General features: G+C 50.6%; 51 protein-coding genes, 8 tRNA genes, 1 riboswitch and 1 other annotated feature (2 of these 61 running past the window's edge). Of the genes, 52 read left to right on the forward strand and 7 right to left on the reverse strand.

Annotated elements, in window-relative coordinates:
• From der to HMPREF9453_RS08340, 21 genes are all read left to right on the forward strand, one after another.
• Positions 1-339, forward strand: the 3' end of a protein-coding gene (gene der / locus HMPREF9453_RS08240) for a ribosome biogenesis GTPase Der (RefSeq protein WP_008860093.1). Its footprint begins 990 nt before the window's first position; 339 of the gene's 1329 nt are visible here — the last part of the coding sequence; the start codon falls outside the window, past its left edge; the stop codon is at positions 337-339.
• Positions 339-923 carry a glycerol-3-phosphate 1-O-acyltransferase PlsY gene (plsY, locus tag HMPREF9453_RS08245; protein WP_008860094.1) on the forward strand — a complete coding sequence of 195 codons (585 nt, stop codon included), beginning with the start codon at positions 339-341 and terminating at the stop codon, positions 921-923. The genes der and plsY overlap by 1 nt, the downstream gene beginning before the upstream one ends.
• A gap of 5 nt (positions 924-928) precedes the next feature.
• On the forward strand, positions 929-1933 hold the full coding sequence (locus HMPREF9453_RS08250; protein ID WP_008860095.1) for an NAD(P)H-dependent glycerol-3-phosphate dehydrogenase: 1005 nt from the start codon (positions 929-931) through the stop codon (positions 1931-1933).
• A gap of 154 nt (positions 1934-2087) precedes the next feature.
• Positions 2088-2636: a 16S rRNA (guanine(966)-N(2))-methyltransferase RsmD gene (gene rsmD / locus HMPREF9453_RS08255; RefSeq protein ID WP_008860096.1), complete on the forward strand. Its 549-nt coding sequence runs from the start codon at positions 2088-2090 to the stop codon at positions 2634-2636.
• Positions 2637-2652: 16 nt separating this feature from the next.
• Complete coding sequence (gene coaD / locus HMPREF9453_RS08260) at positions 2653-3141, forward strand: pantetheine-phosphate adenylyltransferase (RefSeq protein WP_008860097.1); 489 nt, start codon at positions 2653-2655, stop codon at positions 3139-3141.
• 11 nt (positions 3142-3152) lie between these two features.
• A complete protein-coding gene (locus HMPREF9453_RS08265; RefSeq protein WP_008860098.1) occupies positions 3153-3653 on the forward strand; it encodes a hypothetical protein in 501 nt (166 codons plus the stop codon).
• Between the two features lie 93 nt (positions 3654-3746).
• Positions 3747-4307, forward strand: coding sequence for a helix-hairpin-helix domain-containing protein (locus HMPREF9453_RS08270; RefSeq protein ID WP_008860099.1), 561 nt, complete (start codon positions 3747-3749; stop codon positions 4305-4307).
• Positions 4304-6565 carry a ComEC/Rec2 family competence protein gene (locus HMPREF9453_RS08275; protein ID WP_008860100.1) on the forward strand — a complete coding sequence of 754 codons (2262 nt, stop codon included), beginning with the start codon at positions 4304-4306 and terminating at the stop codon, positions 6563-6565. The genes HMPREF9453_RS08270 and HMPREF9453_RS08275 overlap by 4 nt, the downstream gene beginning before the upstream one ends.
• Complete coding sequence (gene holA, locus HMPREF9453_RS08280; protein ID WP_008860101.1) at positions 6562-7548, forward strand: DNA polymerase III subunit delta; 987 nt, start codon at positions 6562-6564, stop codon at positions 7546-7548. The genes HMPREF9453_RS08275 and holA overlap by 4 nt, the downstream gene beginning before the upstream one ends.
• A 13-nt stretch (positions 7549-7561) precedes the next feature.
• Positions 7562-8899 (forward strand): VanW family protein, encoded by a 1338-nt coding sequence (locus HMPREF9453_RS11090; RefSeq protein ID WP_148363743.1) that lies wholly within the window; start codon positions 7562-7564, stop codon positions 8897-8899.
• 119 nt (positions 8900-9018) lie between these two features.
• Complete coding sequence (locus HMPREF9453_RS08290; RefSeq protein ID WP_232217343.1) at positions 9019-12654, forward strand: PolC-type DNA polymerase III; 3636 nt, start codon at positions 9019-9021, stop codon at positions 12652-12654.
• 216 nt (positions 12655-12870) lie between these two features.
• A tRNA-Val gene (locus HMPREF9453_RS08295) sits at positions 12871-12947 on the forward strand.
• Between the two features lie 138 nt (positions 12948-13085).
• Positions 13086-13994 carry an EamA family transporter gene (locus tag HMPREF9453_RS08300; protein ID WP_008860104.1) on the forward strand — a complete coding sequence of 303 codons (909 nt, stop codon included), beginning with the start codon at positions 13086-13088 and terminating at the stop codon, positions 13992-13994.
• A 176-nt stretch (positions 13995-14170) separates the two neighbouring features.
• Entirely contained in the window at positions 14171-15967 is a 1797-nt protein-coding gene (gene lepA / locus HMPREF9453_RS08305) for a translation elongation factor 4 (RefSeq protein ID WP_008860105.1), read from the forward strand.
• Entirely contained in the window at positions 15960-17096 is a 1137-nt protein-coding gene (gene hemW, locus HMPREF9453_RS08310) for a radical SAM family heme chaperone HemW (protein WP_008860106.1), read from the forward strand. The genes lepA and hemW overlap by 8 nt, the downstream gene beginning before the upstream one ends.
• A gap of 211 nt (positions 17097-17307) precedes the next feature.
• Positions 17308-18408 (forward strand): alanine racemase, encoded by a 1101-nt coding sequence (gene alr / locus HMPREF9453_RS08315; RefSeq protein ID WP_008860107.1) that lies wholly within the window; start codon positions 17308-17310, stop codon positions 18406-18408.
• Positions 18409-18456: 48 nt separating this feature from the next.
• A tRNA-Arg gene (locus HMPREF9453_RS08320) sits at positions 18457-18532 on the forward strand.
• Positions 18533-18591: 59 nt separating this feature from the next.
• Positions 18592-18831, forward strand: coding sequence for a hypothetical protein (locus HMPREF9453_RS08325; protein ID WP_008860108.1), 240 nt, complete (start codon positions 18592-18594; stop codon positions 18829-18831).
• A gap of 151 nt (positions 18832-18982) precedes the next feature.
• A tRNA-Lys gene (locus HMPREF9453_RS08330) sits at positions 18983-19058 on the forward strand.
• Between the two features lie 270 nt (positions 19059-19328).
• Positions 19329-20828 (forward strand): threonine synthase, encoded by a 1500-nt coding sequence (thrC, locus tag HMPREF9453_RS08335; RefSeq protein ID WP_008860109.1) that lies wholly within the window; start codon positions 19329-19331, stop codon positions 20826-20828.
• Between the two features lie 299 nt (positions 20829-21127).
• On the forward strand, positions 21128-21826 hold the full coding sequence (locus tag HMPREF9453_RS08340) for a TVP38/TMEM64 family protein (protein ID WP_008860110.1): 699 nt from the start codon (positions 21128-21130) through the stop codon (positions 21824-21826).
• Positions 21827-21883: 57 nt separating this feature from the next.
• Here the strand turns inward: HMPREF9453_RS08340 and HMPREF9453_RS08345 are convergent, their stop codons facing one another.
• From HMPREF9453_RS08345 to HMPREF9453_RS08355, 3 genes are all read right to left on the reverse strand, one after another.
• Positions 21884-22750, reverse strand: a complete 867-nt coding sequence (locus tag HMPREF9453_RS08345) for a methylenetetrahydrofolate reductase (RefSeq protein WP_008860111.1) — start codon at positions 22748-22750, stop codon at positions 21884-21886.
• A 3-nt stretch (positions 22751-22753) separates the two neighbouring features.
• Positions 22754-25129 (reverse strand): homocysteine S-methyltransferase family protein, encoded by a 2376-nt coding sequence (locus HMPREF9453_RS08350; RefSeq protein WP_008860112.1) that lies wholly within the window; start codon positions 25127-25129, stop codon positions 22754-22756.
• A gap of 125 nt (positions 25130-25254) precedes the next feature.
• A complete protein-coding gene (locus tag HMPREF9453_RS08355; RefSeq protein WP_008860113.1) occupies positions 25255-25917 on the reverse strand; it encodes a vitamin B12 dependent-methionine synthase activation domain-containing protein in 663 nt (220 codons plus the stop codon).
• 34 nt (positions 25918-25951) lie between these two features.
• Positions 25952-26195 (reverse strand) — a binding site (T-box leader).
• A 265-nt stretch (positions 26196-26460) separates the two neighbouring features.
• Here HMPREF9453_RS08355 and HMPREF9453_RS08360 point away from each other — a divergent pair.
• The 27 genes from HMPREF9453_RS08360 to hisIE all read left to right on the forward strand — a co-directional run bounded on the left by HMPREF9453_RS08360 (position 26461) and on the right by hisIE (position 48933).
• Positions 26461-26688 (forward strand): hypothetical protein, encoded by a 228-nt coding sequence (locus tag HMPREF9453_RS08360; RefSeq protein WP_008860114.1) that lies wholly within the window; start codon positions 26461-26463, stop codon positions 26686-26688.
• A 142-nt stretch (positions 26689-26830) separates the two neighbouring features.
• The gene (locus tag HMPREF9453_RS08365) at positions 26831-27205 is read left to right on the forward strand and encodes a hypothetical protein (RefSeq protein ID WP_008860115.1); all 375 of its coding nucleotides are present in this window, start codon (positions 26831-26833) and stop codon (positions 27203-27205) included.
• A gap of 6 nt (positions 27206-27211) precedes the next feature.
• On the forward strand, positions 27212-27877 hold the full coding sequence (locus tag HMPREF9453_RS08370; RefSeq protein WP_008860116.1) for a DUF1638 domain-containing protein: 666 nt from the start codon (positions 27212-27214) through the stop codon (positions 27875-27877).
• Positions 27878-28111: 234 nt separating this feature from the next.
• Positions 28112-28188, forward strand: a tRNA-Asp gene (locus HMPREF9453_RS08375).
• A 2-nt stretch (positions 28189-28190) separates the two neighbouring features.
• Positions 28191-28265, forward strand: a tRNA-Gly gene (locus HMPREF9453_RS08380).
• Between the two features lie 3 nt (positions 28266-28268).
• Positions 28269-28342, forward strand: a tRNA-Cys gene (locus HMPREF9453_RS08385).
• Positions 28343-28374: 32 nt separating this feature from the next.
• Positions 28375-28463 (forward strand) — tRNA-Leu (locus HMPREF9453_RS08390).
• Between the two features lie 142 nt (positions 28464-28605).
• A riboswitch (TPP riboswitch) is annotated at positions 28606-28703 on the forward strand.
• 42 nt (positions 28704-28745) lie between these two features.
• Positions 28746-30053 (forward strand): phosphomethylpyrimidine synthase ThiC, encoded by a 1308-nt coding sequence (gene thiC / locus HMPREF9453_RS08395; RefSeq protein WP_008860117.1) that lies wholly within the window; start codon positions 28746-28748, stop codon positions 30051-30053.
• 248 nt (positions 30054-30301) lie between these two features.
• Positions 30302-31942, forward strand: a complete 1641-nt coding sequence (locus tag HMPREF9453_RS08400) for an ATP-dependent nuclease (RefSeq protein ID WP_008860118.1) — start codon at positions 30302-30304, stop codon at positions 31940-31942.
• 361 nt (positions 31943-32303) lie between these two features.
• Complete coding sequence (locus HMPREF9453_RS08405; RefSeq protein WP_008860119.1) at positions 32304-32774, forward strand: ribosome maturation factor RimP; 471 nt, start codon at positions 32304-32306, stop codon at positions 32772-32774.
• Between the two features lie 21 nt (positions 32775-32795).
• A complete protein-coding gene (gene nusA, locus HMPREF9453_RS08410; protein ID WP_040380386.1) occupies positions 32796-33935 on the forward strand; it encodes a transcription termination factor NusA in 1140 nt (379 codons plus the stop codon).
• Positions 33932-34198, forward strand: a complete 267-nt coding sequence (rnpM, locus tag HMPREF9453_RS08415) for an RNase P modulator RnpM (protein WP_008860121.1) — start codon at positions 33932-33934, stop codon at positions 34196-34198. The genes nusA and rnpM overlap by 4 nt, the downstream gene beginning before the upstream one ends.
• Positions 34199-34211: 13 nt before the next feature.
• A complete protein-coding gene (locus tag HMPREF9453_RS08420; protein ID WP_262359554.1) occupies positions 34212-34502 on the forward strand; it encodes a L7Ae/L30e/S12e/Gadd45 family ribosomal protein in 291 nt (96 codons plus the stop codon).
• 17 nt (positions 34503-34519) lie between these two features.
• Positions 34520-37078, forward strand: coding sequence for a translation initiation factor IF-2 (gene infB, locus HMPREF9453_RS08425; RefSeq protein WP_008860123.1), 2559 nt, complete (start codon positions 34520-34522; stop codon positions 37076-37078).
• Positions 37079-37562: 484 nt separating this feature from the next.
• On the forward strand, positions 37563-37916 hold the full coding sequence (gene rbfA, locus HMPREF9453_RS08430) for a 30S ribosome-binding factor RbfA (protein ID WP_008860125.1): 354 nt from the start codon (positions 37563-37565) through the stop codon (positions 37914-37916).
• On the forward strand, positions 37913-38878 hold the full coding sequence (locus tag HMPREF9453_RS08435) for a DHH family phosphoesterase (protein ID WP_008860126.1): 966 nt from the start codon (positions 37913-37915) through the stop codon (positions 38876-38878). Before rbfA ends, HMPREF9453_RS08435 begins: the two co-directional genes overlap by 4 nt.
• Entirely contained in the window at positions 38878-39729 is an 852-nt protein-coding gene (truB, locus tag HMPREF9453_RS08440; RefSeq protein WP_008860127.1) for a tRNA pseudouridine(55) synthase TruB, read from the forward strand. The genes HMPREF9453_RS08435 and truB overlap by 1 nt, the downstream gene beginning before the upstream one ends.
• Positions 39730-39736: 7 nt before the next feature.
• On the forward strand, positions 39737-40663 hold the full coding sequence (locus tag HMPREF9453_RS08445) for a bifunctional riboflavin kinase/FAD synthetase (RefSeq protein WP_008860128.1): 927 nt from the start codon (positions 39737-39739) through the stop codon (positions 40661-40663).
• A gap of 268 nt (positions 40664-40931) precedes the next feature.
• Entirely contained in the window at positions 40932-42146 is a 1215-nt protein-coding gene (locus tag HMPREF9453_RS08450; RefSeq protein WP_008860129.1) for an ATP phosphoribosyltransferase regulatory subunit, read from the forward strand.
• Position 42147: 1 nt separating this feature from the next.
• The gene (hisG, locus tag HMPREF9453_RS08455) at positions 42148-42768 is read left to right on the forward strand and encodes an ATP phosphoribosyltransferase (RefSeq protein ID WP_008860130.1); all 621 of its coding nucleotides are present in this window, start codon (positions 42148-42150) and stop codon (positions 42766-42768) included.
• A 21-nt stretch (positions 42769-42789) separates the two neighbouring features.
• Entirely contained in the window at positions 42790-44079 is a 1290-nt protein-coding gene (gene hisD / locus HMPREF9453_RS08460; RefSeq protein WP_008860131.1) for a histidinol dehydrogenase, read from the forward strand.
• Positions 44069-45139: a histidinol-phosphate transaminase gene (gene hisC, locus HMPREF9453_RS08465; RefSeq protein ID WP_008860132.1), complete on the forward strand. Its 1071-nt coding sequence runs from the start codon at positions 44069-44071 to the stop codon at positions 45137-45139. Before hisD ends, hisC begins: the two co-directional genes overlap by 11 nt.
• Positions 45136-45714 (forward strand): imidazoleglycerol-phosphate dehydratase HisB, encoded by a 579-nt coding sequence (hisB, locus tag HMPREF9453_RS08470; protein WP_008860133.1) that lies wholly within the window; start codon positions 45136-45138, stop codon positions 45712-45714. Before hisC ends, hisB begins: the two co-directional genes overlap by 4 nt.
• Positions 45714-46328 (forward strand): imidazole glycerol phosphate synthase subunit HisH, encoded by a 615-nt coding sequence (hisH, locus tag HMPREF9453_RS08475; protein WP_008860134.1) that lies wholly within the window; start codon positions 45714-45716, stop codon positions 46326-46328. Before hisB ends, hisH begins: the two co-directional genes overlap by 1 nt.
• Positions 46325-47041, forward strand: a complete 717-nt coding sequence (hisA, locus tag HMPREF9453_RS08480; protein WP_008860135.1) for a 1-(5-phosphoribosyl)-5-[(5-phosphoribosylamino)methylideneamino]imidazole-4-carboxamide isomerase — start codon at positions 46325-46327, stop codon at positions 47039-47041. Before hisH ends, hisA begins: the two co-directional genes overlap by 4 nt.
• A 449-nt stretch (positions 47042-47490) precedes the next feature.
• Positions 47491-48246 carry an imidazole glycerol phosphate synthase subunit HisF gene (gene hisF, locus HMPREF9453_RS08485; RefSeq protein ID WP_008860136.1) on the forward strand — a complete coding sequence of 252 codons (756 nt, stop codon included), beginning with the start codon at positions 47491-47493 and terminating at the stop codon, positions 48244-48246.
• 9 nt (positions 48247-48255) lie between these two features.
• A complete protein-coding gene (hisIE, locus tag HMPREF9453_RS08490; protein WP_008860137.1) occupies positions 48256-48933 on the forward strand; it encodes a bifunctional phosphoribosyl-AMP cyclohydrolase/phosphoribosyl-ATP diphosphatase HisIE in 678 nt (225 codons plus the stop codon).
• Positions 48934-49290: 357 nt separating this feature from the next.
• On the opposite strand, the gene HMPREF9453_RS08495 is transcribed toward hisIE, so the two are convergent.
• Both HMPREF9453_RS08495 and HMPREF9453_RS08500 read right to left on the reverse strand, forming a co-directional pair.
• Positions 49291-50742, reverse strand: a complete 1452-nt coding sequence (locus tag HMPREF9453_RS08495) for a carboxylesterase/lipase family protein (RefSeq protein WP_008860138.1) — start codon at positions 50740-50742, stop codon at positions 49291-49293.
• Positions 50743-51029: 287 nt separating this feature from the next.
• Positions 51030-52472 carry an alanine/glycine:cation symporter family protein gene (locus tag HMPREF9453_RS08500; RefSeq protein ID WP_008860139.1) on the reverse strand — a complete coding sequence of 481 codons (1443 nt, stop codon included), beginning with the start codon at positions 52470-52472 and terminating at the stop codon, positions 51030-51032.
• A gap of 389 nt (positions 52473-52861) precedes the next feature.
• Between HMPREF9453_RS08500 and HMPREF9453_RS08505 the strand changes: the two genes are divergently transcribed.
• Positions 52862-54151 carry a peptidoglycan-binding protein gene (locus HMPREF9453_RS08505; protein ID WP_008860140.1) on the forward strand — a complete coding sequence of 430 codons (1290 nt, stop codon included), beginning with the start codon at positions 52862-52864 and terminating at the stop codon, positions 54149-54151.
• Positions 54152-54444: 293 nt separating this feature from the next.
• Positions 54445-54535, forward strand: a tRNA-Ser gene (locus HMPREF9453_RS08510).
• 185 nt (positions 54536-54720) lie between these two features.
• Here the strand turns inward: HMPREF9453_RS08510 and HMPREF9453_RS08515 are convergent.
• Both HMPREF9453_RS08515 and HMPREF9453_RS08525 read right to left on the reverse strand, forming a co-directional pair.
• Positions 54721-55548: a PD-(D/E)XK nuclease family transposase gene (locus tag HMPREF9453_RS08515; protein WP_008860142.1), complete on the reverse strand. Its 828-nt coding sequence runs from the start codon at positions 55546-55548 to the stop codon at positions 54721-54723.
• 444 nt (positions 55549-55992) lie between these two features.
• Positions 55993-56352 (reverse strand): helix-turn-helix domain-containing protein, encoded by a 360-nt coding sequence (locus HMPREF9453_RS08525; protein WP_008860143.1) that lies wholly within the window; start codon positions 56350-56352, stop codon positions 55993-55995.
• Between the two features lie 334 nt (positions 56353-56686).
• Here HMPREF9453_RS08525 and HMPREF9453_RS11960 point away from each other — a divergent pair, with 334 nt between their 5' ends.
• Complete coding sequence (locus HMPREF9453_RS11960) at positions 56687-56830, forward strand: hypothetical protein (protein ID WP_156792546.1); 144 nt, start codon at positions 56687-56689, stop codon at positions 56828-56830.
• 31 nt (positions 56831-56861) lie between these two features.
• Positions 56862-57671, forward strand: the 5' portion of a protein-coding gene (locus HMPREF9453_RS08530; RefSeq protein ID WP_008860144.1) for a helix-turn-helix transcriptional regulator. The gene runs 117 nt beyond the window's last position; the window shows 810 of its 927 coding nt (coding positions 1-810); its start codon is at positions 56862-56864; the stop codon falls past the right edge of the window.

Consider the following 57671-nt stretch of genomic DNA (forward strand, 5'->3'; position numbering starts at 1 on the left):
GCTAAGACCAAACAGAGAATCCATCGTCTTGGGGATCTGATTTACAATGTGGCAGAGCAGCAGAATCTCCGGGTATCCACTTCGGTGCTGAATGACCTTCTGGAAGATGCGAAAATGATTAATCCGCCGCCCGCCCATTCCGGCAGGGTAGCGAAGATTTATTACATGACAGAGGTGGGCGTGCGGCCGCCTACGTTTGTGATGTTTGTGAATGATGCCAACCTGATTCATTTTTCCTATGTCCGTTTTATTGAAAACAAGCTTCGGGAGGCCTTCAGCTTCGAGGGGACGCCCATTCGCATTGTGGTACGGAGCAAAAAGGACGGTGGCGACGATTGATGGAATCCATCCTGTGGATTGTGCTGGCTTATTTCATAGGGGCCATCCCCAGCGGCTATATCATTGGCCGTGTATTTTACGGTGTGAACCTGAAGAAAGTGGGGAGCGGAAATATCGGTGCCACCAATGCTTACAGGGAATTAGGGGTGAAGGCAGGACTGGCTGTCTTTATCTGTGATTTCATGAAAGGTTTCATTGCGGTGCATCTGGGGATGCCTGATCCGGTGATTGTGCTTCTCTGCGCCGTATTTGCTATTATCGGCAATGACTGGTCTGTATTCCTTCATTTCAAAAGCGGCAAAGGCGTGGCCTGCGGCGTAGGGGCTTTTACCTACATCTGTGCTCCTGCCGTGCTGGCAGCCTTTCTGGTGTGGCTTGCTGTTTTCAAATGGAAACATATTGTTTCGCTGGGATCTATTCTGGCCGCACCGGTGGTACCCCTTGTCATGCTGATAGAAGGAGAACCATTGGAATATGTGGCATTCGGTGCCCTGGCAGCTGTGATTGTCATTGGAAAACATAAAGATAATATTGGAAGGCTTCTGAGAGGTGAAGAGAAGCCTATTACCAGGGAAAAGAGGTAATACCTTTGAAAATTGCAATGATTGGAGCCGGCGGATGGGGTACTGCCATGATGATCGAACTGGCCGGACGGAATAATGATCTGATTATGTACTGCAGAAACCCGGATAGAGCAGAGGAAATAAGGAAGACCAGGGAAAATGGAGAATATCTGCCGGGGGCTCACATTCCTGAAAAGATCCGCATTACAAGCGACCTGGAGGAAGCGGTGGAAGGAGCAGGCTGTGTCATTATCTGCACTCCTTCTCATGTGGTAGAGGAGATGGCAGCCCGTCTGAAGCCCTGGCTCATGAAAGATGCGGTGGTGGTATGCGCGTCCAAGGGACTGGCAGACAATGAAGGCCATCGCCTTTCAGAAGGAATTACGAAAGAAGTGGCTGGTATTACCGATAAGATTGTGGCCCTTTCCGGCCCTAATCATGCGGAAGAAGTGGGCATCGGGCTTCCCTGCGCCACGGTGGCTGCCTCCGCTGTGCCGGAAGCGGTGCAGATTGTGCAGGACCTGTATATGAGCCCTGTTTTCCGGGTATATCGCAGCGATGATATACGGGGCGTGGAATATGGCGGTGCATTGAAGAATATTATGGCGCTGGCCTGCGGTGTTCTTGACGGCATCGGCCTTGGCGACAACTGCCGGGCTGCCCTGATGACCAGAGGACTGGTGGAAATGACCAGGTTTGGTGTTCATTTCGGCGCCCAGATGACCACTTTCTTCGGCCTCTCCGGCATGGGGGATCTGGTATGCACCTGCACCAGCATCCACAGCCGCAATCATCGGGCCGGCATGATGATGGCCAAAGGAATGACTGCTGATGAAATCAGCAAAAGCACCAACATGGTGGTAGAAGGAATTCGCACGGCCCGTCTGGTTCATGAAATCGCCCTGCGGGAACATATCGACATGCCTATTACGGAAGAAGTATGTCATCTGATTAAAGGCGACCATAACGCCAGGGAAGCTCTGGAAATCCTTATGACCCGGGCCAAAAAGGCGGAGTCCGAAACCTATTGAGATAAAACAGAGCAGTATCATGCCGGACAGGAAACGATTTCAGCCATAAAAAAATTTGAACTCACCGGCGATTTACATAGCCGTTTATGCTATAATGAACATAAGTGTGGAAAGAAGGATTTCTTTTCTGCATGATGAAAATGAGGTAGAACACATGAAAATTATCGGAGGAAACGCCAAGGGCACTCTGCTGTCGTCTCCTGCGGGGCGGAATACCAGACCCACCCTGGGAAGGGTAAGGGAAAGCGTTTTCAACGTACTTGCCAATGTAGGCATCCTGGAGACAAAGGTACTTGATATTTTTGCAGGTACCGGAGCCATGGGACTGGAAGCCTTGAGCCGGGGCGCCGGAGAAGCGGTATTCCTGGATAAAGCTACCGGTGCCATCATCAGGGAAAATGCGCTTCGCTGCCATGTGGCAGACCGGAGCCGTATACTGAAGGGAGATGTTTCTTCCTCCCTGAAAACGCTCCGGGGACAGAAATTTGACTATATTTTCATGGATCCGCCTTACAGGAAGGGATATATCAATGAGGTTCTGCAGGAGGTATTCGATTGTGACCTTCCGGCAGAAGAAGCCATCATTATTGCAGAACACTCTGTATCCGAACCGCCTGATTTGTCTCTTTTCCAGGGAAAATGCCAGTTGTGGAAAGAGAAAAAAGTGGGGGCCATTGTTGTAAGTTATCTGCAGTGCAGATAATGAGGAGAAGGTTTGAATGAAATTAGCTATATGCCCCGGAAGTTTTGATCCGGTCACCTATGGTCATCTTGACATTATCAGAAGAAGCGCCAGCCTTGTAGACAAGCTGATTGTGGCGGCTTTTTTAAACCCTACAAAACACTACATGTTTACTACGGAAGAACGCATTGCCATGCTGAAGGAAACCACGAAGGATATCCCCAATGTGGAAGTGGATGCTTTCGATGGGCTTCTCAATGAATATGCGGCAAAAAAGAACTGCCATCTCCTGATCCGGGGACTCCGGGCATTCAGCGATTTTGAATATGAATTCCAGAGAGCCCTGATGATAAAAAAGATTGATCCCACCCTGGAAACAGCATTCTTTATGACGGACGGCCGTTATTCCTATCTTTCTTCTACCGGCGTCCGGGAGCTGGCTCATTTTAATGGAGATGTGACCTCCATGGTGCCGCCCTTTGTCCAGGAAATGATAAAAAGGAAAGTAAATTCTATTAAGAAATGAGGCTGCCGATTATGGATACAAGAAAACTTCTTGAAGAACTTGAAAATGTCATTAACAATGCCAGCGAGGTGCCGTTCACCAATAAGAAAATGGTGGATAAGGATGAGGTGGAACGGCTGATTGATGCCATCAACCAGTCCCTGCCCAATGAACTGGAAAGTGCAAGAAGAATTGTTGCCGATAAGGAACGGATTATGCTGGATGCCGAAAAGAAGGCGGAAGACACGGTAGCGCAGGCAAAGGACTATATTGCCCGCATTACGGAAGAAAGCGAACTGGTCAAACAGGCCCAGGAAAGAGCTAATGAAGTGATTTCCTCTGCCAATAAATCAGCCGACGAACTGCGTACCAGCTCTGTGACCTATGCCACTGATGTACTGAAGTACGTGGAAACAAACATGGAAAACGTGCTGGACAGCCTGAAGAAAAACCGGCAGAGCCTGATTGATTCCAATTCCGCTGCAGCCCGTCAGCAGCAGGAACAGCAGCCTCAGGACGAACAGAAAAAATAATAAAGGCAGAAAGGCCTTGGCCGCTGCTCGTATAATCAATCGTTGATTCTTTACCTTACTTTCTGAATCTTTTTGAAACAGGGGGACAGGCCTATGGGAACCGAGGGAGACAAAAGAAGAGCCATTCTTCTTTGTGCATGCATTGCCTGTATTCTCATAGGACTGTCCTTTTTTGTGCTGGATCCCCTGTCCCTCAGGCAGGAAAAAGGGAAGCCTGCGCTCCAGGTAAGCCAGGCAGAAGAGGGGAAAAAAGGAAAAATCCTTGTTTATGTGGTAGGGGCTGTGAAGAATCCGGGAGTCTATGAAATACCGGAGGGCAGTCATTACTATGATGCCGTGAAGGCGGCAGGGGATGTGCTGCCCTATGCCGACATGACTGCCGTGAACATGGCGGAACCGGTGACGGAAAGCATGAAAATATGGATTCCCCTGGATCCCTATATGAAAGACCCTGGTGCCCTGGGCCTGGTGAATATTAATACGGCCGGTGCGAAAGAGCTGGAAACACTGCCCGGCATCGGTAAGGTGACAGCCGAAAAAATCATGGCCTACCGGGAAGAACATGGAAGCTTCAGAACAAAAGAGGATTTGAAGCGCGTACCATCTATCAGCGATGGGAAGTTTAAAAAACTGGCGGATAAAATTACATTATGAATACCAAGTATCCCCTGCTTTGGAGTGCCCTTTTTCTGGCGCTGGGAGTGGTGCTTTATGACACCTTCCCTTCTTTTTTCATGCGCTGGCCCTGGGTCTTTCCCCTGGCAGCGGGATGCTTTCTTCTTTTTTCTTTCCTTTTCCGCGGGAAAAGGGGACTCCTTTTGATGGTGGTTTTCCTGTGTATCCTCACAGCCGGTATGGGCCGTATGTTTCTGGCTGACCGGTACTACGAGCAGCAGTCATCCTGGGCGGCAGGGAGCGAAGGGCGCTGGACCGGCATCGTGAAGGAGGCGCCATCGGTCAACCGGGATGGTGATGCCTATGCCCGCTACTACACGGAACTGGAATCTATCACCTACAGCGACGGCGTGGAAAAATCACTTTCCGGTACGGCCTTTGTTTATGATACCCATCCGGAAAAGCTTTATGGCACGGGAGATTCCATTTCCGTCACCGGAAAGATGACGGCTGTGAGGATTTATAAAAATCCCGGTAAAATCGATCTGGAAGGGCGCTACCGAAGCCGTCGGCTCATGGGAAGGATTTATCCGCAGGAACCGGAAAAAATTCATTTTCTGGGAGAAAGCGGTGAGTACAGGGCCGGCCGGCTGGCCGACGAAATCAAAGGAAAGGTGGAGTCCTGGTTTAAGCCCTACATGGACCCCCTGAGGCTCCATATCCTTATGACCCTGCTCTTTGGCGGAAATTATAATGAAATACCGGAATATATCATGACTTCCTTTTCCGCCACCGGCATTATCCATATTCTTTCCGTTTCCGGATCTCATGTGGCCCTTCTTTTCGGCTTTCTTTATTTCCTTGGAAAATGGCTTCACCTGCCTAAAAAGCTGGTGGTGGGCGGATCCATTGTGCTGGTTCTTTTTTATGCCCTCCTGTCCGGTCTGGTGCCTCCGGTCATCCGTGCAGCGGTGATGGGTATTCTTTCCGTAGGCGGTGTATTCCTGGAGCGGGAGAAGACTTCTCTCAACCTCCTGGGGGCGGCGGTGGCAGGCATGCTGCTATGGGATCCCTTTTACCTGTATGATGTGAGTTTCCAGCTGTCCGTCGGGGCGTCAGCTGGCATTCTCCTTTTTTACAGACCCCTTATGGGAGAGCTTTCAAGGATTTCCTTCCTGCCCCGATGGGTGAAGGAAGGGGTGGCTCTGTCCACAGCAGCCCAGGTGCTCACCATTCCGGTGATGCTCTATGATTTTCATACTTTTCCCCTCTATTTCATTCCAGCCAATCTTTTTGTTACCCCTTTCCTGGAATGGGTGATCATAGCAGGTCTGGTGGCGGCTGCTGCGGCACCGGTGTGTCTGCCCCTTGCAGGAGGCATACTCCAGGGGGCTGATTACCTTCTCTGGGCAGGTCTTCATTTGAATCTTCATCTGTCTTCCTGGCCGGGGGCCCAGGTCCAAACCGGCGGGCTGACCATGGTACAGATTCTTCTGTACTATGTTACAGTAGGAATCTGCTATTTTAAAAAAGAAATCTTTTCCGTTCCCAAAAGGATGTATGGAGCGCTTCTCCTGTGGTGTTCTCTTCTGGGTCTGACCTTTTTCTTTTATATAACCAGACCGGAGTGGGTGGTATACTGCCCTGACCTTGGCCCGGACCAGGGAGCGGTACTTGTCACAGGAGAGCATAAAATCTTATACTATAAAGGCGGCAGCATTCCCTCCCACACGTCGGACTGGGAATGGAAGTCGATTCTTGGCTATGAAGGGATTTTTGATGCGGATATTCTCATTTTAAATCTGGAAGACGTGAAGGAACCGCTGCCTCTGACGCTGCCGGTGCCGGTGAGAGAAATCTGGGTGACCGGCGGCAGGGCACAGGAAAAGACGCCCCGCCTTCTGCAGGGATTTGAGGGAACAATCCGGGCGCTTTCCAAATCCCGTCTCCGTCTGGGGCGCCTGTCCTTTGTCACCGATGGGAGCAGCTGGCTTCTGTCCGAGGGGGATAGGGGCGTCTATCTTTCGGGAAGAAGGGGAATGGAGAAAACGTCCTTTCCTGCCCACACCCTCTGGATTGCGTCCGGACGGAAGAATGGAGCGGGCATCAGGGAGGAGGAAATGGACCGGGTCAAGGCGGAGGCCGTGGTTTATGGCGGAAGCCGTCTTTCCTCGTCCTTTGAGGATGTGGATTTATTTGAATTCAAAAATTATCAGGCAGCCAATGTGTACAGGGAAGGCATGCAGACCGCATCCTTCCGGCATAAGTGGGAGCTGGAAAATACATCATGGTTATGAAGAAATTAAATAAAAGCAACTGCTTCTTTTTATACGGCGATGATCTCGTGTCTGCCAATATACGGAAGAACAGGATCATTGATTCCTATTTTCATGGAAAGGCGCCGGAGGTGACCCTGTTTGACGGGAGCGGCACCTTTGAAGCCTATCAGAATGCGCTGGAAGGGCAGTCCCTTTTCACTGCAGAAACGGCAGTGGTCCTCCATAATCCGCCCTTTCTGAAAAGGCGGTCCGAAAAGGAGGATCATAGGGAGGAAAGTTTTCTTGAAACGGTGAAAGACCTTTCTCCAGATATCCTCCTCATCATCCTTTTGGATGGTAAGCCCGATAAACGAACGAAAATCATTAAAACCCTCCTTTCCATCTGCACAAGCGAGGAATACAGTCTGATGAATCCCAGAGATGCGGCAGGCACTATGATTCGAATGCTGGCAGATGCAGGGAAACGGGTGGATTATGAAGCCCGGGGGTATCTGGAGACAGTTCTTTCCTCCTGGGAGCAGATTTCTGCTCCCCTTCTCCAGACGGAATGTGATAAAATTGTGCTGATGTGCGGAAATCAGGACACAGTGAGTCGGAAACTGCTGGAAGCGGCCCTTCCGGATTATATGAACCAGGGAATTTTCCGCTTTACCGACGCCCTTCTGGATGAGAAGGCCAGTGTGGTGCTGGAAAGCACGGACCGCGTTTTCACAGATATTTCCACCACCATTAAGAACCTGGGTTTCCTTTCCTCCAAATTCAGGAAAATCAAGATTTTTCACGAAATGAAAAGGAACCGCCGCCCTGAGGGAGAAATCAGGCAGGTCCTGGGCATCCGCAGCTCCTGGATGTGGCGGAATATGCAGAATGAAGCAGCCAAAGTGGGAGAAAAGAAAGCAGAATGGTTTCTGCTCCAGATTTTTAATTATCAGATGAAAACAAGGCAGGGTTCTTCTGAAATGGAATTGAAAGACCTGCTTCTGACATATTGTATGAAATGAAGGTAACCGGTCATTGAAATTACGAATTAAACGGATAGCTGGCATGATTTCACTGGTGGCGCTCCTCACGGGAGCTGCCGCCCCCTTTCTTTGGGTGAAAGGTGATTCGGTGATTCCGGGCGTGAGAATTAACGGTGTTGCGGCAGGCGGTTTTTCCAAGGCGCAGATGATGGATTTCCTGCAGGAAGAAAATAAAGCCATGGAGAAGGAGAATCTGAATCTGGTGAAGGATTCGGTGAAGGAGACCTGGAATTATAAGGACCTGCACGTCTCCTATGATGAACACAGCTTGGACGAAGCCATGGCCATCGGCAGACAGGGAAGCCTTTTCCAGCAGTGGAAAGACCGCTGGGCAGCCCTTCTCTCGGGGAAAGCGGCCCACATGGATGCTTCCTTTGATGAGGAAGCGGTGAAAAAGAAGGCCGACCAGCTGATCAAGACATACAGCCAACCGCCGCAGAACGCCATGCCCCGTTTCCATAGTGACGGCTCCATTACCTTTTCCAAAGGACGGCCCCATCTGGCTATTCAGGAAGAAGACCTGATGCAGGGGGTAAAGGACATGCTGGAAACAGGCAGAGGGGGAGAAATGGAGATTCCGGTGACGGAAGAAGTGAAGCCTAACATGTCCGATAAGGAAGCAGAGGAAATCAATACGGTGCTGGCTCGATACAGCACCTCTTTCGGAGGAGATGCCAACAGGAGCAGCAATATTTCCCTGGCAGCAGAAAAAATCAGCGGCACCTATCTGAAACCCGGCGCCGATTTTTCCTACAACCGTACCACCGGTTCCCGCTCTGCAGCCAATGGGTATAAAGAGGCGCCGGTCATTATTAACGGCAAACTGGAACCGGGCTCCGGCGGCGGTGTATGCCAGGTGAGTTCCACCCTTTTCAATGCCGTACTTCTTGCAGGGCTGGAAGTGACGCAGCGTACCTGCCACTTCTCCCCCGTATCCTATGTCCCCTTGGGGCGGGATGCCACGGTGGCGGAGGGAGTCATTGATTTCTGTTTCCGAAACCATCTGAAACATGGCGTTTATGTCTATGCGGAATATGCGCCGGGCTCCATATCTGTCTGGATTTTGGGAAATAAGGAAGACAAGCCTTCCTATGTAGATATTTCCAAAACAAAGGAAGAAACGGTGCCTTTTAAAACCGTAAACCGCGTGGATCCTTCCCAGAAGGAAGAACAAAAAACAGAAGAAGGTCATGAAGGAAAAAACGTGACCGTTAAGCAGAGCGTGAAATGGGCCGATGGCAGAGTCTATCATGACCTTTTTGAATCGGACTACGAAGCCGTGGATACAGTGATTACCTATAAGAACAAGGAGGACCTGCCGAAAGAATAAGGGAAAGTCTTTCCACCTGAATCATCGCGGGAAAGCACCTTTCCGCTTAGGGCCGGTTTTATCACGAAAGGAGTACATACATGGGAAAATACCGTCTGCAGTCACGGAATAAGAATTCCATGATTACACTGATGGAGGTAGATACAGAATGCAGGGCCTGGTACATTAAGGCCGATGACAGGAATGCAGCTATCCGGGCTCTCAGGGATATGGGAAAGGAAATCCTGCCGGTGGAGTCTATTTATATCAATGGAGAAGACGTATCGGATGAAGTATTTTCATCCATTGCCATTCACATGGGCGCTCCTATGGATCAGGGACCGGCAGAGTCCGTGCCTTCCGGCGAGGCTGGTATGGACAGTATTCCCCTTCCCGATGAAGAACCCCTGGAAAATTATGCGCTCCCTCCTGATGATGTGCCCCTGCCTTCCCTGGATGATATTCCTCCAGAAGCAGCGCCGCTGCCGCCGGAAGCAGAAAGTGTGCCGGAAATGGATATGCCTGACATACTTCCAGACCTGACCAGCGTGCTCCCAAAGAGCGCCTTCGTTCCTTCCCCTAAAGATGGGGGAAAGAAGGGGGCTTCCAATGGCATCTATCTGGGCAGAAAGCACATTACCGGAGATCCTGTGGAAATCAGAACCATTACGGACGAAGCAGATGGTGTCATCTTCACGGGTACCGTCATCAGCTCTGAAGTGAGGGAACTTCGAAGCAAAAAGAAGCTTCTCCTCATGCGGCTGGCTGATGACAGCAACGGCATCCCCTGCAAGAAATTTTTTGATCATCCCGAGGATGCGGAGGGGGTGGAGTCACTGAAACCAGGCACCGTGGTGAAGGTGCGAGGCAACGTACGCTTTGACAAGTACTCCGGCGGCCTGACTCTGGAACTGCAGCAGATGGAAAAAGGGGAAGTCCAGGTCATTGACCATGAGGATACTTACCCCACCCCCCGGGTGGAACTCCATCTTCATACCAAAATGAGTCTGGATGGTCTCATTGATAATGAAGAAATCATCAAGACCGCTGCCAAATGGCATCATCCTGCCGTAGCTATTACGGACCACGGTGTGATTCAGGCATTTCCCAAGATTCAGGACCTGGCGGAGAAATATCACCAGAAGGTGATTTACGGCATGGAAGGGTACATGATTGATGAAATCCCGGAAGATCCGGATACGGACCGCCAGCAGTACAACCATATCATTATCCTGGCCAAAAACATTACAGGCCTTAGGAATCTGTACCGCATGGTCACCCTGTCCCATCTGAAATTTTATCGGAAACGGCCCTTGATTCCCAAACCCATTCTGGAAGAATACCATGAGGGACTGATTTACGGTTCCGCCTGCGTGATGGGTGAATTTTTCCGCGCCGTCCTGGCGGGGGAAAGCGATGAAGAGCTTATTGAAAAAGCCAAATTTTATGACTACCTGGAAGTGCAGCCGCTGGGAAATAATGAATTCCTTATCAATGAAGATAAATTCGGCAATGTGAATTCGAAAAAGGACCTGCAGGACCTGAACAGGAAAGTCATCGAAATCGGGGAAAAGGCAGGCCGTCCGGTATGTGCCACATCCGATGCCCATTATATGTTTGCCGAAGACCAGCGGAACAGGGACATTCTGCTCTCCAACTGGGAAAAACCGGGGAAAATCGAATCCCATCCGCCGGTTTATATCCGCACCACCCAGGAAATGCTGGATGAATTTTCTTACCTCCCCAGAGACAAGGCCATTGAAATCGTGGTAACCAATACCAGGAAAATAGCAGAGCAGTGTGAAGTTTTAAAGCCCCTGGCAGAAGAATGGAAATCTTACAACCCGAAGATTGCAGGCGCCGATGACAAACTGGTGAAAATGTGCTATGACAATGCTCACGCCATTTATGGGGATCCCCTTCCCAAAATCGTGGAAGACCGGCTTACTCTGGAACTGACGCCGATTATCAAGCACGGCTACGGCGTACTGTACTACATTGCCCACAAACTGGTTAAACATTCCAACGACCGGGGATACCTGGTAGGTTCCCGAGGCTCCGTAGGTTCTTCCTTTGTTGCCACCATGTCAGGCATTACGGAAGTCAATCCACTGCCGCCTCACTACGTCTGCCCCAAATGCCACTGGAGCCAGTTCTTCACAGACGGCTCCGTAGGCGGCGGATTCGACCTGCCGGACAAGAAATGCCCTAAGTGCGGAACGCCGCTTAATAAGAACGGTCATGATATCCCCTTTGCCGTATTCCTTGGGTTCGATGGAGACAAGGTGCCTGATATCGACCTCAATTTCTCTTCCGGCGATGACCAGGGCGTGGCCCATAAATACACGGAAGAGCTTTTCGGAAGGGACAATGTATTCCGAGCCGGTACCATTGCAGGCATCCAGGATAAGACGGCCTATGGATTTGTAAAGAAATATGCAGAAAACCGGGGCCTCACCTTTAATGATATTTTCATTGAAAAGCTGGCTGCCGGAGTGGCCGGGGTGAAGAGAACCACCGGTCAGCATCCGGCAGGCATTATGGTATGTCCTCGTGACATGGACATCCACAATTTCACACCCCTTCAGTATGCAGCCAATAAAAAATACCTGAAAGATGAAGACGGGCATATCATTCCCGGCACCATTACTACCCATTTCGATTACCATTCCATTTCCGGCCGTATGCTGAAACTGGATATTCTGGGTCACGATGATCCGAAAGTCATCCGTATGCTCCAGGATATTACGGGAATCGACCCTATGTCCATTCCCTTTGATGACAAGAAGACACTTTCCCTTTTCAGCTCCACCGAAGCTCTGGGAATTACGCCCCAGCAGCTGGCGTCGGTGATTGGAAATAAAGGGGTTACAGTGGGCGCACTGGGGCTGCCGGAATATGGCACACCCTTTGTCCGGGGCATGCTGGAAGACACCAGACCTAAAAATTTCTCCGAACTGGTGCGAATTTCCGGTTTCTCCCACGGCACCGACGTGTGGCTGAACAATGCCCAGGATCTCATCAAGAATGGTACGGTCAAACTGGAAGATGCCATTTCCACCCGTGACGATGTCATGAACTATCTCATCAAGCATGGCGTCAAACCGCTCACCTCCTTCAAGGTGATGGAGAATGTGCGTAAAGGGAAAGGCCTGGAAAAGAACGGTTCCAACAACAAGGCGGAACTGGATGCGGCCCATGTGCCCCAGTGGTTCATCGACTCCTGCCTGAAAATCGGCTATCTTTTCCCCAGGGCCCATGCGGTGGCCTACGTTATGATGGCCTTCCGCATTGCCTGGTTTAAGGTGTACCAGCCTTTGGCCTACTACGCTGCCTACTTTACCATCCGCGCCGAGGGATCTTTCAATGCGCCGGTCATTTTAAAGGGACTGGAATCCCAGAAACAGGAACTGGCCCGCATTGCGTCCCTGGAACATCCTACGGCTGTGGAAAAAGGCAATGCCACAGTCATCGAAGTGGCGGCGGAAATGTATCTCCGGGGACTGGAATTCCTGCCTATCAGCCTGGACAAGTCGGCAGCCTCCGAATTCAAAATGGTGGACGGGAAACTGCTGCCGCCTTTCAACTGCATTCCTGCCCTCGGTGATTCCGTAGCCAAGGAAATCGTAAGAGCCAGGGACAACCATCCCTTCACCTCCAAGGAAGACCTCCGGAAGAGGGGAAAGGTGAGCCAGACTATTATTGATACCATGGATGATATGGGCATATTGAAGGACCTGCCTGACGAAGAGCAGATGTCCCTCTTTGACTTCTAAGAGAAAGAAAACGACAATTTAGAAGGCCAGGGGGAGGAACGTTTCCCCTTCCCTTTGAGTGATGATATACAGCCCTTTTCCAGAGCTTTTAGCAGGGCCGCATCCTTTTTGCGCTTTGAGCTTGGTCCGGTTCCTTTGAACAGGGAAAAGGGGCGCAGAGCCCCTTTAATAATTTGCTTTTTTCTCATATCCCATGATATAATGACCTCAGTATCCGGGGTTATAGCTCAGTTGGTCAGAGCGCTTCGTTGACATCGAAGAGGTCTTTGGTTCGAATCCAAATAGTCCCACCAGATTGTATGACCCGCCGTGATGGCGGGTTTTTGTGTACTGGGAAAGCACTGAATCATTGAGGAAGTCTTTTTTATACGAGCTTCCTCGTGGATTTCCATGGAGCCTGTAGATTTCGAAAATGAAAAGAGGGGAGCCGAATGAAGCTCTTTGCAGTCATCATGGTTTTGATTGCCGGCACCATGTGGGCAGGGACAGGGCTGGCAGCTCAGGATTTTTTCAGGAAGAGCAGCCTTGATGCCATGGATCTCACGGTGTTCCGCATGTTTTCTGCGGGCATCATCATGTTTCTTGTATCCCTGATGAAAGGGCAGTGGAAGGCAGGGGTAAGAGCCGTCAAGAGAAAGCCCCTTCTTTTTCTGGAGCTGGTATTTTATGGTATCGTGGGGCTTATGCTTATGCACTATACCTATTTTGCCTCTATTGCGGCAGGAAATGCGGCTGCTGCCACGGTCATCCAGTATACCTGCCCGGCCATGGTGATCCTGTGGGTTTCTCTGAAAAATAGAAAGATTCCGGCCCGGGGTGAACTGCTGGCAGTGGTGCTGGCCATAGCCGGCGTATTCCTCCTTGTTACCGGCGGCGATATCCATCGCATTTCCGTACCGGCAGCCTGCGTCTACCTGGCACTGGCCTCAGCACTTTTCTTCGCAGTCTGCGCTGTGTATCCCAAGCACCTGATGACAGTTATGGACAATTCCTTTATCCTGGCCATAGGCATGTTTACCGGTGCCATATCCGCCTGGCTGATTGATCCGGTTACCGATTACTCCGGCTTTTTTCAGCGTTCGGTGCTCTTTGATTCCTTCTGGATCGTTATCTGCGGCACCGTGGTGGCTTTTACCTGCTATAATGCGGGCCTCCATTACCTCAGTGAAGCCCAGGCCTCCGTTACCGCCACGGTGGAACCGGCAGTATCGGTTATTGCCTCCTTCTTCCTTTTTGACGTCCGCTTTGACTCTCTGCAGGCCCTGGGCATCCTGCTTGTCATCCTTGCCATTGCCGCACCGGGTCTTGTGGGAAGACAGGGAAGCAGACAGGAGAAGTGAAGTATGAGTGAGGGGGTACCTACTCGGCATGACACGAAGGCAGTCCATGGCAGCAGGAAACTATTGCCGACGCTTTCTTGCCCGCCAGGGCGCAGAAGTATTTCATAGAAGAGATATTTATAGTAAAATATAAATTGATGATAGAAGACAGACCATTCTTTTTTACAGGAGTCATTATGGATACAGAACATATCAGAAATTTTTCAATTATTGCCCATATCGATCATGGCAAGTCTACCCTGGCGGATCGGCTTATCGAGCTCACCGGCACGGTACAGAAGAGAGATATGGAAGCCCAGATTCTGGATACCATGGATCTGGAGAGGGAAAGAGGCATTACTATCAAGGAGCAGTCCGTGCGCCTCATGTACAAGTATGAAGACGGCGATACCTACGAGCTGAACCTGATTGACACCCCAGGCCATGTGGACTTCAATTACGAAGTATCCCGCAGCCTTTCTGCCTGTGAAGGGGCCATCCTTATCATTGATGCCACCCAGGGCGTGCAGGCCCAGACCCTGGCCAATGTGTACCTGGCGTTGGATCACAACTTGGAAATCATTCCGGTCATTAATAAAATCGATCTCCCCAGTGCCGATATTGACCGGGTAAAGAAGGAAGTAGAAAATATCATCGGTCTCGACATGTCTGATGCCATTCCTGTTTCTGCTAAAACCGGGGAAAATGTGGAAGAGGTACTGAAACGGATTGTGGAGCAGGTGCCGCCGCCTCCGGACAATACGAAAAAGCCGCTGCGCTGCCTTATTTTTGATTCCATCTTCGATTCTTACAAGGGAGCCATTGCCTATGTCCGTGTTATGGATGGAGAAATCAAGCCGGGTATGAATATCCGCATGATGGCTTCCGGCAAGGTGTATACGGTAACGGAAGTGGGGTATTTCTCCCCCTTTCCCAAGGCCTGTGATATCCTTACCTGCGGCTCCGTAGGTTATGTGGCTGCCAGTATCAAGAACGTCCAGGACTGCGAAGTGGGGGATACCATTACCACGGCGGAAAATGGGGCTTCCGAAGCCCTGCCGGGATACCGGAAAGCTCTCCCCATGGTTTTCTGCGGTCTCTATCCCATTGACAGCAAGGACTATGATAATCTGAAGGAAGCTTTGGAAAAACTTAAGCTCAACGATGCAGCGCTGGAATTTGTACCGGAAACCTCCCAGGCCCTGGGATTCGGCTTCCGCTGCGGTTTCCTTGGACTTCTTCATATGGATGTGGTGCAGGAAAGACTGGAAAGGGAATATCACTTAAAGCTTATCACCACGGCGCCTTCCGTTATTTACCATGTTTTCAAAACCGATGGCACCATGGTACCGGTGGATAATCCGGCAGAACTGCCGCCTATGACGAAAATCGAACATATCGAAGAGCCGGTGGCCAAGGTGGATATCCTGGTGCCATCGGATATGGTGGGCAACGTGATGGAACTGGTACAGAACCGCCGCGGCGTATTCCAGACCATGGAATACCTGGATGAAACCAGGGTGGATCTGACCTATAAGATTCCTCTTTCCGAAATTATTTTTGATTTCTTTGACAAGCTGAAATCCTGCACCAAAGGCTATGCGTCCCTGGATTATCAGCTGGATGGATACCAGAAGACCGATGCCGTGAAGCTGGATATCCTCCTGAACGGGGATCTGGTGGATGCCCTGTCCATCATTGTTCACCGCAGCAATGCGCCTGCCCGGGGCCGGGCTCTGGCGCTGAAGCTGAAAGATATTATTCCGCGTCAGCAGTTTGAAGTGCCCATCCAGGCTGCCATTGGAAGCAAAATTATTGCCAGGGAAACTATTAAGGCTTACAAGAAGGACGTACTGGCCAAGTGCTATGGCGGCGACGTGACTCGTAAGAAAAAGCTTCTGGAAAAGCAGAAGGAAGGAAAGAAGCGCATGAAACAGGTGGGCAGTGTAGAAATTCCGCAGGAAGCATTCATGGCGGTTCTGAAAGATGACTGACCTGGGACTTTATATTCATATACCCTTTTGTAGAAGCCGCTGTGCCTACTGCGGCTTCTATTCCATTGGGAGGAAACCGGATGCCCCTTTTCTGAAGGCCCTGGCAAAGGAAATGGAAATGAGAAGCCCCGCCTTTCAGGATTATCTCTGCGATACCATCTATCTTGGCGGCGGCACACCTTCTTCCCTTTCGGAAAATCAGCTTGCGGAAGTGATGGACAATATTCGGCGACGGTTCCATATATCGGACCATCCGGAAATCACCATGGAAATGAATCCCTGCGATATGACGGATTCCTACCTGCGCCATGCCAGGGCTCTTGGCATCAACCGCATTTCCATAGGCGTAGAGAGTCATGACAACAGGCTCCTTAGAACGATTGGCCGTCTTCACACTGCCTCGGAAGCGGAAAAGGCGGTGAAGAGGGCCTGGGACTTGGGATTTCGTAATATCAGTGTAGATCTCATGTATGAACTGCCGGGGCAGAGTGTCATGGATTTCAGAAAATCTCTTCTCTGGGCTGTGCACCTGCCCATTACCCATGTGTCCGTGTACAGCCTTATTCTGGAAGAGGGCACCCGCTTTGCCCAGCTGGCAGACAGGGGAAAGCTTCCAAGGCCTACCGAAGAAGAAAGCTGGGCCATGTACCAGGATATGTGCCGCATCCTTCCTCATTACGGCTTTGAACGGTATGAAATATCCAGCTTTGCCCGGAAAGGATACCGCTCCCGGCATAACCGGAAATACTGGGAACTTTCTGACTATCTGGGACTGGGACCGGCGGCGTCTTCCCGCATCGGCCGTACCCGCTTTACCATCAGCCCCGGCGTGAGGATGTATGAAAAAGATCTTTTGACCGGCAGCGCTCCGGCAGAAGAGATAGAAAAGCTTACGGAAAAGGATGAAATGGAAGAATACTGTTTCCTTCACCTGCGTATGAAAGAGGGCATTCCGCTGGATGACTTCGAGCACCGCTACGGCCATCCTCTCTCCTTCTGGTATGGCAGACAGGTGGCAATGCTGAAAAAGCAGAAACTGCTTACAGAGGAGGACCGTCATCTCTTCCTCACCTACCATGGAGCGGCTTTGGGAAATTATGTGTTTGAGCAGTTTCTGAGAGATGAATAGGCACGGGAAAAGGTGAGGGGATGAGACTTGCCCTTTCTCTTCACTTACAATTTTGCGTCAGGCCCTTTTCTTTTTAGTGCCGTTGGATTATGATAAGGGTAACCCTTTGGAATACAATTTCATAAGGACTACGAAGCATCGCGGCTTTCTGACGGGGAAAACCCGTGAATTTCAGCTGCGGTGACTTTTTTTATTGGAGGGAGATTTTGTTATGCCTGTTTCTTACATGGAAATCAATCTGAATGCACTTCGCCACAATCTGAGAGTCATTCGCCAGCACCTGCCCAAGGAAGTGAATGTACTGGCCGTGGTTAAAGCCAATGCCTATGGTCATGGCGCTGTGGAAACACTCCGCATTGCAATGGAAGAAGGATATACGGCAGCTGCAGTAGCCCGGGTAGAAGAGGGCGCGAAGCTCCGGGAAGCCGGATTTACCTGCCCCATTTATGTACTGGGCCTTCCCCTTCCGGAAGACATGCTCATGGGTGTAAAATATGACCTCACCCTTCCGGTGGACGATACGGTAGACCTTGACGCTTTTGAAGATATTGCCAAAGGCGCCGGTAAAACAGTGGAAGTCATGATGCCGATTGATACGGGCATGAACCGCATCGGCACCCATCCGGAAGATGTGAAGCCTTTCCTGAAAAAACTGGCCGGTTATCCCCATCTTCATCTCCATGGCACCTGGACCCATATGGCTACAGCAGACTGCAAAGATAAGTCAGCAGCCCTGAAGCAGCTGGACCGCTTCGATGAAGCCATTGCCCAGATGCCGGTCACCGATGATTTCGTCATTTCCTCTGCCAACAGCGCCGGCGTCATCGACATTCCCAAGAGCTGGCATAATCTGGCCCGCCCGGGCATTATTATCTATGGACCCCAGCCTTCCGATGAAATGGAACATAAACTGGATCTCCAGTATGTCATGCGCATCGTGAGCCATGTGACCCATGTACAGACACTGCATAAAGGAGAAGCCATCGGCTACGGCGGCACCTATGTGGCTGATAAAGACATGAAGACCGCCACCGTCCCCATCGGCTATGCTGACGGCTATCCACGCTGCCTCTCCAATAAGGGAGAAGTCCTCATTGGAGGAAAACGCTGCCCCATTGTGGGACGCATCTGCATGGACCAGTTCATGGTGGCAGTAGATGATTCTGTGAAACCAGGCGATGAAGTCATCCTCATGGGCCGGCAGGGAGAAGGGGAAATCACCCTGGACGAAGTGGCAAAGACCGCCGGTACCATTCCTCATGAAATCACCTGTGACCTCAAGAGAATCCCCCGGGTTTTTGTAGAAAAATAAAAACCTCTTTCCTTTATCCACCCGTTGTGCTATAATACTCCTTGTTAGGCGTCTATAGCTCAGTGGATAGAGCACTGGTCTCCGGAACCAGGTGTCGAGAGTTCGAATCCCTCTAGACGCACCAGAAATTTGAAATCCTTATGCCTTTCATCCGGCATAAGGATTTTTTGATAAGGAGGACCTATGGATAAGGACGAAAAAATCGATTCTTCGGAAGAAAGAGAACTGACGGAAGAAGAACTTCAGGAATTCATGGCATCCTATAAAAGGGAGCTGGCCCATATTTACAAAATGGCCAGCGCTAAGAAAGCATTCATGGCCCGACAGAAAATGCCCCATCTGAAAGAGGCGCTGGAAGCCTGCGACCGGGATATGAGGGCGGATATTGAAGAACTGAAACAGAAATATGGCATTCATTATTAATTCTCATCAATATCTAATTTGAAAAAGCGGGCATCTTATGGTATAGTATCTTTGTTGCCCGATGAAGGCAGTCATCTGAAAAATCTTTCAAATCAAATAAAAAAAGATTTGACAGATGATGAAGAAAATGATATAATCATTTTCGTTGAACGGACCATTAGCTCAGCTGGTAGAGCACCTGACTCTTAATCAGGGTGTCCGGGGTTCGAAACCCTGATGGTCCACCAAGAACTTACATCCCACGAGTTTTCGTGGGATTTTTTATTGCCTGTCATACGTGGCTCCACTGGACTGGCAGCGGGGGTACCGATGAAAGTGACGGCGCGGCTGCTTTATAACTGCTGCTGTAAAACAGCAATTTTACCCATCGGCTGCCCAGGGGCCATTGCACCTGAAAACGCTCATGGGGAAGGCAGGGCCCCACAGAAGGCCCTGTCTCTCCCCTGCCATTTATGATAGAATAAATGCAAACGGGAAAAATTCTTCGGAGGTGTCCTATGAAATACAGAAGTACCAGAAGTAATGAAACAGTAACGGCAGAAGAGGCGCTGGTGAAAGGGCTGGCTGATGACGGCGGCCTGTATGTGCCGGAATTTCTCCCTGTTCCTTTTCTTCATGCAGATGAACTGAAAGATATGACCTATGAGGAGCTGGCAGCGTTCGTGCTGTCCCATTTCCTCACGGATATTCCGGAAGAAGAACTGAAAAAGCTGACTCACAGTGCTTATACCGGTACTTTTGAAACAAAAGACATTGTACCGGTCAAGCCCCTGTCCCAGGCATTTTCCATGGCGGAAATGTTCCATGGCAGGACCTGTGCTTTCAAAGATCTGGCGCTGTCTCTTTTCCCCTATCTTCTTGTATATGCAAAGAAAGAGGAAAAGGATGATCAGGAAATCCTGATTCTGACTGCCACCTCCGGCGATACGGGAAAAGCAGCACTGGAGGGATTCCGTGATGTGCCGGGCGTCCATATTATGGTTTTCTATCCTTCCCATGGTGTCAGCCCGCTGCAGAAGGATCAGATGCAGAAGCAGCTGGGCAGCAATGTGAAGGTGGTGGGCATTGAAGGCAATTTTGATGATGCCCAGGGAACGCTGAAGCAGGTTTTCGGAAGCAGCCTTCGGAAAGAGGAAGCAGAAAAGGGCGTTCTTTTCTCCAGCGCCAATTCCATTAATATTGGCCGTCTTCTGCCTCAGGTGGTGTACTATGTATGGATCTGGCTGAAGCTTTTGAAAAATGGTTCCATCGGCGAACATGAATCTTTCAACGTGGTAGTGCCTACCGGCAATTTCGGCAATATCCTGGCTGCCTGGCTGGCAAAGCAGGTGGGAGCCCCCATTGGCCGGCTGATCTGCGCTTCCAATGAAAACAAAGTACTGGCGGACTTCTTTGAAACCGGTGTATATGATATCAACCGTCCTTTCTACATGACCGAAGCACCGTCCATGGATATTCTCATTTCCTCCAATTTTGAACGGTTCCTCTACTACCTTACAGGCTCGGCAGAGCAGGTGAGGGAAAGTATGGACAGATTGAAGAAGGAAGGAAAGTATGAAGTTTCCAAAGAGGCCTTTGCCAAGGCAGACATGGAAATGATGGGCGGCTGGGCTTCTCCGGAAGATATGGCCCATGCCATGAGCGAGGTGTACGAAAACTATAATTATCTCATGGATCCTCACACCGCTGTGGCCTATGCGGTTTATGACCATTTGAGAAGGGAAGGGGAGATTCCCCGTCATTCCCACACTGTCATTATCAGTACGGCCCATCCATACAAGTTCCCTGGCGTAGTAGCCAAAGCACTGGGACTCAAAGAAACGGAAAGTCCCTACGATACGCTCCGTGAAATTACAGATAAAACGGGCATTCCCGTTCCCAAACAGCTGGGAGAGCTGGAAAATCGTCCGAAACGGTTTACGGAGACAGTGGACCGGAAAGATATGGCTGATACAATCCGCAGCTATGCGGACGAAATCTGTGGAAGCAGTCATTGACCGAACTTTCGGGAGCAGTGAAAAAGCAGACGCCAAAGGTCTGCTTTTTCTTTTGCCCTAAGGGAGCCTGCGCAGGCAGATGCTTTTTCGCATCATAAAAGGAACGCTGCCAAAAGCATGGGATTTAAATTTATTTAAAACAATGGTATGATATATTTATAAAATAGCAGATAATAATATAGAAAAAGGGAAAACGGTTTTCTGTCTGGATGGAGAATTTGTAAAGGTGAATCTCTTCTGCTTTAGAGGCTGTCTATCCTTCTGCTTTTTGCGTATTCTGTATATAACAGAGGCCTTTTATGAGATATCGAAATTGGAATGAGAAGGGGGAGCGGAAATTCCGCCTCTCTGTTCTTGCGCTGCTGATACTGGTGCTGGCGGCTATCCATTTCTTTGATCCTACTTTTTACCCTACCATTTATCATTTGTCAAAGGATGGAGATCTGAGAGGCACCATTGCGTACCTGCACAGCTTTGGTATTTATGCTGCCTTCATGAGCTTTTTCATTGATGTGGTCATCAATATCGTCGGATTTCTTCCATCCATTTTTATTTCCACGGCGAATGGACTGATTTTCGGCCTTTTCTGGGGTGTTATCATTTCCTGGCTGGCGGAAACAGTGGGAGTCCTTATTTCCTTCTATGTCATGCGTACTCTTTTCCGGGGCATGGCTATGAATATTATCAATAAGAGTAAAACGCTGAAAAAACTGGATTCCTATGATTCCTGGCAGGCCATGGCGGCTGCCAGAGCCATTCCCTATATGCCCAATGGTCTGGTCACGGCTATTGCGGCCCTTTCCAGCATGCATTTCCGCTCCTACGCCCTGGGCTGTCTCATCGGCAAGCTGCCATCCACGGCTATGGAAGTGGTGCTGGGACATGATGTGGTCAATATGGAGGAGCATGCTTTCCGCCTGACGATTCTCATCATTATGATTACGCTGATTTATGGTGGTATATGGTATTACAATAAGAAGAAAAAGAAGAACCTTTGAGGTGGATATGAAAAAGCAGCATCCTGGGAGATGCTGCTTTTCTGGTTTACGGATATTTTATTTATGGGTTCGGCAGATTTCTGCCACCGCATCCACATCATTTACCGGCATGAGATGGGCGCCGTCGGCGTGGATGTCTCTTAAGGCCTGTACCAGTTCTCTGGAAAGGGCGATGCCCGTTTCGCGGCCTCCCGTTTCCATGGCCTTCATCACCGCCGGCGGAATGAAGATGCCGGGCACATGGCTGTTCAGGTAATTGGCCATTTTGAAGCTCTTTAAGGGGACAATGCCGAAGAGGATGGGAAGGGAAAGGTCTTTGGCGGCAGCAAGGAAATTTTCTGCCTGTCGGATGTCGTAAATGGGCTGGGTCTGGATAAACTGGGCGCCGGCCTTCTTCTTTCCTTCCAGCCGCCGGATTTCCTTGTCCAAATCATCGGCGCCGGGGTTGGCAGTGGTGCCGATGTAGAAGTCAGCCGCTTCTCCCAGCTCATGGCCCATCATGTCATGGCCTTCGTTCAGGGCTTTGGCGATTTCGATGAGGCCCGTGGAGTCTACTTCAAAGACTCCCTTGGCATCGGGGTGGTCGCCGATGGAAGGCGGATCTCCTGTGAGGGTGAGAATGTTATGGACTCCCAGGGCGTAGGCGCCCAGCAGTTCCGCCTGCAGGCCGATGACATTTCGGTCCCGGCAGGTGAGGTGGAAAATGGATTCCACCTGATAGCGGCTCTGGATGATGGAGGAAAGGGCAATGGGGCTCATGCGCATTTTAGCCATAGGGCAGTCCGCAATGTTTACGGCGTCCACATAGGGGGCGACTTTGACTACCTGCGCTTCTGTGACCGAGGAAGAGGCACTTTTGGGCGGGTCCAGTTCCGTAGTGATGGTAAATATATGCTGATTATGTTTTTCTTTTAATGTACTCATCAATCATTCCTCTTTTCCTGTCAGCCGGTCTGCTATTTTAACGGCGGCAATGCCGTCTCTGCAGTAGTTCGGCGCGCCGATGCGGCTGGCATAATCCTGGGTAACCACGGCGCCGCCTACGAGAATTTTAACGCCGGGGGTTTCTTCTTTTAATGCTTTCACGGTATGTTCCATTTCCGGCAGGGTGGTGGTCATGAGGGAGCAGAGGCCGGCCAGATCTGCATGATGGTCTTTGACTGCCGAAACGAAGACCTCTGGATCCACGTCTTTTCCCAGATCAATGACCCGGTATCCGCTGTTTTCCATGAGAGCGGCTACAATGTTTTTGCCCAGGTCGTGGATATCGCCTTTGACGGTGCCGATGACCAGGGTGCCCTTGGCGGAGCTGTTCATTTCAGGAAGAATTTTCTTCAATTCTTTGAAAGCGGCCTGCATGGCTTCTGCCGCCATCATGACCTGGGGCAGGTATACTTTTCCGGCACCATAGCCGTCTCCGATTTCCGTCATGGCAGCGGTAAGGCCTTCTTTGATAATGGTTTCCGAAGAAATCCCATTGTCCAGCAGTGTTTTGATGAGGGCGGCCGATTCTTCTTTTTCTCCGTTCTTTACTGCAGCTTTGATTCTTTCCAGCGGCGGCAGGTCTTCAGAGGGGGCGCTCTTTGCTTTCGGCTCTTCAGAAAGGGCAGCGGCCCTGATGAAATCCCTGGCGCCGGGGTCAAAGCCCAGAAGCAGTCTGGCATTGATGAAAGCATCCTGGATATCCTTGTCCAGGGGGTTGATAATGGGGGCATTCATGCCGCAGGCAAAGGCCATGGTGAGGAAGGCTGCATTAATCCGGGGCCGGGCAGGAAGGCCGAAGGAAACGTTGCTTGTGCCCATAACGCAGGGAAGACCGAATTCCTTCTTATATAAAGAAATGGTTTTCAGCGTTTCTCTGGCACCGGTGTCGGAGGAGCCGATGGTCAGCACCAGGGGGTCCAGCAGGAGGTCTTCCTTCCGAAGGCCTGCTTTGAGAGCTTTGTCAATGATGGCAGAGGCAATGCGTATCCGTTCATCCGCCGTTTTCGGCAGATTTCCCTTTTCCAGAGGGAGGCAGAGTACGGCGGCACCATAGGTTTTGGCCAGTTTCAGCACCTTTTCAAGAATTTCATCATCGGCGCCGTTGACGGAATTGATGAGCGGGCGGCCGGGGTATACTTTCAGCGCTCTTTCCAGCACCGCCGGGTCTGTGCTGTCTATGGACAGAGGTACCGGGCAGAGCATGGAGAGCTGGGAAATGACTGTTTCCATGGCTTCTCTCTGGTCGATGCCGGGAACACCCATATTCACATCCAGTACATCAGCACCGGCAGCTACTTCGGCCAGCCCTTCCTTCTTGACGGAAACGAAGCTGCCCTTCTGGATATCTTCTCTCATTTTCTTTCTTCCCGTGGGGTTGATTCGTTCCCCGATTTTGACGGGAGCATAGTCGTCACCGATGAATACGGTTTTTGTCCGGGAAGTGAGGGCGGTGAAGGGCTTCACTTTCGGCGGCAGAGTCAGGGGGACATCTTTCAGCACCTCTGCCACTTTCCGGATATGGTCCGGCGTGGTGCCGCAGCAGCCGCCCAGGTAGGATACGCCGATTTTAGCAAATTCCGGAGCATAGGATGCAAATTCTTCCGGCCCCAGGGGGAAGCGGGTTTCTCCGTTTTCCAGTACCGGCATGCCTGCATTGGGCTGGATAATCACAGGCTTATTGGTGACGGAAACCATCTGGCGGGCGGCCTCAAGCAGCTTGTCAGGACCTACAGAGCAGTTGGCTCCGATGACATCAGCACCCATGGCATCCAGAAGGATGGTGGCAGTAACGGGGTCTGTGCCGGGAATAGTCCTGCCGTCTTCGGAGTAGGTCATCTGGCAGATCACAGGGAGGCTGGCCGCTTCTTTGGCTGCTATCAGGGCTGCCTTCATTTCCTGGATATCGATGATGGTTTCAATGATGAGGCAGTCTGCTCCTGCCTGGGCCAGTGCTTTGGCCAGGCGGTAATAATTTTCGCAGGTTTCGTCAAAGGACAAATCGCCGATGGGTTTGATGAACTTTCCGGTGGGGCCCATGTCGCCGGCCACTTTGACTTTATCTCCGCAGGCAGCCCGCACATTCCGTACTGCAGCTGCAGCGATTTCTTCCACCTTGTCCGACAGATCGTAATCGGCCAGCTTCAGCGGAGAAGAACCGAAGGTATTGGTGGTGATAAACTGACTCCCTGCTTCCATATAGGCCCTGTGAATCTGCTGTACCACGTCAGGGTGGGAAATATTGTAATAATCGGGGCAGCTTCCTGCCTCAAGACCGAATTTCTGCAGCATGGTACCCATGCCGCCGTCAAATAGTATCATAAAGCACTCCTTTTCTGTGATATATGATTTTTCTATGTTATATGATGGACTATGGAAGTTATATTTTCAAGAAGTGATTCCTGAAATTCCGATGCTGTGAAATGCACTGGACTTTCTGCTCTAACTTAACGTCTGAAGGGACAGGTGAGAAGGGAGCAGGTCCGGCATTTGGCCGGCGCCGGGCGCTGGCTGCATTGGGAAATGCCGATGATGGCGGACACAGATTTCCTTGGAAAAAGCATGGAATGGTCTGTCACCTGGATGCCTATTTTATCCGCTTCGATGAGGCGGCAGAAATCTTTCTGCTGGGTTACCGGCCAGTCTCCGTAGCCCGGAGAAAAGCGCCATACCGTTTTCTGCCCGTCCTTTGCAGCTTCCTTCTGGATGAGCCGGTCCACCTGGTCTGCCAGATGCTCGGTGGCGGTAGTGGCCGCCGCATCCAGAAGAAGACCCCGCACATAGTCTCCCGACTTGAAGGCAGCATCCGATGCTTTTTCGATTTCATCACCCACTGTCACCGCCAGCACGGCAGTGGACCAGGAATTGGCCAGATGGTGACGGATGCTGTTTCCGGACAGCACCAAAGGCGGATTTCCTTCAATCTTTCCTTCAGAAGGAGAATAGGGGATCACCTGCCAGATGCCTTTAGGCTCCGCCAGTGCCAGCGCCTCCTGTATGGCACTCTGTATGGCTTCTTCGGGAAAATTCTTACCTTTGGGATTCATGCCTGCATAGCGGAGCATTTCCTTCCGGTCTATTTCAAATAAAGTTCCATTATAGAAAGGCATAAAACCTCCTTAAAATAAAAAAATCTTCCATCCCTAAAGGGACGAAAGATTCGTGTTACCACCCAATTTTATCCATGCATTGCTGCATGAACCTCTATAGGTACGCCAGCCATAAGGCCTTGATACTTGAGCGCTGTATCGGGCGCACCCGGGATGCCTCATCATTCGGCCTTCCCTGCTCAGAGTCCATCTTCAGCAGCTCTTTGGCACTCCCTTCTCACCACCGGGAGCTCTCTTTGGCCTTGGCATCTGCCTACTCTTCTCTTCATCGCATGTCTGTAATTAAGTCTAACTATAGCATAGGAGACAGGAGGTGTCAAATGAAGAGTTTCGGGCGGCAGGAAGATGAGAAATGAAATTTCTTCCTTTATCTCTGACTATATGAGCAGAGGGAACGAAAGGCCCGGAAAACATGGGCGATTCCTCCTGTCGGCGCGAATCCATGGAAGACAGGAGGCCTATGGATTCTAATATGATTCTTCCCTCAAAGGCCGGCCGAATTTCAAATGAAAAACTTCCTGACATCCCTTGAGGGGCAGGCTCATGAAGCCCCTTGAAGATTGGCGCGTGAATCGCGGGATGACAGGAAGTTTTTTGTGCTGGAAATTTGAAGGGAAAAAAGCAGTCCTTTTAAAGCAGACATTTCTTATGGAAGGAACCCTCTTTCAACCGGACTTTACCGGGCCGGAAGCAGTCCGTCTTCCCACAGCAAAAGCAGAATTTCTACATGCAGACTTTGGCTTTCGGACATCTGAGACCCTGCTCAGATGATGAAGACAGAGGACTTCTTTGATTTCATTAGAAAAGCATGGATGAATTGTCATTTACAAATCTTTTAGTGTATGCCACAATAAGGACAGGAAATTCTATGTTGATTTCTTTTCTGAAAGCGATATCGGAATGAGCGATTTTTATGGATGAATTTAACTTTATCTTTCTTGCCCTGGGCTTCCTCATGACGATCTGGAGCTGGATGGCAGTCAAAAAGAAGGCGCCTGAGCGGCACTATCCCCTGTGGTATCGGGGCCTGCAGCTCTTCTGCATGGCAGTGATTCTGGCGCCCTGTATTCTGATTACTGTTTCTGAGGGGGAAAATCAAAACCTTTCTCTTTTTCTCTATGCCCAGGCAGCCGCTTTTGCCATTCTCCTTTTTCTGGATGGCGCAAAATCCCGGTTTGGCAGAGCGGTGTCTGATGGCAGATGCGGGGATGGAAAGGGCATGATTCTGTTTTTGGGTGCAGCTGTCACGGTTCTTATGTGGGCAGCTTTTGTTTATATGCTGAGGTGATATGAAATGGGAAATCAGACGGTCATTCTTGCCTGCCCTACACTGGCAGGAGAACTGAAAGAAGCGATGAAAGAGGCTCAGTCAGACAGTGTGGTCTATTTCATGCCGCCCGGTCTTCACCGGGACCCCAAGGTGCTTCATCATTATGTGCAGGATAAGATCGATCATTTTTACAATGTATCAAAAATCGTGGTGTGCACCACAGGCTGCGGCGGAGGAAATATAGGAATCGCCGCGTCTTCGGCGCCTCTGGTATATCCGAAAACCAGGGATTGCATCGATATCCTTCTTTCCGGAGACAGCCTGGCCGATTTGAAGCGGGATATGCATGGCGTTTTTCTTACGGAAAGTTGGATGGAGTTCATGAAGGAATCCTCCATTGATATGGAAAAGCTGGAGAAAAAGATGGGCCGAGACGAAGCTCATGGGTATCTGAAGAAGCTTTATGCGCCAATTCATGATTTTTATATTATTGATACCGGCTGCTATGATGTGGAGCCGGTGAAGAAGTACATCGAGCCTATGGTGGACCTGCTCAAAGCAGATCTTCATATGGTTCATGGCGGTTATGGTATTTTGCGGAAGATGGCTAAGGGAACCTTTGACGACGATTTCTTTGTGGTTCCTAAGGGGGAAAAGGTAAAGCCTGGTTCTTTTCCTGCAAACTTTTAATTAAGGAGGATGTCCATGGCATAAGACAATTTCATGGACCTGGACTTCCTGGCTCTTTTACGCAGGAAACTTTTTTCATAAAAAAGGAAAAGTTTCAAAAAGGGTTTGGGAAAATCGGCCTGTATACTATGATTCTCTTTCATTTTCTCCCGTTTTTACCCATAAATGACAAAAGTCATCATTCCCTTGACAAAAAGGCGGATGGTGGGTATACTAATTAAGTAACTTACGTGCGGCCCGGTGGTGTAGTGGTCTAACATGCCGCCCTGTCACGGCGGAGATCGTCAGTTCAAATCTGATCCGGGTCGCCAGTGCGGAAGTAGCTCAGTGGTAGAGCACAACCTTGCCAAGGTTGGGGTCGCGGGTTCGAGTCCCGTTTTCCGCTCCATATGGCGGCATAGCCAAGCGGTAAGGCAGAGGTCTGCAAAACCTTTATCCCCAGTTCGATTCTGGGTGCCGCCTCCATATTTTAACTATTATAATCTTCATATATACCTGCCGGGGTGGCGGAACTGGCAGACGCAAGGGACTTAAAATCCCTCGAATCGTGAGATTCGTACCGGTTCGATTCCGGTCCTCGGCACCACATGATGATTCAGCTGGAACTTCAGGTTCCGGCTTTTTTAGTGTCTGGAGATGGGAGAGAAGTAAGAAAGACAGCCGGATGCTTTGCCTGCCGCTTCCCTGAACCTGAATCTTTTGAACTTTTTCCCTCCTATGGTATAATACATACATGCTGGGGGAGTCAGTGGACTGAGAGGATGAAATCCGACCCTTTGAACTTGATGCGGTTTATACCGACGTAAGGAAGCAGGAAATCTGTTTGTTCAAAGCCCGCTATGGCGGGCTTTTTTTCATGGGAGGAATCATGACACAGCTGGAAGCGGCAAGACAGGGAATCATAACGAAGGAAATGGAAACGGCAGCCCGGGATGAAGGGGTGCCGGCAGAATATATCCGGCAGGGAGTGGCAGAAGGAACCATTGTCATTCCTGCCAATATATACCACAAATCTCTTCATCCCTATGCCATCGGCAAGGGACTTCGCACAAAGATGAATGTGAATCTGGGCATTTCGGAAGATGTGTGCAATTATGAAACGGAGCAGGTAAAGGCGAAGCTGGCCTGGGAAATGAAGGCAGAAGCCATTATGGACCTGTCCTGCTATGGAGAGACGGCACCTTTCCGGGAATGGCTGGTGAAGAACAGCCCTGCCGCCATTGGTACGGTACCTATGTATGATGTAAAGGGCGTGCTCCATAAGGGGCTGAAAGACATGACTGCTGATGATTTATTTTCCGTGGTGGAACGGCATGCCAAAGACGGCGTGGATTTCATGACCATCCATGCAGGACTGAATCGGGAGACTGCAAAGCACATTATGCGGAACAAGCGGATTACCAATCTGGTTTCCCGGGGCGGTTCCATCCTTTTTGCCTGGATGTACATGCACGGGAAGGAAAATCCTTTCTATGAACAGTTTGACCGGCTTCTGGAACTTCTGCGGAAATACGATGTAACCCTGTCTTTAGGAGACGGCTGCCGCAGCGGCAGCGGCCATGATTCCACCGATGCCATCCAGATTTCCGAACTGATTAATCTGGGCGAACTGGTGCTCCGTGCCCGCAGGGCTGGTGTGCAGGTCATGGTGGAAGGCCCGGGCCATATGCCTATTTCCGATGTGCGCATGAATGTGGAAGTGGCCAAGAAGCTGACCCATGGGGCGCCTCTGTATGTGCTGGGGCCCATTGTTACCGATGTAGCACCGGGCTATGACCACATTACCGCCGCCATTGGCGGGGCTCTTTCTGCATCCTGCGGCGCCGATTTTCTCTGCTATGTGACTCCGGCAGAACATCTCCGTCTCCCCGATGTGGACGATGTGCATGAAGGCATTGTGGCGTCCAAAATCGCCTGCCATGCCGCTGACCTGGCAAAGGGCGTGAAGGGTGCTGCCCTGTGGGATGAAAAAATGTCCTGGGCCAGAAGAAAGGTGGACTTCAAAGAAATGATTCCGCTGGCCATCGATCCTGCCAAGGCCAGAAGGTATCGGGAAAGCAGCAAACCGGAAGATGAATTTACCTGTACCATGTGCGGTTCCATGTGCCCCATGAAGACACTGGATGAAATCCTGAATAATCGGAATCCGGAAGATGATCCTTTCGAGAAAAAATAAAAAAGCCCAGCCTTCCATTGGATAGGCGTCCATATAAAAAGGGGTGTTCCTTAAAAGGAGCCCCTTTTTTGTATCTAATGGACCAGGATACTGATGGGCTGCTGGAGCCTGCTTTGATAAGACTTTTATGTACCGCCTCCTGGGATTCCCTGCCTGCAGTCTCCTTTCTTCCGTTTGAATCCTTTCTGCTCCTTTTGACCATGATATAATAAAGAAAAGGAAAAATTTCATGCGAAGGAGGCAGGGCCATGTTTATATCCCATATGCTGGTGGAAAATTACCGTACCTTCCGTCATGTGGAGCTTCACTTTGACAGCCGGGTAAATTATATTGTGGGGGATAATAATATCGGGAAAAGTAATTTTCTGACACTTCTGAAATTCATTACCCACGGATATGGTTTCAAAGAAAATGATTTTCTGGAGCCCGATAAGCCCATCAGGGTACAAATCACCCTGTCATCGGAGGATGACGGGCTGAAGGATACAGCCCATCTGGAGCTTCGGCAGCATGTGCGGCAGGTGGTGCCCCGCCTTTATAATCTGGATAATGGAGAAGAGCTGCCTCTGGAGTATACGCGGTGCCTCTTTTATATCGATTTCGCCCTGGATGAAGTACCCAGAAAAATGATTTCCGAGGAAGACATTGCGAAAACCATTTCCATTTTTGAAGGGTACCTTTCCGGCGGGCCCGAGGTGATTGAAGAGGTAGAAAATCTGCTGAACCAGAAGGGCTTCCATCTTTCCCTGCCCAAAGAGGATGCCCGCAAGGCTACCCTGGTTCTGTTCAATGAAATTTTCCGTTCCATTGCCATTGGTACGTCCTATGATTCCACCATGAAACTCATGATTGCCGTAGGGGTATCGCTTCTTATCAAGATGATTCGGAAAAAGGAAAGCCGGGCCATTTCCTTTGAAAACATGATTGTGACTGACAGCAGAGGGCGCCGTTTCCTTCCGGTGACTGTAAGCATTGATGAACCGGAGCTGCATCTCCATCCCTATCTGCAGCGGGCCATGCTGGCTTTCTGCCGCTCCATCTTGAATAATGAAGAGCCTTTTTTCCTGAAACTGGTGCAGACCATACTGGGCGTGGATGGGCTGAGAGGGCAGCTTTTTGTGGTCACCCATTCTACAGACTCCCTGGTCAACGATTATCGGCAGATTATCCGCATTTACTGGGACGACAGGAAAAAGGTGCAGGCTGCCTGCGGTGCTTCTTTCCACTTTGACAGGGAAATCGAGAAGCATCTGATCATGCATTTCCCCGAAGTGAAGGAAGCTCTTTATTCCAAGTGCACAATCCTGGTGGAAGGGGAGACGGAATACGGCTCCTTTGGCTATTTCGCAAAGACTCTGGGCGTTAATTTCGACTATCACGGCATATGCCTCATCAATGCCCGGGGAGAAAGTTCCATTTCCAAAATTGCCCAGCTGGTACGGCGTTTCCATATACCGGCAGTCTGTCTCTACGACAGGGATGTCATGGGGACAACCCGGCAGTCGCCCTATGTGTTTTTTACTGATTTCATCTGCTATGAAATGGATGTGGTGAAGTCCTGTCTTGCCCATCGGGGACGAAAGGCGCTGGACCAGGTTATCGGTGACATGGAGGACGCCGGCGATGCGGTAAATACATCCCTCATTAAAAAAGCAGGCGCCAAGCTGGGCCTGCCCAAGGGTTACTATCCTCCGGTGAAGCTGAAAAATATCAATCCAAGAAATCGGGAGGCCCTGGAGTTCTACTATTTCGCCTGGCTTTATGGAAATAAAGGGGTCATCATTGGAAGGACTTTGGGAAAGAGTCTGGGAAAAGAGCTGATTCCGCCTGCTTTTGCCCGGGTGATCCAGGCGGCTGTCCGCCTCTCCTGCGGAAGCAGCGAAAAATGATGAAAGCTCTATCAGGTGTTCAGGCGTCAGAAAGCACTGATTCATTCAGAAAGTTTTCTCATAAGAATTATATGCACTGCTTTGTCATGGGACTTTCTGCATAGCCTGCGGTCCTGTTTATCCCGCTTCCTGCATGGCATTAAAAATTCAGGAATAAAGGCAGACCTTGATGGAATCAGTATTTGCTCGAGAAAGGGAAAAACGGCGGCGAACTCATCGCCACGACTCGGAGAGGCGAAGAGCTCAATGATTTGCCACCCTTTACATAGTGTGGTATAATCAAACCGTAAGTGTGTGTATAGAGTTTCCTGTAGAGTGAGCTTCGGCTCACTCTTTCTTATATTAAGGATAAGGAGGGCATATGGCGCGCAGGGATGTGGAAGAAGCAGTGGAAAAACTGCTGGAGCCTGGCCTGGAGAGAGAGGGCCTGGAACTTGTGGATGTGGAATATGTGCGGGAAAGAAATTGGATTCTCCGCATTTACATTGACAAGGAAGGCGGCGTGGATCTGAATGACTGCCAGACTGTGAGCGAGAAAGCAGGCATGCTTCTGGATGAGGCGGATTTGATTCCTGACAATTACATGCTGGAGGTTTCTTCGCCCGGCCTTGACCGTGTGCTGAAGAAGGATAAAGATTTTATCCGTTATACCGGTGAGGATGTGGATGTGAAGCTCTTTGCTCCTTTGGAAGGGAAGAAGGGCGTGAAATCATTTACGGCCAAACTGCTGGGGCTTGCTGAGGACGGCGCTCTTTTTCTGAAAACGGAAGAGGGAGAGATTTCTTTAAGCAGAGATAAAATTTCGCAGGTTAGACTGCATTTTTCATTTTGATTCCGGGAGGAAATGGACATCGTGAATTTAGATTTAATCGAAGCAATCAAGGGCCTGGTGAAGGCAAAGAAGGTCGATGAGAAAATCGTTTTTGACGCACTGGAAATGGTGCTGCTCACTGCCTACAAGAAGGAAACCGGCAGCAATGCCAAGTCCTCTGTTACACTGAACAGGGAAACCGGGGATTACCATATTTATGAAGAAAAAATGGTGGTAGAAGAAATTGATCCCGACTCTGAAAATGCAGTGAATGAAATTTCCGTGGAAGATGCCAAGAAGATTGACAAGTCCTATGAAGCAGGAGACATGCTCCGCATCGAAGTGACACCGAAGAACTTCGGCCGTGTGGCTGCCCAGACCGCCAAGCAGGTGATGATTCAGAAACTTCGTGAAGCAGAAAGAGGATCTATTTATGATGAATTCTCCGGCCGCGAGGGCGATGTGATTACCGGCACCGTGAAATGGAGCGAATCCCGCACAATTTTCGTAGATCTGGGCCGTGTGGAAGGCATCCTTCCCTATGCGGAACAGATTGAAGGGGAAGAATTCCATCCCAATGATAAAATCAAATGCTACGTACTGGAAGTCAGAAAGACCACCAAGGGACCGGAAATCATCCTTTCCAGAACCCATCCGGGACTTCTGAAGCGGCTTTTTGAACTGGAGGTTCCTGAAATTTACAGCGGCACTGTGGAAATCAAGAGCGTGGTCCGTGAAGCAGGCTCCCGCTCTAAAATTGCCGTTTATGCCATGGACCCCAAGGTGGATCCCGTTGGTGCCTGCGTAGGACCCAAGGGCCAGAGGGTACAGAACATTGTAAACGAGCTTCATGATGAAAAAATCGATATCGTCCGCTGGGATGAAGATCCTGCCGTGTATATTGCCAATGCCCTTTCCCCGGCCAAGGTCATTTCCGTTTCCGTGTGGGAAGAGGAAAAATCCTCCTACGTCATTGTTCCTGATTACCAGCTGTCTCTGGCCATTGGTAAGGCAGGCCAGAATGCAAGGCTGGCAGCAAAGCTGACAAACTGGAAGATCGATATTAAGAGCGAAACCCAGGCGAAGGAAGAAGGATTCGGACAGGCCGCTGAGGAAGAAGATGATGATATCCTGGGAGATATTGAAGCCGGCGGCGAGGCTGAGGAGGAAACCAAAGAATGAAGGTAAAGAAGATTCCCATGCGCATGTGCGTGGGCTGCAAGGAATTGAAGCCGAAGAAAGAACTCCTCCGCATCGTAGTACTCCCTACCGGGGTAATCGAAGTGGACAGGACAGGCAAGAAATCGGGACGCGGCGTGTATGTGTGCGACAGCATGGACTGTTTCAACAAAGCCTATGAAAATCACGGCCTGGAAAAATCCCTGAAGCGTCCGGTGTCCAAGGATGTGTATGAAGCACTGAAAGCACAGATTGAAAATGGATGAGCCGATTTACAGGATGCTTGGCCTTTGCATGAAAGCAGGCAGACTGCTTTCCGGGAATGAACAGGTGTCGGAAGGACTTAAGAAAGGACAGGGCGTCCTGCTGATTGTTACAGAAGACAGCTCCCCGCGGACAAAGGATGAATATATAAAAGCTGCTGAAAGATACCATATTTCCTCCAAAATCTTTGGAGAAAAGGAAAGGCTGGGACAGGCCCTGGGCAAAGGGGTCAGGACGGCAGCACTGATTACAGATAAAGGATTCGGCAGGGCAATTGCAGAAAAGATTGACCACCGGAAATCATAAAGGTTGGGAGGCTGCTTATGCAGAAGAAAAAGAGAGTCTATGAATTAGCCAGACAGTATGGCAAAACAGATAAAGAGGTGCTGGATGTACTGAAAAGTCACAATGTGGATGTGACCAGCAGACTGAGCGGCGTAGATGACAATGGCTGCGCCATTTTGGAAAAGGCCTTTGCTGCAAAGAAGAGACCGGCTAAAAGGCCGCCTATGCGCACTGTCCGCTTTGATCACGAGGGCCGTCCTACGGACCGGAAGAAACAGGAAACAGGACGAAAATCCTATTCTTCCTTTGAAGTGCCGGAAGAACCGAAACCGGCTCCTGCTCCTAAGGCGGAAGTGTCCGTAAAGGCTGCTCCCAAAGCAGAAAATAAAGAAGTCAAAGCGCCGGCTCGGGAAGAAGCCAAACAGGCACCGAAGACGGAAAAGCGGGAAAACCGCCCGAGAGATGACCGCCAGAACCGTCAGAGAGACGGCAGAAACGACCGCCAGGGCAGAAATGACAGAAACGACCATGGTGGACGGGACGGCAGAAACCGCAGCGAAAACGGAAGATCTTCCAGAAACGGGGAACGCAGCGAGAACAGAAATGACAGACGGGACAGGAATGACCGCTCCCGCCAGGACAGGAAGCCGGCTGAAAGAAACAGCCGCTCTGCTCCTGTGGAAGAAGCACCGGCTGCTGTACAGAGAAGAGAAAAACCGGCCAAGAAGAAATCCAAGAAGGATTGGGAAAGAAGCCGCAGAGAAAAGGAAGGCGGTTCTCTGATGGCCCGTTCCCTGAACCAGACCAGAAAGAAAAAGCATATGGCTGAAAAGAAAGCTGCCTCCTATCCTACAGAAGTGGAACTGCCGCCCAGTGTGACAGTGAAGGAACTGGCAGAGCTCTTTGGCCGCGAAGTCAGTGAAATCATTAAACATCTGATGATGGACGGCGTCATGGCTACCATCAACCAGAATCTGGACCGGGATACCATCGAAATTCTGGCAGAAGAATTCGGCGTAACTCTGAAGGAAGCAGAAGCGGCAGCAGATCCCACCGAATACACCCCGGCTCCTGATGATCCCCGTTTCCTGAAGCCCAGACCGGCAGTGGTTACCATTATGGGCCACGTAGACCACGGCAAGACCACACTGCTGGATGCTCTGCGCCAGACCAATGTGGCCATGCACGAAGCCGGCGGCATTACCCAGCGTATCGGTGCTTACCAGATTCGCTACAAGGGACACAAGATTACATTCCTGGATACCCCGGGTCATGAAGCTTTCACGGCCATGCGCTCCAGAGGTGCCCAGATTACGGATATTGCAGTGCTCATCGTGGCAGCAGATGACGGCGTTATGCCTCAGACCATTGAAGCTATCCACCACGCCAAGAATGCAGGCGTGCCCATTATGGTAGCAATCAACAAGATTGATAAGCCCGGTGCCAACCCTGACCGTATCAAGGAAGAACTGTCCAAGGAAGGCCTGCTGGCTGAAGACTGGGGCGGCGATGTCATTATGACCCCTATTTCTGCCAAGAAGAAAATCGGCCTGGATGACCTTCTGGAAAACATCCTCCTGGTGGCTGAAATGCAGGAACTGAAAGCCAACCCGAACCGCGAAGCCTACGGCGTAGTTGTAGAAGCCCAGCTGGATAAGGGCCGCGGCCCTGTGATGAGCGTGCTGGTACAGAACGGCACCCTTCATGTAGGCGACGGCATCCTGGCAGGCAAGAGCTGGGGCCGTGTCCGTGCCATGACCAATGAAAACGGCAGGAAGCTGAAAAATGCAGAACCTTCCGCACCGGCTGAAATCCTGGGTATGGACAGCGTGCCGGAAGCAGGGGACCATTTCTATGTAATGGATGAAAAGAAGGCCAGAGCCATTGCTGAACTCCGGGCTTCCAGAGCCAAGGAAGAAGAACAGCGGAACGTACAGAAAGTGACCCTGGACAACATCTTCGAAAAGATTAAGGAAGGGGAAATGAAGGAACTGGATATCATCATCAAGGCTGATGTCCAGGGTTCCGTAGAAGCACTGGTACAGTCCCTCCAGGGCATTAAGAGTGAAGAAGTCCGTATTTCCATCGTTCATTCCGCCGTAGGCGCCATCAATGAATCCGATGTCATGCTGGCTTCCGCTTCCCACGCCCTCATTATCGGCTTCAATGTCCGCCCTGATGCCAATGCCCGGGCTATGGCCGAAAAAGACGGCGTAGATATCAGGCTTTACCGCGTCATTTACGACTGCATCGATGATGTGAAAGCCGCTATGGCCGGTATGCTTTCGCCTACCATTCGCGAAGTGCTCCTGGGACATGCAGAAGTACGCCAGGTCATTCATACACCGAAAGTTATTGTTGCCGGTTCCTACGTACAGGACGGCAAGATTACCAGCAACTGTCAGCTCCGCCTGATTCGTGACGGCATCGTCATCCACGAAGGCAAGATCAATTCCCTCCGCCGTTTCAAGGATGATGTGAAAGAAGTGGCTGCCGGCTTTGAATGCGGCATTTCCATCGACAGCTACCGTGATGTGAAGGAAGGGGACCAGCTGGAAGCCTTCGAACTGAAGGAAGAAGCTGCTGAACTGAAGTAAGGACACGCCCTTCGGGCGTGAGGATTGACAGGCCTTGCGGCCTGAGGTTTGACGCCTGCTGCGCAGGCGAAGGGGCTTAAGTTTGACGCGCCTCTGGCGTGCACAGCGAACATGATTTGAAGGAGCAAAGCGACGCACAAATCATAGTGAGTCGTTTCCCCTTTAGGGGCGAGGGTTGTGGTGGGCGGATTCGCCGCCGGTTTTAATAAAATAACTGCAACCGGGTTTCATCCGGGAAAAGCAGGCCAGCCGCGAAGCGGTATATAAAAAGTTCATCGCCGCCTCTGGCGGCGATACCTCAACCCTCGGGCCCACAGGGCCCGTCAAACTTAAGAACCTTAAGAACCCTCGGGGCGAAGCCCCATCAACTGACCCTTCTGAACCCGGGGCAGCAAGGCCCCACACATATAATGATTTCATCGTATCCGCCTTTATCCAACTGCATAGAAGGCGGATATTTTTATAAAAACGTGAGGTGAGACCCATGTCTGAATTACGAGTACGAAAAATCCAGGAATTTATTAAGCAGGAAGTGAGCAATATGCTCCTTCATGATTTAAAAGACCCCCGCATCGGTTTTGTGACGGTGACGGGAGTAGAAGTGACCGGTGATCTTCGGGAAGCCAGGATCTTTGTGTCCCTCTTCGGAAGCGATGAGGAAAAGGCGGCTTCCCTGGAAGCGCTGAACAAAGGAAAGGGCTTTGTACGCCGGGAACTGGGACAGCGGCTGAAGATTTACTACACGCCGGAAATTTCCTTCGCCGAAGATACATCCCTGGATTATGGCATGCACATTGACGGCCTTTTGAAGAAAATTCACAAGGAGGAAAACAAATGAGCCTTGCCCTGAATCATGCAAAGGAAATCGGCAAGAAGGAAGCCTGGGATTTCCTCATGTCCCATCACCGTTTCCTTCTGGTAGGCCACGAGCATCCCGATGGAGATGATGTAGGTTCCATCTGTGCTCTCCACAACGTGCTGGTTAAGCTGGGAAAGGAAGCGGATATGCTGCTGCCGGACCCGGTGCCCCATGTGTACCGCCTTATCAAAACGGCTGCCCTGGTGCATACGGAAATGCCGGAGGGAAAGGACTATGACGCCCTGGTGTTTACGGATCTGGGAAATCTGGAACGCGGCGGAAATTTTAATTTCCCTGATGTGGACAGCCTCTGCATTGACCATCATCGGTCCAACGAGCATTACACCGACTATCTCTACCTCCAGTACAAATACGCTGCTACGGCGGAAATGCTGGCGGAAATGTTCTTCGATGCCGGTATTTCCATGGACGAGGACACCTGCAATGCCCTGTACATGGCTATCGGCACCGACAGCGGCTTCTTCAAATTCTCCTGCACCTCTGCCCATACCCTCCTGATGGCCAGCAAACTGGTGGCCATGGGAGCCAAGCCGGACTACATTGCCAACAGGCTGGATGAAAAGACCGAGGAAGCCATGAAATGCTATCAGCTGGTGGCAGGTACGGTGCATTCCTATGATGATGGAAAAATCGTCATCGCCTATATGGGAAAGGAAGCCATGGAGCTGGATGGCGAAAATTCGGATTACTATGCCTCCATTCCCCGCTGCATCAAAGGCTGCCAGATTGCGGCACTGTTCAAGTACAAAGGGGAAAAGGAAACAAGGATTTCCCTTCGCTCTACAGAACATGCCAATGTGGGAGATCTGGCAGCTGAATTTGGCGGTGGCGGCCACTGGAAGGCTTCGGGCTGCACCATTCATGAAAGTTTTTCTGACGCAGAGCCCCTCTTTGTGAAAGCAGCGGAGAAATATCTCTGATGGACGGCGTTATCAATGTGGTAAAGCCGAAGGACTGGACTTCCTTTGATGTGATTGCCAAACTGCGCCGTATATATCACCAGAAAAAAATAGGGCATGGCGGCACGCTGGACCCCATGGCGGAAGGAGTGCTTCCCGTATTTCTCGGAAGGGCTGCCAGGCTCATCGAATACGCCCCTATCCATACCAAAACCTATGAGGCCAGCTTCCGCATGGGGCTTGCCACCGACACCGAAGACATGACCGGACAGGTGGTGGAAGAAGGCCCCCTGCCGGAGGACCTTTCTGTCTTTGAAAGGGCAGCGGAAAAATTCCGGGGGCCCATCATGCAGGTGCCTTCCAGCTATTCTGCCCTTAAAATCAAAGGAGAGCGGGCCTATAAACTGGCCAGGGAAGGAAAGAAAGTAGACATTCCTGCCCGTCCCGTGACGATTTACAAGCTGGAAATCACAGACATAGCGCCGCCCTTCCTTTCCATAACCGTCACCTGCTCGGCCGGTACCTATATCCGTGCACTGGGGCGGGATTTGGGAAGGGAGGCAGGCTGCCTTTTGACCATGAGCAGCCTTACCAGAACGGAAATGGGGCCTTTTACCCTGCAGGATGCCTGGATGCTGGAAGATATAGAAAAGGATCCGGAGGGGGCCGTAATCAAAGACCTCCATCCCATTCTGTCCGACCTTCCGGCACTGGAGCTTTCTGAAAAGGAAGGAACCGATTTTCTTCAGGGGAAAAGACTCCGCTGCCGGGAAGGAGACAGGGAAGCGGCGGCCGTTTTTCAGGGATCCCGTTTCCTTGGTATCGCTTCTGTTTCCAGGGGCATCATTCATCCGAAAAAAGTGTTTTCCTGAGGCTTTTATGGAAATCTATCATTCATGGGAAGAACTTCCCACAAATAAAAAATTCGTGCTGGCCATGGGCTTCTTCGACGGCTGCCACAGGGGCCATGAGGAAGTGCTGCGCCTGGCCCGGGAACTGGCAGATAAGGAAGGCGCCATACCCGGCGTCCTCACCTTCTGGCCCCATCCCATGGCCGTCCTTGCACCGAAGGTGCAGGTGCCTCTTCTCCAGAGCAGGGAAGAAAAGGCGAAATCCATGGAAAAAGCGGGCATGGCTTTTGCCCTCTTTCTTAAACCTGATGAGAAATTCCTCAACGAGGAGCCCGAAGAATTTCTGGAAAAGCTGGAAAGCCTTCCCGGCCTGTCCGGCCTTGCGGCAGGGGAAAATTTCACCTTCGGCAGACAGGCCAAAGGAAACAGCCGTCTGTTGAAAGAGTGGTCCCGCTTAAAAAAGATACCGGTCTCTGTGGCCGGTCTTACAGAGGAAGAGGGGAAAACCGTTTCCAGCACTGCCATCAGGCAGCTCATCCAGCAGGGACAGATGAAAGAAGCCGCCTGCCTTCTGGGAAGGAACTATACCCTTCAGGGCGACGTGGTCCATGGCTTTCACCGGGGCCATGATATTCTAGGCTTTCCTACGGCTAACCTGTCTTTTGCGGAAGACCGGGTGCTTCCCAAAGACGGTGTCTATGCCACCTTTGCCCTGATTGGTGGAAGAAAGTATCCTTCTATTACCAACATAGGGAAAAATCCTACCTTTGAAGGGAAACAAAGGACCATAGAAACCTTCATATTCCACTTCGACAGCAATATCTATGGAAAATCCTTCACCCTGGAATGGGTGGAAAGAATCCGCGGCGAAATCCGCTTTCCCTCGCCGGAAGCACTGGCGGCGCAGATTCAGAAGGATATACAGAGGGCGGAGAAGATACTAGAGAGAAGGTAGACGTCAGACGGCCAGCACTGATGATAAAGAAATTACGTAACCCTGGCTATAGACTCATGGAGCTGTGAAAAAGGTAAATCATTTTTTCACAGCTTCTTTTATTTTGCGATATACAGCACAGCAGGTACAAATGCCAGTCCTCTGACGCCATATCCCACACCGGAGAGGACGCTTTTTCTACTTTTTTACAATTTTTACTGTCTTCCCTCTTTACTTTCTTACTTTAGCGTGGTAATGTATTAACCATAAGAAAGAGAGGAGGGTGCAAATGGCTCGTACAATGGATGACCTGAAAATGGTCCATGAAGAAGAAATGAAGAATTACGACCGCATTGAGAGCGCTGTGGTTTCCGTCATGCGGCGGCACGGGTGCAAGATTATCCAGACTCCCACCTTTGAGGATTATGATACCTACGGCACCTATTTTCCCCAGCTCCAGCGGGAGATGATAAAGACCATAGGGCCCGACGGCGAGGTGCTGGTCATGCGGCCGGATGTGACGGTGCCTCTGGTGAAGACGGTGGCCCGGGAGTATCCGGATCCGTCCCAGCTTTTGAAGTTTGGTTATGTGTCCATGGTGTTCCGTGAATATTATGGAAAGTCCACCCATGGGAAATATTTCCTCCAGAGCGGCGTGGAAGTGCTGGGCGATGAGACGCCGGAGTGTGACGGCGAGGTCATGGTCATGGCAGCGGAGTTTTTAAAGTCCGTGGGCATCCGGGATATGCGGATCGACCTGGGCACTGTGGCCTATATGGACGCCCTTTTCGATGAGCTCCATCTGACAAAGGAGCAGCTGTCCCAGGTGCGGGAATATATGGAGAAGAGAAATCTGGTGGCCTTTGATGGTTTGGTTGACGGGCTTCCTATTACGAAAATCCAGCGGGATGTACTGCTGGAGCTGCCGCGGCTCTTTGGGGATTATGAATCTACTTTGAAGCGGGCAGAAGGGCTGTGCCTGAATCACGGCATGATGGAGGCTCTCAGCCGTCTTCAGAAGGTCTACGAATACCTGGATGTAGCAGGCTACAGTGATTCCGTGCAGCTTGATTTTGCCTTTACTTCCCACATGGGTTATTATACGGACATGGTGTTTAAAATTTATGCTGACGGAGCCCTGTACTCCCTGATCAGCGGCGGCCGTTATGATTCGCTGGCCGCCCAGTTCCAGGTGCCTCGTCCGGCCTGCGGCTTTGGCCTTAACATGAACCTTCTTTACGAGGTCATGGCAGAAGAGGATCTGCTGGAGGAAATGGTTCCTTCCTGTGATCTGGCTGTGGTGTATGAGGAAGCGGACAGAGATTTGATCCTGACTCTGATGGACTGGAGGCATAAAGGATACTCCGTCCTTGGAGTGAGCCGGAAGAACCGCATTATCCCCGGCGATTACCGCATGATAGCTTCCTATGAGAAAGGCTCTTTCCTTATGGGGGAAGAGGCACTGTCTAAAGAGGAAATGGAAAGAAAACTGGGAGGATTTTGATATGCTTCATATAGCTCTCGCCAAAGGGCGTATTGCCAGGAAAGTGATGAAAAGCCTGTCTGATGGAGGATATCAGTTCCCCGATTATTCCGATGACAGCAGAAAATTAATTTTTACCGATAAGGAAGGCCGCATCCGGGTGACTCTGGTAAAGTCACCGGATGTGGCGGTCTATGTCAGGCGTGGTGCCGCTGATGCCGGCATTGTTGGCAAGGATGTACTCATGGAAGACGGGGAAGAGGATGTCTATGAAATCCTTGACCTGGGTATCGGCAAATGCCGCATGGCTGTGTCCGGTATCAAGGGGAAAAGGGATGTGATGAATAAACGCATCCTCACGGTGGCTTCCAAATATCCCTCCATTGCAAGGAAGTACTTTGCCGGCCGTTTCCAGCCCATTGATATCATCAAGCTGAACGGCTCTGTGGAGCTGGCTCCTCTGGTGGGACTCTCCGATGTGATTGTGGATATTGTGGAAACAGGCACGACCCTCCGTGAAAATGGCCTGGAGGCCTACGATTATTTTATGGATTTCTCCGCCCGTCTCATCTGCAACAAGGTTTCCTTCAAGATGAAACAGGATGAATTGAATCAGTTCATACAGGTGGTCAAAAAGGATTGACCACAGAAAGAAGGCATAGAAATGGAATGGATTGAAGTACCGGAAAAAGGGCTGACCCTCCGTGAAGTGAGGACCATGACTAATAGAAATGTGAATCTCTCTGATGATTTGGAAAAATCAGTGTCCGCCATCCTCGCTCAGGTGAAGGAGGGGGGAGATGAAGCCATTCGGGCACTCACAAAGAAATTTGACGGTGTAGACCTTACGGACTTCCGGGTGAGTGAGTCGGAAATCGAAGAGGCAGTCAAGGCTGTAGGTCCTGAATTCCTCGCCGTATTAAAGGAAGCAAAGGGAAATATTGAAGCATTCCACCGTGAGCAGGTCAGGAAATCCTGGTCCAAAACCTTCCGGGACGGCGTGGAACTGGGAGAACGGTTTCTTCCCATCCAGAGGGTAGGCGTTTACGTTCCCGGCGGCCGGGCTGCCTATCCTTCCACGGTGCTTATGGATACGGTACCGGCCATGGTGGCAGGCTGCCCATCCGTGGCCATGGCTACTCCGCCCGGTAAAGACGGAAAAGTGAATCCCAATATTCTGGCTGCAGCCTATGTGGCCGGTGTGAAGGAAATCTACAAGGTCGGCGGTGCTCAGGGCATCGGTATGCTGGCTTACGGCACGGAAACGGTGGAGCCTGTATTTAAAATCGTAGGACCCGGCAACGCTTTCGTAGCCATGGCCAAACGCCTTGTTTTCGGTACGGTAGGCATTGATATGATTGCCGGCCCCTCAGAAGTATGCTGCGTGGCTGATGGCAGCGCCAATCCGAAGTGGATTGCAGCCGATTTACTCTCCCAGGCCGAACATGATCCCCGGGCTGCCGTATTCCTCATTACACCGGACAAAGACTTCGGCCTGGCGGTGCAGAAGGAAATGGAAAAACAGATGAAAGAGCTTTCCCGCTATGAAATCATGAAGAGCTCCGTGGACCAGTACGCCAAGGCTTTCCTTTGCAAAGATGCAGAACAGTGCTTTGATATCGTCAATAAGATTGCGCCGGAGCATCTGGAAGTAGAGCTGCCGGATCCGAAAAAATACCTGCCCCTTATTTATAATGCCGGTGCCATTTTCCTCGGCAAATACACTTCTGAACCAATCGGGGACTACATGGCGGGCCCCAACCATACACTGCCCACCTCCGGTACCGCTGCTTTCTCCTCGCCCCTTGGGGTTTATGATTTTGTAAAACACAGCAGTGTGGAATGCTACAGTGAGGAAGCGTTCCGTAAAATTTCCAAGAAAGTGCAGCTCTTTGCCAAAGCAGAAGGGCTTACCGCTCATGCTCATGCGATGGAGGTACGTGATGAAGACTGAATGGCTTAGGAATACAATTAAAGATTTTGAACCCTACTATGTGGCTCCTATTGCAGAAAAATACGTGATTAATGCCAATGAAAACTATTTCAACGTTCTTTCCATTCCATCCCTGAAAAAGAAACTGGTGGAAGCGCTGGATACCTTTAAACCCCAGATTTACCCGAAACCCATGGCTGACGACCTTCGAAAAGCTCTGGCGGAATACACCGGCCAGGCTCCGGAAAACATCATCTGCGGCAACGGCGGCGATGAGATGATTACCTACCTTCTGGGCACATTCCTGAACCCCGGCGATACCATCCTGGTTCATACGCCAACTTTTGACATGTACGAACTGGGAGCAGAAACCCTGGGGGCCCGCACCATCAAAGTGAGGGACCTGGCAGGCTATCGCCGGGACAAGGAAGGCATTCTGGAAGCGGTTAAGAAATACCAGCCGAAAGTCACAGTCATCTGCAACCCCAATAACCCTACCGGCGACCTGCTGCCGGCCTCCTTTATCGAAGAAGTGCTGAAGGCGGCTGACAATCTTGTTTTCGTGGACGAAGCGTACATGGAATTTGCCCAGAAGGAAAGCGTGCTGCCTTTAATCAAAAAATATCCGAACCTGGTAGTGCTCCGCACCCTGTCCAAAGCCTTTGGCCTGGCAGGCATGCGCTGCGGCTATCTGGCAGCTGATAAGGAAATCATCGATGCCATCGGCAAAATCAAGGCGCCCTACAACCTCAATGCCTTTACTCAGCTCTTTGCGCCCATCGTACTGAAACACAGGGAGGAAATTCTTAGGGTGAGAGATGACATTGTGAAGGAACGGAACCGCCTTTTCGATGAACTGGTGAAAATTCCCGGCCTCACCGTATATCCATCCTGCACCAATTTCCTTCTGGTCCAGGTGGAAAGCAAACATGAAGAAATTTTCAAAGCCCTGAAAGCCAAAGACATTCTGGTGAAGATTTACCGGAACAGCGGAGAGCTCCCCAATGCCTACCGCATTACTGTGACCACCAGGGATGTGGATGATGCCCTCCTTGAAGTATTTCGGAAGGAGCTTTCATGAGACAGGCAGAGATTCATAGAAAAACAGGGGAGACAGACATTGCCATTTCCCTTGTCATCGATGGAGAAGGGCGCTTTGAGGGAACCACGGGTATCGGTTTCTTCGACCACATGATGAACCTCCTTGCCTGTCACAGCGGCATGGATATTTCCCTCTCCTGCCGGGGAGACCTGGAAGTGGACAACCATCATACCATTGAAGACCTGGGCATTGCCCTGGGCACCGTGTTCCTCAAAGCGCTGGGAGATAAGAAGGGCATCCGCCGCTACGGCGCCTTCTTCTGCCCCATGGATGAGACACTGTCCCGCATTGTGCTGGACCTTTCCGGGCGGCCCTATTTCGTGTACGATGTGAAAATCCCGGTGGAGCGGATCGGCACCTTTGAAACGGAAATGACCAGAGAATTCTTCCTGGCCTTTGCCATGCACGGTATGATGAACCTGCACATGGCCTGCCTTTATGGCGAAAACGGTCATCACATTGTGGAATCCCTTTTCAAGGGGCTGGGCCATGCACTGAAGGAAGCGGTTACCGTGGAAGGCGGCAGGGTATTATCGACCAAAGGAGTGCTCTGATGAAAACAGCCATTATCGATTATGACGCAGGCAATCTGGCCAATGTGGTCCGGGCGGCGGAAAGGGCCGGCCTTTCTGTGGAAGTGACAAGAAATCCGGAAGTTATCCGAAGCGCCAAATCCCTCATCCTGCCTGGCGTTGGTGCCATGAAGGATGCTATGGAGCATCTGGATGGCTACGGTTTGTCTGGCCTTATCCGGGAAGAAGTGAAAAATGGAAAAAAGCTGGCCGGCATATGCCTGGGCATGCAGGCGCTCTATGAAGTCTCTGAGGAGAATGGACATATTCCTGCCCTGGGCCTTCTTCCCGGCCGGATTGTCCATTTTCCGGAAGGGAAATTAAAAGTGCCCCATATGGGATGGAATGAACTGGTCATTCACCGGCCCCACGAAGTGCTGGAAGGCCTGCCCCTTCATTCCTATGTATATTTCGTCCATTCTTACTACAAGACACCGGGAGATACGGAAGACGTCATTGCATCTGCCGATTATGGTGTCACCGTACCGGCTGTGGTGGGAAAGGACAATGTATTGGGATTCCAGTTCCACCCTGAAAAATCGGGCTCTGTAGGGATGGCCATCTGGGATCGTTTAGCAAAGTGGTTGATGAAATGAAAATATTTCCAGCAATAGATATAGAAGATGGGCACTGCGTGCGTCTGCAGCAGGGAAAAAAAGAAAACCTTACCGTTTACGGCGATGATCCGGTGAAAATGGCGCTGAAATGGCAGGAAGAAGGGGCCAAAGCCCTTCATGTGGTGGATCTGGACGGTGCTTTCAAAGGGGACGGCGTCAATAAGGAAATCATCCGAAAAATGTGTGAAGTCCTCACCATCCCACTGGAAGTGGGCGGCGGTATTCGCAATGAAAAGGCCATTAAAGACTACCTGGACATGGGGGTGTACCGGGTCATTATCGGATCCAAAGCCGCTGCTTCCCCTTACTTTGCCATTCAGGCCGCCAAAACTTTTGGCGCTGATCATATTGCCGTATCTATAGATGCCAAGGGAGACGAAGTGGCTACCCACGGCTGGGTGGACGGCAGCAGCCGCAAGGTCATGACCTTTGCAGAAACACTCCTGACCCACGGCGTGAATACGCTGATTTATACGGACATCAGCCGGGACGGCATGCTTTCCGGTCCGAACTTCGACATGATGAAAAAACTTCAGGCTCTGGAAGGCATCCACCTGATTGCTTCCGGCGGCGTCTCCGGCGCAGAAGATCTCCGGAAACTGTCTGCCATGGGAGTGTACGGAGCCATTACAGGCAAAGCCCTCTATGAGGGAAAAGTAACTATGGAAGAAATTTGGGAAATCCAGGAATAAGGGAACCGCAACCGGAGCCACTGCGTGCTTCGGTTGACGCCTGCTGCGCAGGCGAGGGTTGACATCCGCTGCGCGGATGAAGGGGCGTAAGTTTGACGACCCTCCGGGCCGAGGGTTGTGGATTGCTTTGTGGGAAATGAGTATAAATTCAGCGTTACGGCCTTACCTTCCCGCCCTCACAGTCATTCTGAGCCGCAGGCGAAGAATCTTGGTACGTGCAGCGTTTGAATCAAAAGGCATTAAACAGTAGTCGGCGGGAAGGAACCGCTTTGCGAAATTTATACTCATTTTTCGACAGGGCAGTCCACACCCTTCGGGCCCCAGAGGCCCGTCAAACCTAAGAACCCTCCGGCCACAGGCCGGTCAATCTTAAGAACCTTTTTCCAGCCCCCTCTGAATCCGGGGCTGCGAGGCATCCCCTGTTTTTCTAAAACGCAAAGGAGCAAACTATGCTTGCAAAAAGAATCATTCCCTGTCTGGACGTGAATCATGGCAGGGTGGTCAAAGGAAAACAATTTCATCACCTGCAGGACGTAGATGATCCTGTGGCTTTAGGAAAGTACTACTCCGACTCCGGCGCTGATGAACTTGTCTTTTATGACATTACCGCAACCCACGAAGGGCGGGAAACCTTTGTGGACACTGTGAAAGCCATTGCGGAAGAGCTGACCATCCCCTTTACCGTAGGGGGAGGCATTCGCAAAGCTGACGATTTCCGCACCATGCTGCTGGCTGGTGCCGACAAGGTATCTGTCAACTCTGCCGCCGTCATGCATCCGGAAATCATCAGGGAAAGTGCCGAGCGTTTTGGAAACCAGTGCGTGGTTCTTTCCATCGACGGTAAACGGAACGACCAGGGCGGATGGGACGTGTACATCGAAGGCGGACGGAAAAACACCGGTATTTCCGTATTGGAATGGGCCAGGAAAGGCATGGAGCTGGGGGCTGGAGAAATCTGCATGAACTCCATCGACACCGATGGGGAGAAAAAGGGGTATGACCTGGAACTCATGCACACCCTGTCAGAGCAGCTTTCTATCCCTGTTATTGCCTCCGGCGGCGCAGGGAAAATGGAAGATTTCCTGGAAGCTTTTGAAGCAGGCTCTGATGCGGCCCTGGCAGCGTCGGTCTTTCACTTCGGCGAAATTGCCATTCCCGATTTAAAAAAATATTTGGCAGCCCACGGCATTCCCGTGCGGATATAAGGAGGATTTATGGAGTCAGTAGACATCGGAAATATAAAATTTGATGAAAAGGGACTGGTGCCGGCAGTGGTGCAGGATGCCAGAAGCGGCGAAGTGCTCATGGTGGCCTATATGAATGCCGAATCTCTGGCCAAAACGGTGGAAAGCGGCGACACCTGGTTCTTCAGCCGCAGCCGCCAGAAACTGTGGCACAAAGGCGAAGAGTCAGGCCATTTCCAGCATGTCAAGCGCATTTACGTGGACTGCGATGCCGACACTCTGGTAGTGGAGGCCATTCCGGAAGGCCCTGCCTGCCATACAGGAAACCGCAGCTGCTTCTATCGGAGCCTTGCCCAGTGGGATAATACAAAAGCGAAAGGAAGCCTCACCATCCTTCATACACTCTTTGAAGAAATCAAAGACCGCAGAATTCATCCCCAGGAAAAATCCTATACCAATTACCTCCAAAAGGAAGGTAAGAATAAAATCGACAAAAAAATAGGCGAGGAAGCTTCTGAAGTCATTATTGCTGATCAGCACGAAGATAAGGAAGAAATCATAGATGAATCCTGCGATCTCCTCTACCATCTCTTCGTCCTCTGGGAAAATGCCGGCGTAGATCTTTACGACATCATGCAAAAACTGGAAGAGCGGGATGAGAAAAAAGGAAATAAAAAAGTAGTAGGCCATCTGGATAAGACCTTCTGATGCCGCCGGTGTGAGCATCAGGGCGGCAGGCCCTTTGGGGCCTGAAGTTTGACATCTGCTGCGCGGAGGACGAGATTTAAGTTGGACATGACTTCAGCGCGTGGCTTGCAGCAGCTGCCATATCATCATTTCGACGAAAGCGCTTCGAAGTGGAGAAATCTCATTCCAAAGTGAGGAAGCTCCATGGCGGCGGGAGCTCTCGGCTCAGAATCCTTTGCCCTGATGCTGACATTGAATGCCGCTGGAAATGACAATGGGGCGAGTCACTTACTGTCATTAAACTCAAATAAAGACATCAAAAAGGGGCCGTGAAAAAAATTTCCATTTTTTTCACAGCCCCTTTTCGATGTACAGATTTTACAGAGCAAATACTTGGAATGGCATGGCCAGGTCTGTTTCCGATGCAGCAGCTCTCTCTACATGGCAGGGATGGTCAAAGACCATGATACGGCGGTTTTCTCTGTTAAATTTCGGCCATGAGGGCATGCCCTCTGCAGCGGGCATGCCTTTTTTTATAAAGGCAGTAAAGGCGCCGTGCATTTCTTCTTTCAGCTCTTCATGGGCAGGCGAGTGGTCCACATCGTGGATGACAGAGCCCATACTCATGAGGAACTGGGGTTCAGAAGCATGGCAGGCTTTATAAGCCTGCCGGTCCCAGTCCAGTCGGTAGAGATAGACGTCCTGCCCTGCGTCAGAAGCGGTTTCCGCCATGTCTATGTCGCCGGCGCGGTAAATGTATTCTGTCAGGAAGTGGACGAAACGCTGATGGAAGTTTTCGTCTTTGGGAATTTTTCTGTAGTTTTTCATAACGATGGGTGCCCGATTGCCGAAGAGTTTTTCTGCTAGCCCTTCATCCATGTCATGCACATGATAGATATGCCAGTAGAGATTTGTTTCATCTTTGTTTGTTCCCATGAGAAGGGAAATACGCGGGCCTGTTTGCTGCCGGATCAGGGCAAGGGCGTCGTTTCCTTCAAAATTAATGCCATCAAATACAGGGCCTGCCGCATGCAGGTTGAATCCGCGGAACATGGGAGCCTGGGCTTTTAAAATGGCTTCCCAGGGCATGGTGAGGATTTCATGGGCCCTGTCTTTCGTAAGACCTGCATGGGCCATAAACTGATCTGTTATGCACCGGGCGGTATGTACATCTCGAATGCACTGCACGGCGCCGCTGCAAAGGATGGCTTTTTGAAACAGTCCCCTGGCTTTTTTCATGATAGTCAGGGCACCGCAGAGCTTGGCACCGGCGCTTTGGCCCATAATGGTTACATTATCCGGGTCGCCGCCAAAGGAAGCAATGTTCTTCCGCACCCAGCGGAGGGCCTCGATAATATCCAGAAGGCCGCTGTTTCCGGACTGTCGGTATGCATCTCCCAGATAACCGGACATATCCATAAATCCCAGGGCTCCAAGGCGGTAATTCATATTGACAACCACCATGCCTTCTCTGGCAAAGGAAGGGGGATTGATGCCTGCTGTGGCAGATCCTTTCTGAAAGGCGCCGCCGTGAATCCAGCAGAGCACGGGAAGCTTTCCCATCGTATTAGGGGTGGTCACATTTAAATAAAGACAGTCTTCATCCAGGGTCTCTTCTTTTTTCAGAAAAGTAAGTCCCGGTACATAGAGCTGAGGCGCAGCATGGCCCAGTTTTCTGCAGGAACGGATTCCTGTCCAGGGTTCTGCCAGTTCTGTGGGCATAAAGCGAAGGGCACCTACCGGCGGCTTGGCGTAGGGAATACCCAGAAACTGATGTATGCCCTGGATTTCCATGCCTTCCATGGCTCCGCAGGGTGCTTTGATTATCATATTTCCTCCTTGATAAAATGATATAAAACAGGAAAATGGTTTATTCTATAAGAAATCCTTTCAGAGGAGAGAGATAGGTGCTCGTTTTTTCTTGCTTTGCAAAAAAGACTGTGGGGGAAAAGGGATGCCCCTCTTTCCTCACAGTCCTTTAGACAAGTATGGATGCAGCAATTGTTTTTTTGTCAGGGAATGACTAGATGTGAACAGCCATCTGTTTAGGAAATCCCATGACGAAGCAATAGATAAGAACAGACTTGTAAATGAGTCCGTGCTTTCTTTGGAAATCCTTATTTATCCATCCGTTTCAAATGATTGGAATTGTTTTTATCATCCCACCATACGATACCCTTCGTATCGGAAAGCACATCCCGGTGGAAGAGAGGTACCCGGATGCCTTTTTTCAGCTGCTTTTCATAATCCAGAAGGCAGGCCCGGGCCTGGGGGAAAAGAAGAATAATGGCGCTTACGTTGGTTAAGACCATAAAGGCCATGAAGAGGTCCGCCAGGTTCCACACAAGGGGCAGATCCGCAATGGAACCCCAGAAAATCATGACAGCAATGAGAAGGCGGAAGAGGTTCAGCGGCCATTTTTTATGGGTGAGATGGCCGATGTTGATTTCCCCGTAATAATAATTTCCAATAAGGGAAGTGAAGGCAAAGAGGAAAATGAGGAAGGAAACGGCTTTCGGAGCGCCGCTGCCGAAGTACTGGGACATGTCCCACTGAATCAGTTCGATGCCGGTCAGGCCGGTGGCGCTGTAGTCTCCTGTAAGAAGAACGATGAAAGCAGAAGCGGAGCAGATGAAAAGGGTATCTACATACACGCCGAAGGCCTGGATGAGGCCCTGCACCACCGGATGGGTGGCATCTGCAGTGGCTGCTGCATTTGGTACGGAACCTTCGCCGGCTTCGTTGGAGAAAAGCCCTCTCTTGAATCCGGTGAGCACAGCAGCGCCCATGCCGCCGCCAAATACTGCCTGCCAGTCGAAGGCATCCCGGAGGATAATGTAGAACACATGGGGCATTTCGGTAATATTATAGAGCATAATGCCCAGAGCAACCACGATGTAAATGCCTGCCATAATAGGCACCATCCATTCTGTCACCCGGGCCACCCGGCCCATGCCGCCGCAGATGACCAGCATAGCCAGCACAGTAACCACGCCGCCTACCATCATACGGTCCAGACCCAGTGCATGGTTCAGGGCCAGGGAAATGGTATTGGACTGTACGGAATTATAAATCATACCGTAGGTGACGGAAATCAGAATGGCAAAGAGGGCAGCCCAGATACGGTGGCCGAGGCCGTTCTTCAGATAATAGGCAGGACCGCCGCGGAAGCCGTTGCCGTCTTCTCTTGGCACCTTATAAAGCTGGGCCAGGGTAGATTCCACAAAGCCCGTGGCGGAACCGATGACCGCAATAAACCACATCCAGAAAATAGCGCCGGGACCGCCGGATACGATGGCAATGGCGATGCCTGCAATGTTGCCCACCCCTACGCGGGAGGCGGTGCTGACACAGAAAGCCTGGAAAGGAGAAACCTCATTTCCCTCGGTCTTCCGGCCGGCCGTATGGGCTATGAGCTGGAACATCCGTCCGAAGTAACGAATCTGTACAGCCCTGGTGCGGACAGTAAAATAGAAGCCTGCTCCCACCAGCAGGGCGATGATAACAGATGACCATAAAAATCCGTTAATGGTGGAAATCAGTTGATTCAGTGATTCCATATTTCCTCCTTGAAATGAAAGCTACGCATACATAATTATTATAATATGATTTCCAGATTTAGACAATTCAAAAAATATGACTGGAAAGGGGAAAATCAAAAGGAGTGATGACCCCTAGGGGAGGCAAAGGTGACTTGGCGCTCTTTGCATTTATTCCAAAGATTTGTCCAAATGCAATTCCCCGATAAAACAGCTCTCCTCTTGGGCTGAAATCCCCCGATTTCCGGTATTTTCAGAGGATATTTCCCACCGAAAAAATCACTATTTCTGCCCGGTTAAGCAAGCCTCAAAAACGAATCATTTGCAGTATGAAATATGAGGGTTTTACTCTTTTTTTTACAAAATCGGCAGAAAATGGTAAAATACAGGAGTCTATGGAGGTGATATGAATGCGTGCTTTATATACATGGGGATGCGCCGCAGCCATCTGGCTGGTGGCGTCTCTTACCGCGTCTGCCCAGACCCTGTCTATCGGTATGTCGGGAAGTGAAGTTTCTTCCCTGCAGAACGACCTGGTAGCGGCAGGCTATCTTGCACGTACAGTAGATGGAGATTACGGCTCCACCACAAAAGAAGCAGTGGCCTTATTCCAGAAGGCCAAAGGCCTGCCTGTTACCGGCAGGGCTGATGATGATACCCGGGCAGCGATTGAACGGGCCGCCGGAGCGGGCTATCGTCCCGGCGGCGGCGTAGTTTACGCCGAGGGCAACCGGGGCAGCATGATCAGTGACATGCAGGTGCGGCTCCAGGCCGCAGGTTATCTGAAAGGCGGCATTGACGGCGTATACGGTGAAGATACCACCAACGCCGTAAGGGCCTTCCAGAAAGCCAAAGGCATTCCTGTTTCCGGTGTCATTGATGAAATGACCTATGGTGCCCTGAGAAATGAAGATACCTCTTCCGTTTCCTACGAAGGAAGCGGGGAAGAGGAAGGAAGCGGCGACAGAGGATCCTCCCTTTACAGCATCGGTGACAGCGGCAGTGATGTTTCATCGATTCAGCGGAAGCTGAAGAAAATGGGATACTTGGATGGAGCGGTAGACGGCATTTACGGCGGCGATACCGCCTCTGCAGTGAAAGCCTTCCAGAGCGATGAAGGCCTTTCCGTCACCGGCATGGTGAATGGAGACACCCTGTCCCGTATTACCTCTGAATATGCGGCCCAGAGCGGTGAAACTGTGCTTTCCCCGGGAGACTCCGGGAAGAAAGTTATCCGCCTCCAGAACAAACTTCTCCTTCACGGCTATAATCCCGGCAGTGTAGATGGCATTTATGGGGAAGGTACTGCCGAGGCAGTGCGTCAGCTCCAGGCAGAAGAAAATCTGGCCAGAACCGGCATTGCTGACGGTGATGTATGGGACAGACTGGACAGCGCACCCCGCTTTACAGGAAACTATAAAAAAGTATTCCGTATGGAAGCTACCGCCTACACGCCTAATGATGGAGACGGAAGAGGGATGACAGCCATGGGTGCCTATGCAGGCAAAGGCCATGCAGCGGTGGATCCCAATATTATCCCTCTGGGCAGTGAAGTGTATATCGAAGGCTATGGCTATGCCATCTGCGACGATATAGGCGGCGCCATTCATGGAAATATTATCGATGTGGGCGTGGATAATTATGACCAGGCCTACAAATGGGGTATGAAACCCAAAGTGAATGTATATCTGATACGATAAGAAAAGACCGGGCTTCCGGTCTTTTTTGTTCCTATATGGCACCGCCTGCAGAAACGCAGGAAGCCGGGATATGAACTGCCCCTGATGTCACATGAAGGAGAAATGCTGAAAAAGGAAGGGAAATAGGGCACTGCTGTTAAGAACGTTACTGATAATGAGTCATACCACGGATGAAACCATGGAAGCGAAATCTAATGAAGATGCAAAGCAGCAGGCCGTAAAAGAAGAGAATAAAAAATAAGTCCTTGACAATGAGGCCCTTCATAGTGTATCCTTATACAAGTCAGCTATGTGGAGTGATACTCAAGTGGCTGAAGAGGACGGTTTGCTAAATCGTTAGACCGGGTGACCGGTGCGGGAGTTCGAATCTCCCTCACTCCGCCATAAAAAAGCGTCGATGATTCGACGCTTTTTTTATTTGTCAGAAAAGCCATAACCCAGGAGCCTTCCAACGCTTGGCAAAGGGCTATGATGTCAATTCAATGGTAAGCGAACTTAAGCCCCTTCCTGCGTACATGCAGCAAGGAAAGCAAAAACCGGACAGGGCTCAAGCCTTGTCCGGTTCTGATTTATTCCAGATGATATTCCTTATACAGCTTTTCCCGGGCTTCCTTATCTTCCAAAGCCAGCCTGACATCATCGGCGCGGCCCTCTGCCTGCAGCAGTTTCAAAAGCCGGGCAAGCAGTTCAGCACCTTCAGCGCGTCCTTCAGAACGTTCATCCATACTCCATTTTTCCAAATCGGCACACATGGCAGCCACCTCCCTGGGGTTATTTTTATAACGATTGACTGTTTCCTTTAACGGCTCCAGAATCATATCATCCACTTTGGATGAACGAAAATCATTCATCAGCTTACCTATATCATCGGAGCCGCGATAATCTCCATTTACATAAATGATATGTTCTCCGTCATTAAAGGGACGGCTTAATTCTTCGATGATTCGATTGATATGGTAACGGGCCAGTCCCGCCTTGAAAATATCATTTTCTGTAATAAAAATGACATAGCTTTCAGGCAGCTGGTCATAGGTATTTCCTTTTTTCAAGCTGTTCAGATCCAGAAGACTGCTGTTGAAACGGGCTCTTCTGGCACCGGCTCCTTTGTCTGAACGCTGCACCTCGATATCGTATTCAGTTCCGGCAGAGTCAACAGCATGCACGTCCATACGGATTCCATGTCCCAAAAGACTGGGGATCGTGTCCTCTATGGTTACCGATAATACATGAAGATCGGGCTGTTCCATAATGATCCGCAGAATGCATTCTACCGCAGGAATGTTATTCTTGAGACACCGCTTCATGAAATCATCATCCATAAGACGCCATCTTTTGATAATCTGCAGAGCACGCGTATGCCGCCGTTTCTGCAAATCCGATAAGGTCTGTTCGTTCATTGGAGCACCGCCTTTCTCTACTCCTATTATACTTGGAATTCAAAATCGTCACAATGAGGAAATGTTTGGACATCTGTACTAAAAAGGTGCCAGATGGAAGAGATTAGGCTGACCGCTGGTGGTGGGGGGCTTCGCCGCCAGTTATTATAAAACCCTGCAACCGCCCTGTCGGGCGATAGAAATACACCCCTTTTAGCGGCACTATGCCTTATGATACTTATGAGATTTATCAGATAATGGCGGTATCTCCCTTTGGTGGCTGGCGCCAACACCTTTGCCCCGGTGGCACTATGGGTGCTCAGCTCAGAAATCAAAAACTGGACACAGCGGCATGTATCCGGTTTTATTTTATTCCAACACCACCGCTTCCTATCCCACACAAAAAAGGCAGCGCCCTTGATTTCCAGAAGGGGGCTGCCTTTTTCTACCATTTACCATTCTCCCTTACTTGTCATCATGAAAGAGGGGAGAGTCCGGATTCTTTTCGTGCAGGCGGCGGACGAATTTCATCACGTCTCCCTCCGTCACCACCGTATCCCGGAGGCCGTAGCCGTTCCAGAGGGCCTGCTCCCCCGGCGTGAAAGATACGAACACCGACACCGGCACGCCCAGACCCTCGGCAATATCCAGCAGCATATTGAGGGAGATATTCTGGTTGTACTTGCCCCGTTCTACCCGGGACAGCACGGTCTTGCCCAGATGAAGTTTCTGGGAGAGCTGCTCCTGGCTGTAGCCGTGAATCTTTCTCTGATACGCAATTTTTGCGCCAATCTGGCGCATGATGATTTCCCGCTTTGTTTCCATAACCGTTCCTCTCATGTCTTTGACTTCTTTATTATATTATATGATGAAATCGGGGCAGGCATGTCACCTAAATAAGCTAAAAATTTAGCTTCACAAGATAAGAAATGGAAACAGACGGATTCCATGGAGAAATGGAAGCTGCAGGGACGGCGGAAACGGGCGGTTTCTGCCAATGCGCCTCATTATGCTAAAAAATGAGTTAAATAAGATCAAACCTGGGGCTTCCTGGGACGTGATTCATGGGTTATAATTAAGTCATGGGAACATATAAAATATTTATGAGTTAAAACTTCTTGAACGTTACTATCTAATAAGCCTTGATGGGGGTGCTGTCATGTCCGCTTATCTGTGGGAAGAAACGGGAAAAGCAGGTACTATTTCATATAAATCATGGAAAGTCCATGTGCAGGAGGTGTGTCTTCTGCGCATGGGCTTTTTTGCGCCTTTTTTGGCAGAACCCCACCAGCTGTCCATGTGAATGGCTACAATGAAGGAATAAAGGAGGAAATATGGCAGAAGGAGAAAACAAGGGCCAGCGGCTTTTAGGAATATACCACCGCCTATCCCGGGGCGAACTGATTTCCAAGGAAGTGCTGGCCCGAGAGTACGGAGTCACGGAGAAATCCATCCAGCGGGACATCGATGACATCCGGAGCTACCTGGCAGGCGACAGGGACGAAGGGGCAGCGGACATCTGCTACGACAGGCAGGCGAAAGGATACCGTCTGGTGGAGGAGGAAAGCAGATGCCTCACCAGGAAGGAAATCCTGGCCATGGCGAAAATCCTTCTGGAAAGCCGGGCCTTTGCCAAAGAAGAACTCCACACCATTTTGGACAAACTTATTGAAGCCTGTCCCAGAGAAGGGCGCAAGGTAGTGAAAGACATGATACGGAACGAAACTTTCTGCTACGTCCCGCCCCGGCATGGGAAGAAACTGCTGGATGCCCTGTGGGATATTTCCCTTTTCATCAAAAACAGGGAAATCATCCGTTTTTCCTACAAGCGGCAGGACGGGGCAGAAAAAGAGCACACCGCTAAGCCGGTGGCCCTCCTTTTCTCCGAATTCTATTTCTACCTGGTGGCCTACAAAGAAGAGGAAACGGAATTTCCCACCATCTTCCGGGTGGACCGCATAGAAACCATGGAAAAGACAGGGGACCACTTCCAGGTTCCCTACCAGGACCGTTTCAAGGATGGAGAATTTCGGAAACGGGTGCAGTTCATGTACCCCGGCGTCCTGCGCCGGGTCACATTCACCTACAGCGGTCCCTCCGTGGAAGCAGTGCTCGACCGCCTTCCCACCGCCCGCATCCTATCC

It is taken from the genome of Dialister succinatiphilus YIT 11850, from assembly GCF_000242435.1.
GTDB lineage: Bacteria > Bacillota > Negativicutes > Veillonellales > Dialisteraceae > Dialister > Dialister succinatiphilus.

What these genes read in the sequence shown, in the direction of transcription:
- HMPREF9453_RS08525 (WP_008860143.1), bottom strand. Translation starts at nt 56,352, where the DNA reads ATGGAAACAAAGCGGGAAATCATCATGCGCCAGATTGGCGCAAAAATT.
- HMPREF9453_RS08345 (WP_008860111.1), bottom strand. Translation starts at nt 22,750, where the DNA reads ATGAGTACATTAAAAGAAAAACATAATCAGCATATATTTACCATCACT.
- HMPREF9453_RS08270 (WP_008860099.1), top strand. Translation starts at nt 3,747, where the DNA reads ATGGGAACCGAGGGAGACAAAAGAAGAGCCATTCTTCTTTGTGCATGC.
- HMPREF9453_RS08420 (WP_262359554.1), top strand. Translation starts at nt 34,212, where the DNA reads ATGCTTGGCCTTTGCATGAAAGCAGGCAGACTGCTTTCCGGGAATGAA.
- hisC (WP_008860132.1), top strand. Translation starts at nt 44,069, where the DNA reads ATGAAGACTGAATGGCTTAGGAATACAATTAAAGATTTTGAACCCTAC.
- HMPREF9453_RS08360 (WP_008860114.1), top strand. Translation starts at nt 26,461, where the DNA reads ATGAAGCCCCTTGAAGATTGGCGCGTGAATCGCGGGATGACAGGAAGT.
- HMPREF9453_RS08405 (WP_008860119.1), top strand. Translation starts at nt 32,304, where the DNA reads ATGGCGCGCAGGGATGTGGAAGAAGCAGTGGAAAAACTGCTGGAGCCT.
- hemW (WP_008860106.1), top strand. Translation starts at nt 15,960, where the DNA reads ATGACTGACCTGGGACTTTATATTCATATACCCTTTTGTAGAAGCCGC.
- HMPREF9453_RS08265 (WP_008860098.1), top strand. Translation starts at nt 3,153, where the DNA reads ATGGATACAAGAAAACTTCTTGAAGAACTTGAAAATGTCATTAACAAT.
- HMPREF9453_RS08355 (WP_008860113.1), bottom strand. Translation starts at nt 25,917, where the DNA reads ATGCCTTTCTATAATGGAACTTTATTTGAAATAGACCGGAAGGAAATG.
- rnpM (WP_008860121.1), top strand. Translation starts at nt 33,932, where the DNA reads ATGAAGGTAAAGAAGATTCCCATGCGCATGTGCGTGGGCTGCAAGGAA.
- HMPREF9453_RS08370 (WP_008860116.1), top strand. Translation starts at nt 27,212, where the DNA reads ATGGGAAATCAGACGGTCATTCTTGCCTGCCCTACACTGGCAGGAGAA.
- thrC (WP_008860109.1), top strand. Translation starts at nt 19,329, where the DNA reads ATGAAATACAGAAGTACCAGAAGTAATGAAACAGTAACGGCAGAAGAG.
- HMPREF9453_RS08325 (WP_008860108.1), top strand. Translation starts at nt 18,592, where the DNA reads ATGGATAAGGACGAAAAAATCGATTCTTCGGAAGAAAGAGAACTGACG.
- hisF (WP_008860136.1), top strand. Translation starts at nt 47,491, where the DNA reads ATGCTTGCAAAAAGAATCATTCCCTGTCTGGACGTGAATCATGGCAGG.
- HMPREF9453_RS11960 (WP_156792546.1), top strand. Translation starts at nt 56,687, where the DNA reads ATGTCCGCTTATCTGTGGGAAGAAACGGGAAAAGCAGGTACTATTTCA.
- rbfA (WP_008860125.1), top strand. Translation starts at nt 37,563, where the DNA reads ATGTCTGAATTACGAGTACGAAAAATCCAGGAATTTATTAAGCAGGAA.
- infB (WP_008860123.1), top strand. Translation starts at nt 34,520, where the DNA reads ATGCAGAAGAAAAAGAGAGTCTATGAATTAGCCAGACAGTATGGCAAA.
- alr (WP_008860107.1), top strand. Translation starts at nt 17,308, where the DNA reads ATGCCTGTTTCTTACATGGAAATCAATCTGAATGCACTTCGCCACAAT.
- HMPREF9453_RS08350 (WP_008860112.1), bottom strand. Translation starts at nt 25,129, where the DNA reads ATGATACTATTTGACGGCGGCATGGGTACCATGCTGCAGAAATTCGGT.
- hisA (WP_008860135.1), top strand. Translation starts at nt 46,325, where the DNA reads ATGAAAATATTTCCAGCAATAGATATAGAAGATGGGCACTGCGTGCGT.
- HMPREF9453_RS08450 (WP_008860129.1), top strand. Translation starts at nt 40,932, where the DNA reads ATGGCTCGTACAATGGATGACCTGAAAATGGTCCATGAAGAAGAAATG.
- hisD (WP_008860131.1), top strand. Translation starts at nt 42,790, where the DNA reads ATGGAATGGATTGAAGTACCGGAAAAAGGGCTGACCCTCCGTGAAGTG.
- hisG (WP_008860130.1), top strand. Translation starts at nt 42,148, where the DNA reads ATGCTTCATATAGCTCTCGCCAAAGGGCGTATTGCCAGGAAAGTGATG.
- rsmD (WP_008860096.1), top strand. Translation starts at nt 2,088, where the DNA reads ATGAAAATTATCGGAGGAAACGCCAAGGGCACTCTGCTGTCGTCTCCT.
- HMPREF9453_RS08515 (WP_008860142.1), bottom strand. Translation starts at nt 55,548, where the DNA reads ATGAACGAACAGACCTTATCGGATTTGCAGAAACGGCGGCATACGCGT.
- lepA (WP_008860105.1), top strand. Translation starts at nt 14,171, where the DNA reads ATGGATACAGAACATATCAGAAATTTTTCAATTATTGCCCATATCGAT.
- HMPREF9453_RS08300 (WP_008860104.1), top strand. Translation starts at nt 13,086, where the DNA reads ATGAAGCTCTTTGCAGTCATCATGGTTTTGATTGCCGGCACCATGTGG.
- holA (WP_008860101.1), top strand. Translation starts at nt 6,562, where the DNA reads ATGAAGAAATTAAATAAAAGCAACTGCTTCTTTTTATACGGCGATGAT.
- HMPREF9453_RS08435 (WP_008860126.1), top strand. Translation starts at nt 37,913, where the DNA reads ATGAGCCTTGCCCTGAATCATGCAAAGGAAATCGGCAAGAAGGAAGCC.
- HMPREF9453_RS08500 (WP_008860139.1), bottom strand. Translation starts at nt 52,472, where the DNA reads ATGGAATCACTGAATCAACTGATTTCCACCATTAACGGATTTTTATGG.
- coaD (WP_008860097.1), top strand. Translation starts at nt 2,653, where the DNA reads ATGAAATTAGCTATATGCCCCGGAAGTTTTGATCCGGTCACCTATGGT.
- HMPREF9453_RS08365 (WP_008860115.1), top strand. Translation starts at nt 26,831, where the DNA reads ATGGATGAATTTAACTTTATCTTTCTTGCCCTGGGCTTCCTCATGACG.
- HMPREF9453_RS08290 (WP_232217343.1), top strand. Translation starts at nt 9,019, where the DNA reads ATGATTACACTGATGGAGGTAGATACAGAATGCAGGGCCTGGTACATT.
- HMPREF9453_RS08505 (WP_008860140.1), top strand. Translation starts at nt 52,862, where the DNA reads ATGCGTGCTTTATATACATGGGGATGCGCCGCAGCCATCTGGCTGGTG.
- hisH (WP_008860134.1), top strand. Translation starts at nt 45,714, where the DNA reads ATGAAAACAGCCATTATCGATTATGACGCAGGCAATCTGGCCAATGTG.
- HMPREF9453_RS08275 (WP_008860100.1), top strand. Translation starts at nt 4,304, where the DNA reads ATGAATACCAAGTATCCCCTGCTTTGGAGTGCCCTTTTTCTGGCGCTG.
- plsY (WP_008860094.1), top strand. Translation starts at nt 339, where the DNA reads ATGGAATCCATCCTGTGGATTGTGCTGGCTTATTTCATAGGGGCCATC.
- HMPREF9453_RS08495 (WP_008860138.1), bottom strand. Translation starts at nt 50,742, where the DNA reads ATGATAATCAAAGCACCCTGCGGAGCCATGGAAGGCATGGAAATCCAG.
- thiC (WP_008860117.1), top strand. Translation starts at nt 28,746, where the DNA reads ATGACACAGCTGGAAGCGGCAAGACAGGGAATCATAACGAAGGAAATG.
- truB (WP_008860127.1), top strand. Translation starts at nt 38,878, where the DNA reads ATGGACGGCGTTATCAATGTGGTAAAGCCGAAGGACTGGACTTCCTTT.
- HMPREF9453_RS08400 (WP_008860118.1), top strand. Translation starts at nt 30,302, where the DNA reads ATGTTTATATCCCATATGCTGGTGGAAAATTACCGTACCTTCCGTCAT.
- hisIE (WP_008860137.1), top strand. Translation starts at nt 48,256, where the DNA reads ATGGAGTCAGTAGACATCGGAAATATAAAATTTGATGAAAAGGGACTG.
- hisB (WP_008860133.1), top strand. Translation starts at nt 45,136, where the DNA reads ATGAGACAGGCAGAGATTCATAGAAAAACAGGGGAGACAGACATTGCC.
- HMPREF9453_RS08340 (WP_008860110.1), top strand. Translation starts at nt 21,128, where the DNA reads ATGAGATATCGAAATTGGAATGAGAAGGGGGAGCGGAAATTCCGCCTC.
- HMPREF9453_RS08445 (WP_008860128.1), top strand. Translation starts at nt 39,737, where the DNA reads ATGGAAATCTATCATTCATGGGAAGAACTTCCCACAAATAAAAAATTC.